Genomic DNA, 57,671 nt, shown 5'->3' with positions numbered 1-57,671 from the left:
GGGATAACCGCTTTATGACCCTGCTTGAACAGGGGCGTTTGCAGGAGCTGGACGCGGTCAGTAACGAAGAGTTGTCTGCGATGGCGGGCAAATCAACGCACGAAGTAAAAACCTGGGTTGCCGCCTTCGCCGCTATTTCTGCCTTTGGCAACTGGCGCAGCGAAGGCCGTTATTACCGCCCGATCCCGGAGTGGATCGCCGGATTCGGCTCCCTGAGCGCCACCACAAAGAACTGAAACAGAACTGAATATGCAGGAGAAAACCATGACTTACCAACCGCAAACCGAAGCCGCGACCAGTCGTTTCCTGGAGGTGCAGGAAGCAGGCGAAACCCTACGCGTGCATTTCAATGACTGTGGACAGGGAGAAGAAACCGTTGTGCTGCTGCACGGCTCCGGTCCGGGGGCGACCGGCTGGGCGAACTTCAGTCGCAATATCGATCCGTTGGTGCAGGCCGGATACCGGGTGATCCTGCTGGACTGTCCTGGCTGGGGTAAAAGCGATGGGATCGTTAACCGCGGTTCGCGATCCGATCTCAACGCTCGCATCCTGAAAAGCGTGGTCGATCAATTGGATATTCAAACAGTCCACCTGCTGGGTAATTCGATGGGCGGTCACAGTGCTGTGGCGTTTACCCTGAGCTGGCCGGAGCGCGTGGGCAAACTGGTGCTGATGGGCGGCGGAACGGGCGGCATGAGTCTGTTTACCCCGATGCCGACCGAAGGTATCAAGCGGCTGAATCAGCTGTACCGCGAGCCGACCATCGAGAACCTGAAGCTAATGATGGAGATCTTTGTCTTCGATACCAGCGATCTCACTGAGGCGCTGTTTGAAGCGCGTCTGAACAATATGCTGTCGCGCCGCGATCACCTGGAAAACTTTGTGAAAAGCCTCGAAGCCAACCCGAAACAGTTCCCGGACTTCGGCCCACGCCTGGGGGAAATTAAAGCCCAGACCCTGATTGTCTGGGGACGCAATGACCGCTTCGTACCGATGGACGCCGGACTGCGCTTGCTCTCCGGAATTGCGGGTTCTGAGCTGCACATCTACCGCGACTGCGGACACTGGGCGCAGTGGGAACATGCGGATGCCTTTAACCAGCTGGTGCTGAATTTCCTCGCACGCCCTTAAGGAACGGACATGACCAATCTTAATCTTGAGCAGTTAGCCGCCGATTTACGTCAGGCTGAGGAAAAAGGGGAAGCGATTGCTCCGCTGCGTGAACTGATCGGCGTGGACAACGGCGAAGCGGCCTACGCTATTCAGCGCATCAACGTACAGTACGACGTGGCACGTGGGCGTCGCGTGGTGGGGCGCAAAGTAGGGCTGACGCACCCGAAAGTGCAGCAGCAACTGGGGGTCGATCAGCCGGATTTCGGCACGCTGTTTGCCGACATGTGCTACGGCGATAACGACACCATTGCGTTTGAGCGCGTGCTGCAACCGCGAATTGAAGCGGAAATCGCGCTGGTGCTGAACCGCGATTTGCCCAATGCCGACACTACCTTTGACGAGCTGTACAACGCCATTGAGTGGGTACTGCCCGCGCTGGAAGTGGTCGGCAGCCGTATCCGCGACTGGTCAATCAAGTTTGTTGATACCGTGGCGGATAACGCCTCCTGTGGCGTGTATGTGGTCGGTGGTCCGGCACAGCGTCCGGCAGGGTTAGAGCTGAAAAATTGCACGATGAAAATGACGCGCAATAACGAAGAGGTCTCCAGCGGGCGCGGCAGCGAATGTCTGGGACATCCGATCAACGCCGCCGTCTGGCTGGCGCGCAAAATGGCCAGCCTCGGCGAGCCGCTGCGCGCCGGAGACATTATTCTCACTGGGGCCTTAGGTCCGATGGTAGCGGTGAATGCGGGCGATCGTTTTGAAGCCCATATCGAGGGTATTGGTTCAGTCGCCGCCACCTTTTCAGCGGCGGTTACAAAAGGAAGTCAGTCATGAGTAAGCGTAAAGTGGCCATTATCGGCTCCGGTAACATCGGCACCGATTTGATGATTAAAATTCTGCGTCACGGGAAACAGCTTGAAATGGCGGTGATGGTCGGTATCGACCCGCAATCCGATGGTCTGGCGCGTGCCAGACGTATGGGCGTTGCTACCACCCATGAAGGGGTTACGGGACTTATCGCCATGCCGGAATTTGCCGATATCGACATCGTGTTTGATGCCACCAGTGCGGGTGCGCATGTGAAAAACGACGCCGCGCTGCGCGCCGTAAAACCGGGGATCCGCCTGATCGACCTGACGCCTGCGGCGATCGGTCCGTACTGCGTCCCGGTGGTGAATCTGGACGCTAACGTTGACCAACAGAACGTCAATATGGTGACCTGCGGCGGGCAGGCGACTATCCCGATGGTGGCGGCAGTTTCTCGCGTGGCAAAAGTCCATTACGCCGAAATTATCGCCTCGATCGCCAGTAAATCTGCGGGTCCAGGCACGCGCGCTAATATCGATGAGTTTACTGAAACCACCTCGAAGGCGATTGAAGTGGTTGGCGGCGCGGCAAAAGGTAAAGCGATTATCGTCCTTAACCCGGCCGAGCCGCCGCTGATGATGCGCGACACGGTGTATGTGCTGAGCGAAGCGGCTTCCCAGCTTGAAGTTGAAGCGTCTATTAATGAGATGGCGGCGGCGGTACAGGCGTACGTGCCGGGCTATCGGCTTAAACAGCGCGTGCAATTTGAAGTCATCCCGCAGGATAAACCGGTCAATCTGCCGGGCATCGGTCAGTTCTCCGGGCTGAAAACAGCGGTGTATCTGGAAGTGGAAGGCGCGGCGCACTATCTGCCAGCCTACGCGGGCAATCTCGATATTATGACCTCCAGCGCGCTGGCGACCGCTGAGAAGATGGCGCAGTCATTGGTACGCAAGGCAGGAGAAGCAGCATGAACGGTAAAAAACTCTATATCTCTGACGTGACCCTGCGCGACGGCATGCACGCTATTCGTCACCAGTATTCGCTGGAAAACGTGCGCCAGATTGCCAAAGCGCTGGACGACGCGCGGGTCGATTCCATTGAGGTGGCACACGGAGACGGCTTACAAGGTTCCAGCTTTAACTACGGCTTTGGCGCGCACAGCGATCTGGAGTGGATTGAAGCGGCAGCGGACGTGGTGAAGCACGCTAAGATCGCCACGCTGCTGCTGCCGGGCATCGGCACGATTCATGACCTGAAAAATGCGTATCAGGCTGGGGCGCGCGTCGTGCGTGTGGCGACCCACTGCACCGAAGCGGATGTGTCGGCCCAGCATATTCAGTATGCGCGTGAACTGGGTATGGATACCGTCGGCTTTCTGATGATGAGCCATATGACCACGCCGGAAAACCTCGCGCAGCAGGCGAAACTGATGGAAGGTTATGGTGCAACTTGTATCTATGTGGTCGATTCCGGCGGGGCGATGAACATGAGCGATATTCGCGCCCGCTTCCGCGCCCTGAAAGCGGTGCTGAAACCGGAGACGGAAACCGGGATGCACGCCCACCACAACCTGAGCCTCGGCGTGGCGAACTCGATTGCCGCGGTGGAAGAGGGGTGTGACCGTATCGATGCCAGCCTGGCCGGTATGGGTGCAGGCGCAGGCAACGCACCGCTGGAAGTGTTTATCGCCGCGGCGGATAAGCTCGGCTGGCGGCACGGGACCGATCTGTATGCGCTGATGGACGCCGCCGACGATCTGGTACGCCCGTTGCAGGACCGCCAGGTGCGGGTGGATCGCGAAACGCTGGCGCTGGGTTATGCCGGGGTGTACTCCAGCTTCCTGCGCCATTGTGAAGTCGCGGCGGCGCGTTATGGCCTGAGTGCGGTAGATATTCTGGTTGAACTGGGCAAACGCCGGATGGTAGGCGGCCAGGAAGATATGATCGTCGACGTGGCGCTGGATCTGCGCAACAGCAAATAAAAATGATTACGCGGCTGGCAATGTATCAGCCGCGATTCACCTGCATCGTGACCTCAGAGGTACATCTTATGACTACTCGTACCCCCGCATCCTCATCCCGCCTGACATTGACCGTCGGGTTGTGTTTTTTAGTCGCCCTGATGGAAGGACTGGATTTACAGGCCGCCGGGATCGCTGCTGTCGGTATCGCCCATGCGTTTGCATTGGATAAAATGCAAATGGGCTGGATCTTCAGCGCGGGCATTCTCGGGCTGCTGCCCGGCGCGCTGGTGGGCGGCATGCTGGCCGATCGCTATGGTCGCAAACGCATTCTTATTGCCTCCGTGGCGCTGTTCGGCCTTTTCTCGCTGGCAACAGCGGTTTCCTGGAATTTCTCATCGCTGGTGTTTGCACGTCTGATGACCGGCGTCGGGCTGGGCGCGGCGTTGCCGAATCTGATTGCGCTGACTTCCGAGGCGGCGGGTCCGCGTTTTCGCGGTACGGCGGTAAGCCTGATGTACTGCGGCGTGCCGATTGGCGCGGCGCTGGCGGCGGCGCTCGGGTTTAGCGGCCTGGCTTCAGCCTGGCAAACGGTGTTCTGGGTCGGCGGGGCGATCCCGCTGCTGCTGGTGCCGCTGTTGATGCGCTGGCTGCCGGAATCACAGGTTTACGCCCAACAAACGCAGGTTGCCGCCGCACCGCTGCGCGCCCTGTTTGCGCCAGCGACGGCCACCGCCACGCTGTTGCTGTGGCTATGCTATTTCTTCACCCTCCTGGTGGTGTATATGCTGATCAACTGGCTGCCGATGCTGTTGGTCGGGCAGGGTTTTGAGCCCTCGCAGGCGGCGGGCGTGATGTTTGCCCTGCAAATTGGCGCAGCCAGCGGCACCTTAATCCTCGGGGCGTTAATGGACAAACTGCGCCCGGTGGTTATGTCGCTGCTGATCTACACCGGGATGCTGGCATCTCTGCTGGCGCTGGGCACGGTATCGTCATTGAGCGGCATGTTGATGGCCGGATTTGTGGCGGGGATGTTTGCCACCGGCGGGCAAAGCGTGTTGTATGCGCTGGCACCGCTGTTTTACAACACGCAGATCCGCGCCACCGGCGTGGGTACCGCTGTTGCCGTCGGGCGTCTGGGGGCGATGAGTGGTCCGTTGTTGGCAGGAAAAATGTTAGCGCTCGGCACCGGAACGGTGGGGGTGATGGCGGCTTCTGCGCCGGGGATATTGCTGGCAGGGCTGGCGGTATTTATTCTGATGAGCCGCAAATCGCAGATGCCGATCCCGGCCAGCGGTGCTTAAGCGCTCATTCGGTAGTATGAGCAGGGAGATACGGTTCCCACTTCCGGGTGAACGCCAGTCGGTGAGGACGTTGCCAGAGTTTACATAAAACCTGGCAACGGAGGCGTTATGAGCTGGCGGCCCTTTTTGTATTTGATTATTAATCCCCACCCGATCTTAAGCGCCCGGCGCGGGCATCTGCGCCTGGTGCAGGGTTGACTTTGCATTCTGTTAACAAACGCGGTATAACAAACCTTCTTTGGATGTTTAGATGTCCATACGGTTAGAAGGTTATATGCAAACAGCACAACAAAATGCGCCACTGAAGCGCACAATGAAAACGCGTCACCTGATAATGCTCTCCTTAGGCGGCGTGATTGGCACAGGGTTATTCTTCAATACCGGGTACATCATCTCCACCACCGGGGCGGCGGGAACGCTACTGGCCTATCTGATTGGCGCGCTGGTGGTCTGGTTGGTTATGCAGTGTCTGGGCGAGCTGTCGGTCGCGATGCCGGAGACCGGGGCGTTTCACGTCTATGCTGCGCGTTATCTCGGCCCCGCAACAGGATATACCGTGGCGTGGCTCTACTGGCTGACCTGGACTGTCGCGCTGGGTTCGAGTTTTACCGCCGCCGGATTCTGTATGCAATACTGGTTTCCACAGGTGCCTGTATGGGTCTGGTGCGTGGTGTTCTGCGCGATTATTTTTGGTCTGAACGTCATCTCCACGCGCTTTTTTGCCGAAGGGGAGTTCTGGTTCTCGCTGGTGAAAGTGGTCACCATCATCGCTTTTATTATTCTCGGCGGGGCGGCGATTTTTGGTTTTATCCCGATGCAGGATGGCTCGCCCGCGCCTGGACTAAGTAATATCACGGCGGAAGGCTGGTTTCCACACGGTGGCTTACCGATCCTGATGACGATGGTGGCGGTGAATTTTGCTTTTTCGGGAACCGAGCTTATCGGTATTGCCGCCGGAGAAACAGAAAACCCGCGCAAGGTCATTCCGGTGGCGATCCGTACTACCATCGCGCGACTGATTATTTTCTTTATCGGCACCGTGTTTGTGCTGGCGGCGCTGATCCCGATGCAGCAGGCGGGCGTGGAGAAAAGCCCGTTTGTGCTGGTGTTTGAAAAGGTGGGGATTCCTTACGCCGCCGATATTTTTAACTTCGTGATCCTGACGGCTATTCTTTCCGCGGCGAACTCCGGGCTGTATGCCTCCGGACGCATGCTGTGGTCGCTATCGAATGAACGCACGCTGCCAGCCTGTTTTGCCCGAGTGACGAAAAATGGCGTGCCGCTGACGGCGCTGTCGGTCAGTATGCTTGGCGGCGTACTGGCGCTATTTTCCAGCGTGGTGGCCCCGGATACGGTATTTGTCGCGCTGTCGGCAATCTCCGGGTTCGCAGTGGTGGCGGTGTGGCTGAGCATTTGCGCTTCGCACTTCGTCTTTCGCCGCCGTCATCTGCAGCAGGGTAAAGCATTGAGTGAATTACATTATCGCGCGCCGTGGTATCCACTGGTGCCGGTACTGGGATTTATGCTGTGTCTGGTGGCTTGTGTCGGGCTGGCATTCGATCCAGCGCAGAGAATTGCGCTGTGGTGCGGGTTACCGTTTGTGGCGGTGTGTTATGGTGCTTATTTCCTTACTCAACCGCGTAAAGCCAAACAGGAGCCCGAACATGTCGCAGAATAATCCGTTAAGCGTCATCCTCGATAAACAGGATTTCCTGCTGCTCGATGGTGCGATGGCGACGGAGCTGGAAGCGCGTGGCTGTAACTTAGCCGATAGCCTGTGGTCAGCCAAAGTGCTGGTCGAAAATCCGGAGCTTATCCGCGAAGTCCATCTCGATTACTACCGGGCGGGGGCGCAGTGTGCGATCACCGCCAGCTATCAGGCGACACCGGCGGGGTTTGCCGCCCGTGGTCTGGATGAAGCGCAGTCGAAAGCGCTAATTGGTAAAAGCGTGGAGCTGGCGCGTAAAGCCCGTGAAGCGTATCTGGCCGAGAACCCGCAGGCAGGCACGCTGCTGGTAGCAGGATCCGTCGGGCCTTACGGCGCATATCTGGCGGACGGTTCTGAATACCGTGGTGATTACCAATGTAGCGCTGAAGAGTTTCAGGCGTTTCACCGCCCGCGCGTGGAAGCCTTGCTGGATGCCGGGGCCGATCTGTTAGCCTGTGAAACCCTGCCAAATTTTGCCGAAATTAGCGTGCTGGCTGAGCTATTGACAGCGTATCCGCGCGCACGGGCGTGGTTCTCGTTTACCCTGCGCGATAGCGAACACCTGAGTGACGGTACGCCGCTGCGTGACGTAGTCGCGCTGCTGTCGGGTTATCCGCAGGTGGTGGCGTTAGGGATTAACTGCATTGCGCTGGAAAACACCACCGCCGCGTTGCAGCATCTACACAGCTTAACGACGCTGCCGCTGGTGGTGTATCCGAACTCGGGTGAGCACTACGATGCCGCGAGCAAAACCTGGCATCATCACGGTGAGCATTGTGCGCAGCTGGCGGATTATCTGCCGCAGTGGCAGGCCGCTGGCGCCCGGTTGATTGGCGGGTGCTGTCGCACCACGCCGAAAGATATTGCTGAGCTGAACGCGCAGCGCTAAGAATAATGCCGGGTAAGCGCAGCGCCACCCGGCATAAATCATGCCGCATCCGCCAGAACAAACATGCCGTACGGATGGATTTCGAGATAATACTGCTCGCCGACGTCCGGCTGCAGACGTGTGGCGTTGACCTGTAATAAGATCTCCTGCCCGTGCCATTCCACCGTGACTTCATACTGGGGGCCCATATAGGCCACGTGGCGGATCACGCAGCGCTGACTCTCTTCGCCGCGATCGCTGAGCGTGATCGCTTCCGGGCGCACGCCGACCATACCTTCGCCTTGCGTACCAAAGTGCAACGGGCGCGGCAGGTGATGGCCGTAGATATCAACGTATTGGTCACTGAAGGTGGCCGGGAACAGGTTGGCATCACCCATAAAGCTTGCCATAAAGCGCGAGGCGGGCTGGCGATAGAGATCCTGCGGTGAACCGATCTGCATGATGTGTCCCTTGTTCATCACCAGCACGGTATCGGAAACCGCAAAGGCTTCGCTTTGATCGTGGGTGACGTACAACGAGGTGATATCAAACTGCTTTTGCAGTTCGCGGATCTTGTCGCGCATGCTGCGACGCAGGTTGGCGTCGAGGTTACTTAACGGTTCATCAAACAGCAGCACTTTCGGTTTGAGGATCAGTGCGCGCGCCAGTGCCACGCGCTGCTGCTGACCGCCGGAGATCTGATCAACATAGCGTTCTTCGAACCCCTCCAGATCGACCATCGCCAGCGCCTCTTTGACGCGGGATTTCACCTCAGCGCGGGACACACCGAGCATCTTCAGGCCATAACCAACGTTCTCTCCCAGCGACATATGCGGGAACAGGGCATAAGACTGAAACACCATACAGATATCACGCTGCTGAATTGAGCGATGGGTGACGTCTTCGCCATCAATGAAAATCTGTCCTTCGCTCGGTTTTTCCAGCCCGGCGACCAGGCGCAAAATGGTGGTTTTGCCACAGCCGGACGGGCCGAGCAGCGTGACCATTTGTCCCTGCGGAATGGTGAGATTGATATTGTCGATAACCGTGTTGCTGTCAAATCGTTTGGTGACGTTGCGCAGTTCAACGAAATTTTTCTGAGTCATAGTGCGCTCCATTACGCCTGGTTTTTGGCTTTTGAACGGGAGGTTCGTGATTCACCGATCAGCCAGTCAAAGATGAAAATAATCGCCAGCATCACCACGATCAGAATAGAACCGTAGGCAATCGCCACGCCGTATTCGCCGTCTTCCACGCGGTTAAGGATATAGGCTGTGGCTACGCGGGTATCCGGCGTGACGAGGAACACAATGGCGCTGACGGTAGTAATGGCGCGCACAAAGCTGTAGATCAGCGCCGAGAGGATCGCCGGGCGCAGCAGCGGCAGCAGGATGTGCGTAATGGTCCGCAACGAGCCAGCGCGCAGGCTAAGCGAAGCTTCATCCAGTGATTTATCGATCTGGCCTAAGCCCGCGATACCTGCCCGAATACCGACCGGGACGTTACGCATTACCATCGAGATAATGACAATCGCCGCCGTACCAGTGAGGTACACCGGGGCGCTGTTAAAGGCCAGAATGTACGACACGCCCGCGACGGTGCCCGGAACGGCAAAGCACAACATAGTGGTGAATTCGATGGTCTTTTTGCCCTTAAACTGCTGGCGCACCACAATCCAGGCGATCAGCAGGCCGAAGATAGCAGTGATCGGCGCGGCAATCCCGGCGTAGAGCAGGGTGTCGAGCAGTGAAGGCCACGCGCCGTCGCTCATCCCCTGGCCGAACAGTTTGGTAAAGTTCGCCAGCGTCAGCGTGTAGTCCACGCCCCAGTTAACGGTGAAACTGCCGTAGAAAATGCTGCCGTACAACAGGGCGTTAAAGGCAATCCACACTGCCAGCAGCGCGACCACGCTCCACACCAGCGTCACCGGCAGTGGCTGTACGTCGCCCCGGTAGGATTTACCGGAAACGGTGACGTACGAGCGTTTACCAATCCACATGTACTGCACGCAGAACACCAGCAGTGAGAATAGCAGCAGGAATGCGCCCAGCGTACTGGCGGCCTGGTAGTCGAGCTGAGAACCGGTGATGTAGAAGTAGATTTGCGTTGCCAGCACGTCGAAGTTTCCGCCGAGCACCAGCGGGTTACTGAAGTCAGCCAGCGATTGCACCACCACAATCAAAAAGGCGTTGGCCAGTGCTGGTTTCAGTAGCGGGACAAACACGCCGTTAAAGGTCTGCCAGCGGCTGGCGCGCAGGGTGTAAGAGGCCTCTTCCAGCGACGGATGAATGGTTTTAATCGCCCCGTCGAGGATCATAAATGCCATCGGCGTGAAGGCCAGTACTTGCGCCAGCCAGATGCCGGTAAAACCGTACAGCCAGTTGGTGTTGGTTAAGCCAAACCATTCGACCATAAATTCGGTGATGTAACCGGATCGCCCCATCATCAGCGTGACGCCTAACCCCACAACAAACGGCGGGGTGACGATCGGCAGAATCGAGAAAATTCGTCCGATAATGGCGCTGCGTTTGGCGATCCGGGTAGTGTAGATAGCCAGCACCAGGCCAAAGAAGGTGCAGCCGACGCCGACGGCAATCGACAGCATAATCGAGTTGAGGATCACCTGAATGATATGCGCCTGAGACAGCACATTCATAAATGCCAGCGGGGCAAATTCTCCGGCGTCGTTGGTGAACATCGGAATAAAAATAGCGATGCTCGGCCAGACGATAAAAATACCGATTAGCGCGACAATCGCGGTGAGCGAACCGATGACGAAACGGTCGCCGCCCAGCCATTCCAGACGGGTGAGTGCCAGGGTCATGATCGCGCCAAGTGCCACAAACAGCACAATGGTGGCATAGCCTAAGCCGCGCCCCTCAAGAGTCGCGCTGGCGACGATAAACGCCATACAGAAGAATGCCCAGCCTGCGTCAAGATAATGGCGGCCGCGCTGTTCGCGCCTGGCCTCATGGAACGGACGTACCAGCAGCAGGCTCGGCAGCAGATACCATAACCAACTGATATTGAACTGTGACCAACCGTAGGCGGCGAGTATTTCCTCGCGCGTCGACTCCAGCAGGCCGTAGTCCAGGCTCCAGCTTGGTAACAGGGCAAACGCCAGCCAGCCAAGCAAAACCCAAAGAAATATCGCATCCCGTTTTTTCACGGGATGGAGTGCAAGTGTGTGTGACATAGCGGTTCCGGTATTCCAGGCCGGATGCGGTATTTACGCCGCACCCGGCAAATGATCGCCGATGTAGGTTTATTTACCCATCTTCACTTCGCTGACCCACTTATTGATCAACGCTTTACGGACATCGGTTGAGCCGTACTTATCCATGTCGTAATTGATAAGCTTCAGGTCGTCGAGTTTCAGCGAGTTAGGAGACGTCTCGGCGGTGGTGTTGGTCAGGATCTGATAGGACTTGCCTTTCTTCCACGCCAGTTCCTGAGCATCTTTTGACAGTACCCAGTCAACGAAAAGTTTGGCGTTATCGAGGTTGCGCGCGCCTTTCAGAATGCTGACGCCGCCGATCTCATAGCCAGTACCTTCGCACGGTGAAATTAGCTCCAGCGGTGCGCCCTGTTCTTTTTCCAGCGAGTAGTCGTGCAGGAAGCCAATACCAATCGCTGTTTCGCCACGTGCGGCGTTACGCGCTGGGGCAATGCCTGATTTAGTGTATTGAGAGACGTTGGCGTTGAGCTGTTTCAGGTAGTCAAAGGCCTGATCTTCACCCCACAGTTGGGCAAAAGTCGCCAGCGCGGTGTAGGCGGTACCGGAGCTTTGTGGGTCAGCAATCTGGATTTCGCCTTTGTATTCCGGTTTGGTCAGATCTTTCCAGCATTTTGGCACCGGCAGATTTTTCTCTTTCAGGCGCTGGGTATTGACGCCAAAACCCAGAATACCGACGTAAACCGCAGAGGACAGGTTGCCTTTCACCTTCGCGGGATCGCGGAATTTCTCCATGATCTGTTCGAGATTGGGGGATTTATAGGGCTGCAGCAGACCCATTTCACCGGCCTGGGACTGCGGATCCAGCGTCCCGCCGTACCAGACATCCGCCTGCGGGTTTTTCTTCTCGGCATCCACTTTTGCCAGCGTACTGCCCGAGCCGTTGCGAATGAATGAGGTTTTCACGTCATATTTTTCACCGAAGGCCTTGGTTTCGGTTTCGCACATCTCGTTAGTGGCGCTGCAATACACCACCAGACGGCCCTGCGCCTGAGCGGCATTGCTGAAGGCCGCCAGCGTCAGAGCGGAAGCAATCAGGGTAGAGGTAAGCGTCAGTTTCATTGTTTTATCCTTTGACTGAGAGAAGGGGTAATACCCGCAATGAGCAGCGGCATTAGCAATAAACCCATAAAGACAGCAGCGACCGAGAGCAAACTGAACATTCCCGACCAGCCGTAGTGTTCTATGACCAGCGACAGCGGCCAACCCGCAAGCGCGGCCCCCAGATAGGCGAACAGTCCGAGAAAACCGGTGATTGAACCTGCCGCCGCCTTGTGTCCGCACTCCACCGCCGCGAGGCCAATCAACATCTGTGGGCCAAACACAAAAAAGCCCACCGTAAAGAAACACATTGCCAGTAGTGCGTAGTGGTGTACCGGTGCCAGCCACAGCGCGGCGACAGAGACCATCAGCCCCAACGTGAACAACAAAATCATCGGCGCACGCTGACCGCTGAACAGCAGATCTGATCCCCATCCGGCAAACAGCGCGCCGAACAAGCCGCCGACCTCAAACAGCATCACCGTGGCATTGGCGCTGAGCAGATTCACGCCGTGGCTTTCTGTCAGCCAGAGATTGCCCCAGTCATTAAGCGCAATACGGATCAAATAGACCAGCACATACGACACGCCGAGCAGCCAGATCATCGGGTTCTTCAGCATGGTGGTGCGCAACATTTGCCACAGTCCCATCGGCGGGCTTTGCTGTTCCTGGCGCAGTTCCAGCGGGTCGTGTCGCCATTCTCCAACCGTTGGTAATCCCTCTTCCCGGGGCGTGCCTTTCAGTTGCAGGGTGAGCCAAATGCCTAACGCCATGCTGATAATCCCCGGTGCCAGCATCGCCGCCTGCCAGCCCCACCAGTGGGCGGCAAAGGCGCTTATCAGCGGGATAATTGCCCCACCCATGTTGATCGACATATTCCAGCAGCCCCACCAGAATCCGCGTTCGTTGCGCGAGTACCAGTGAGTCAGCAGTCGGGCGCAGGGAGGCCAGCCCCAACCCTGGAAAAAACCGTTTAGTGTCCACACCACCAGCAGCAGCGTTAGCGATTCACCAAAGGCGAACAGCACATTCAAAACGCCGGTGGCGAAAAGGCCGATGCCCATAAATGCGCGCTGTCCGTGGCTGTCGTGCCACAGTCCGGCGGTAAATTTCGACAGGCCATAGGTCAGGTAAAACAGCGACCCCAACAGGCCGATATCGCTTTTATCCAGACCGAGGTCCGTTTGCAGCGCCGGGAGAACGTAGTTGACGCTTTTGCGTGTCAGATAAAACGCGGCGTAACCAATTACCATACACATCAGCAGCCGAGGGCGTAGCGCCCGGTATTGTTGGTCTGTTTCGCTGGCTGAGCGTGCGTGCATGGCTGTCTCCGTTTGTGCTGACTATAGGAAAGTGAAAGCAAAAGAGGATGAGAGAAAGTCCAGAGTGGCTAAGACTTTTTCCTGGTTAGCGGCTGATTTGTTGCAAATTTGTGGGCAGGTTAACAATTACCCGTGTGCCACCGTTCGATTCGAGCGTCAGTTCGCCGCCAAGAGCGCTGACCCGCTCACGCATCCCCTGAATACCGAAACCGGGAATTTTTTCCGGCAGAATGCCCACGCCGTTGTCAGCGACTTCCAGAAACAAGCGCTGTTCCTGCTGACGCAGCGTAATCGATACTTCGCTGGCGTCGGCATGTTTACAGACGTTGTTGAGTAACTCCTGCAGCAGCCGATACAGTGTGAAGCGCACCGTTTCATTTTCTGGCGTATTTTCAAGCTGATAGTCAAACCAACAGCGAATGCCTCGTTCGGCAAAGGCAAATTCATTCACCAGGTGATGCAGGGCATCTTTAAAGGCCAGTTCATCGAGCGCGGGCGGGCGCAGTTGGCGCAGCAGCTGGCGGGTGGAGTGGTGAATACGCCGGGCAAGGTCGTTGATCTGATTTGCCGCCACAAGCGTTTGCTCGCGTCCCGGCGCGCGTTTGACCAGCTGCGACTGAATTTGAATGGCGGTGATATTCTGACCAATTTCGTCATGCAGTTCCCGCGCCAGGCTTTTGCGCGTATTTTCTTCGGTGCGGATCAGTTGCTCGGTCAGCTCGCGGCGTGCCGCCAGTTCGGCTTCCAGACGCTGGCGATAATGGTGCAGGTTTTGTGCAAGATGTTGCTGGCGGCTGATAGCGATCCCAAGCCCGATGCCCAGCAGCGCCTGGGTGGCGAGGAAAATCTCCAGCTCCAGTAAATTACTGAACCCGACGCCGATTTGCCGGGCGATAGTGATCATCATACTGCCGAGCAATCCGGACAACACGCCGCCCTGCCAGCCGAATTTCCATGCCATCACCACGTTCGGTAGGAACACCACGATCAGCAGCAGACGCTCAATCTCTGGTGACAGCACCATCTGGGTGCCAATGCCAATAATAAAAAACAGACTGCACCAGATGATAAGTGAGGTGCGCAGCGGGGGATTGGTGGTATCCAACCCGAGCAGATGATAGCGGTGCTGCTGGCGCAGAAATTCATAGATCAGATAGACAAACGGCGTCAGCAGCACGCCACCGGTAAATGACGCCAGGCCAATTAACGTTGCCGGGCTTTGGATAAATGGTGAAAGCAGGGCGGTATTGAGCAATGAGGTAAGCGTCACCGCAGCCAGCAGTAGCGTTAAGCGCTGCCAGTAAAGGGGGAAGCGGTGCCAGTATGACTGGCCGATGCTTGCCGGAATAGGGCTAATAAACGGCGCAGCCAGCAGGATATAGCCGCTCAATAATTGCTCGCTGTGCAGCCAGAACAACATCAGCACCGGCGGCAATATCAGCGCGGGCCAGTAACGGCGAGAAAGCAGGATGAGCAGCGCGAGATAGACGCCGTGCGGCAGGAATAGCGCCGCCTGCTGGCCGTTGTGGGTCAGGTAAAAACCCAGCGTCCACAGCATCAGCCAGCCCGATCCCCAGGCCAGCAGAATAAACAGAGAAATAACCCAATGACGAAGGTTACGCGACATTAATGCCCCGTCAGCAACTGGTGGTCGAGGGCAAAATGCACCAGATCGATGGTGCTGTGGCATTGCAGTTTGCCCAGCACGTTCGCGCGATGAACATGCACCGTTTTATGGCTGAGATCGAGCTTGAAGGCTATCTCTTTCACGCTGTCGCCTTTGACCAGCAGATCAAACACTTCGCGCTCGCGGGGGGTCAGTACCTCCAGGACCCGTGCGGGTTGTTCGCCGCCGCGTAGCGCCCGCAGCGCGTCGGCGCACAGGTAATGCCCGCCCATACCGACTGAACGTACCGCCTGCACCAGTTCCTCTGGTCCGCAGCGTTTGGTCAGATAACCGCTGGCGCCGGCATCCAGCGCGCTTTGCACAAATGTGGGAGAGTCATAAATGCTGAGAATAATGGCACGAAAACCGGGCTTTTGTGCTCGCAGTCGTTTTAACAGGCTCAGACCATTTTCATCCGGCATGGCGATATCCATCACCGCAACGTTTACGTCATCATGCAGTAACGCAGGCCACGCCTGAGCTGCGCTGCTGTACTGACCGGTAACGTTGAGATCGTCTTCGAGACTGAGTAATTGCGCAAAGCCGGAACGCACCACCACATGGTCATCCACCAGCACAACATGAATCATGATATTGCTCTCTTGCCTGATAATGCAGTCTATGATGCCTGCCAGCGCCGCGCTGGCAATCATCCAGGTGCAGTTATGTAACGAATGTAACAAAATCGCAATACAAGGCATCCTTCAAGCTGCCTCATTGTTGGCTGCGGATTACTCGGCCCATCCCTGGGCCTCGCCCCTTATGGGGCCGCTGCAAACAGCGTTCAAATCTGCTCCCGGCAGATTTGTCAGAAACCCCAGTCACATAGTTATCTATGCTCCTGGGGGGCTTCCGTTACCGCCTCAACGTATCTTGAATGATTTTGTGTATAAGCATTGCCGCTTTTTTTCTAAAAACGCTTTGTTCTTAGCCAGAATTTTTAATTCCTTTATCAAATTGTGCCGCAACGAAATACTGCCCCCATAACAAGACAGGGGAACAGAAAATCATGGCTATTTCATCGCGTAACGCATTTCTCGGCGTACTGGCATTCATCGCATTTCAGGCACAGGCGGTGAACGTCACCGTCGCTTATCAGACCTCCGCCGAACCCGCCAAAGTGGCGCAGGCGGATAACACTTTTGCGAAGGAGAGCGGCGCGACTGTTGACTGGCGCAAATTTGACAGCGGCGCGAGCATCGTCCGGGCGCTGGCCTCCGGCGACGTGCAGATCGGTAATCTTGGCTCCAGTCCGCTGGCGGTAGCAGCCAGTCAGCAGGTGCCGATTGAGGTTTTCCTGCTGGCATCAAAACTTGGCAATTCTGAAGCGCTGGTGGTGAAGAAAAATATCAGTAAACCGCAAGACTTGATAGGTAAACGCATTGCCGTGCCGTTTATCTCTACTACTCATTACAGCCTGTTGGCAGCGTTAAAACACTGGGGCATCAAGCCCGGTCAGGTTGAGATTGTGAACCTGCAGCCACCGGCAATTATTGCCGCCTGGCAGCGTGGGGACATTGATGGCGCGTACGTCTGGGCGCCTGCGGTCAATGCGTTGGAAAAAGATGGCAGGGTGTTAACCGACTCATCGCAGGTTGGCGAGTGGGGCGCGCCGACGCTGGACGTATGGGTGGTGCGCAAAGATTTTGCCGAGAAATACCCAGAGGTAGTTAAAGCCTTTGCCAAAAGCGCTATCGACGCGCAGCAACCTTATATCGCCAATCCTGATGAGTGGCTAAAGCAGTCAGAAAATATCAGTAAATTGTCGCGTTTAAGCGGTGTGCCGGAGGCGGATGTACCGGGGCTGGTGAAAGGTAACGCTTACCTGACGCCGCAACAGCAGACTGCCGAACTAAATGGAGCGGTGAATAAAGCGATTATCGACACCGCGCAGTTCCTTAAAGAGCAGGGCAAAGTCCCCGCCGTGGCGACAGATTACAGCCAGTACGTGACCGATCGCTTCGTGCAATAAATAAGGAGGCACTGATGCTGAAAATCTCACATCTTGCCGCCAGCTACGGTGGAAAACCGGCGCTGGAGGATATCAACCTGACGCTTGATAGCGGCGAACTTCTGGTAGTACTCGGACCTTCCGGCTGCGGGAAAACCACGTTGTTAAATCTGATTGCCGGGTTTGCGCCGTATCAGCACGGTAGCATTACGTTGGCGGGCAAGAAAGTTGACGGTCCCGGCGCAGATCGCGGAGTCGTGTTCCAGAACGAAGGCCTGCTGCCCTGGCGCAACGTGCAGGACAACGTGGCTTTTGGTCTGCAGCTAGCGGGGGTGGATAAACCACAGCGTCAGCGTATTGCCCTGGAGATGTTGCAGAAAGTCGGGCTGGAGGACGCGGGCAAACGTTTTATCTGGCAGCTTTCCGGTGGACAGCGGCAGCGCGTCGGTATTGCCCGGGCGCTGGCAGCCAACCCGCAGCTGTTGCTGCTGGATGAACCCTTTGGCGCGCTCGACGCTTTTACTCGCGAGCAGATGCAAACTCTGCTGCTGAAGCTGTGGCATGAGACGGGCAAACAGGTGCTGTTGATTACCCACGATATTGAAGAAGCCGTGTTTATGGCAACGGAGCTGGTATTGCTATCGCCAGGCCCTGGCCGGGTACTGGAGCGTCTGCCGCTGAATTTCGCCCGTCGCTTTGTGGCTGGAGAGTCGAGTCGCAGCATTAAGTCCGATCCGCAGTTTATCGCCATGCGCGAGTACGTGTTAGGTCGAGTCTTTGAACAACGGGAGGCATTTTCATGAGCGTGGTCATTAATGATAAACCCCGTCGCCAGCGCGCGCTCAACTGGCGCTGGCCGTTCTCGCGGCAGATTACCTTAAGCCTTGGTACGTTGGCCGTCATTTTGGTGTTGTGGTGGACTGTGGCGGCGCTGCAGTTAATCAGCCCGCTGTTTTTGCCGCCACCAGGGCAGGTTTTGCAAAAGCTGATCGTTATTGCCGGTCCGCAGGGATTTATGGATGCCACGCTGTGGCAGCATCTGGCGGCGAGTCTGACACGTATTGTTATCTCGCTGCTGGCGGCGGTGCTGCTGGGCGTTCCGGTTGGAATCGCTATGGGACTGAGTCCGACGATGCGCGGCATTCTCGATCCGATCATTGAGCTGTATCGTCCGGTTCCGCCCCTGGCCTATCTACCGCTGATGGTCATTTGGTTTGGCATCGGTGAAACCTCGAAGATCCTGCTGATCTATCTGGCGATTTTCGCCCCTGTAGCAATGTCTGCGCTGGCGGGGGTCAAAAGCGCGCAGCAGGTGAGAGTACGTGCTGCTCAATCGCTGGGAGCCAGCCGTGCGCAGGTGCTGTGGTTTGTTATTTTGCCGGGGGCATTGCCGGACATACTCACCGGGTTACGGATCGGGCTTGGCGTGGGCTGGTCGACGCTGGTGGCCGCAGAGCTGATTGCCGCCACGCGAGGTTTAGGATTTATGGTGCAGTCAGCCGGTGAGTTTCTGGCAACGGATGTGGTGCTGGCGGGGATCGCGGTGATTGCCGTTATCGCGTTTATTTTAGAACTGGGTCTGCGTGCGCTTCAGCGCCGTCTGACGCCCTGGCATGGAGAAGTACAATGAGTGAACGTCTGATCATTACCCCGCTGGGGCCGTATATTGGCGCACAAATTACCGGTGCGGATTTGGCGCGCCCGCTGAGTGATAACCAGTTCGAGCAGCTTTATCACGCAGTACTGCGTCACCAGGTGGTGTTTCTGCGTGAGCAGGTGATTACGCCGCAACAGCAGCGTACGCTGGCGCTGCGTTTCGGCGATCTGCATATTCATCCGGTCTATCCGCATGCCGAAGGGGTAGAAGAGATTATCGTGCTGGATACACATAATGATAATCCCCCGGATAACGACAACTGGCACACCGATGTAACCTTTATTGACACGCCGCCTGCCGGGGCGATTTTAGCGGCGAAAGAGCTGCCATCAACCGGAGGCGATACCCTGTGGACCAGCGGAATTGCTGCTTTTGAGGCGCTTTCAGAGCCTTTGCGTCAGTTGCTGAGCGGTCTGCGGGCAGAGCATGATTTCCGTAAATCATTCCCGGAATATAAATACCGCAAAACGGAGGAGGAGCATCAGCGCTGGCTGGAGGCGGTAGTGAAGCATCCGCCTCTGTTGCATCCGGTGGTGCGCACACATCCGGTAAGCGGAAAACAGGCGCTGTTTGTGAATGAGGGATTTACGACGCGAATTGTCGATGTGACGGAAAAAGAGAGCGAAACGTTACTGGGATTTCTGTTCGCGCATATCACTAAACCGGAGTTCCAGGTGCGCTGGCGCTGGCAGCCTAACGATGTCGCGATTTGGGATAATCGCGTGACACAGCATTATGCGAATGCGGATTATCTACCGCAGCGGCGCATTATGCATCGGGCAACGATTCTGGGAGATAAGCCTTACTTCCGTGCAGGCTAACAGTCCGGTGGTGCTTTTTCATCGGGCCTGAAAAAGCAGGCCCGATAAGGCGACGTTATTAACGCAGGATTTTTTTCTCAGCCAGATCCAGTGCGAAGTAGCTGAAGATCAGATCCGCGCCAGCGCGTTTGATCGACCCTAAGCTTTCCAGCACCACTTTCTCTTCATCAATAGCGCCCGCCATTGCTGCGAATTTAATCATCGCATACTCGCCGCTGACCTGATAAGCGCCAATCGGCAACTCGGTGCGCTCGCGAATATCGCGCAGAATATCGAGGTATGCGCCAGCCGGTTTTACCATCAGGCAGTCTGCGCCCTGGGCTTCATCCAGCAGTGATTCACGGATCGCCTCGCGGCGGTTCATCGGGTTCATCTGATAGGTTTTACGATCGCCCTTCAGCGCGGTGCCTGCAGCTTCACGGAACGGGCCGTAGAAAGAAGAGGCAAACTTAGTGGAGTAGGACATGATCGCGGTATCGGTGAAGCCCGCAGCATCCAGCGCCTGGCGAATCGCCTGCACCTGACCGTCCATAGCGGCAGAAGGCGCAATGAAGTCCGCACCCGCTGCTGCGGCAACGACCGCTTGTTTGCCGAGGTTAGCAAGGGTTAAATCGTTATCAACGCCGTGATCGCATAACACACCACAGTGGCCATGCGAGGTGTATTCACAGAAACAGGTGTCGGACATGACAATCATTTCCGGCACGGTCTGTTTACAGATACGCGACATGCGCGCCACCAGACCGTCTTCTTTCCAGGCATCGCTGCCGGTGTCATCCGTATGGTGGGAAATGCCGAAAGTCATGACCGAACGGATGCCCGCATTGGCAATGCGTTCAATTTCGCGCGCCAGATGCTTCTCTGGAATACGCATCACGCCAGGCATGGCGTCAATAGCTTTGTAATCGTCGAGTTCTTCTTCAACAAAGATCGGCAACACCAGGTCATTTAAGCTGAGTGTTGTCTCTTCAAACATAGCGCGCAGCGCAGGAGATTTGCGCAGGCGGCGAGGGCGTTGGATTAGGTCTGTCATGGTATGCCTGATGTTTGTGGAATCGAAGATCGCAGTATACCCGAACCTGAAGGCGAGGGGGTTACGAAAGTTGGCGTTATATCTGGATTTCCCTTGATGGAAGGTTGAGTCATTAGAGCCATTTATTCATATTCATTATGTTGTTTATTATTTTAAATATCTATATGTTTGCTTTTATATCCCGATGCATAAGATGCGTCTATTTATTAGTTATTTGTTTGTATGCATCGTAATTCATTGGTAAATAATATGTTTTGAACGACTGGTTGTCCGTAATTAATTGAAGGTAATGATTTTTTTGTTTCTTAAATAAAGAAGTTGGCATTCGTGGTGTTGTCCGTTTTCGGACAACGGGCAAAGAATAATTGAACCTTTCCTCCATGACGCCGCATAATCGTTCCTGCGAAACATAAAATGTTTTCTATGCATTGATAATTGATGGATCAACTATATTACGTCCCTGAGGAGGGATGACAAATGCACACTTGGAAAAAGAAACTTGTAGTCTCACAATTAGCATTAGCCTGCACTTTGGCAATCACTTCTCAGGCGAATGCTTCCACTGATATCTCTGGCACTACTTATACTACTTTCACGCATTATAACGACGCATCTTATATTGATGGCGTTTACTATGATGGATATGTCGGTTGGAATAATTACGACACTGATAGTATTTATAACGGTGATATTTATCCGGTAATCAATAACGCTACTGTCAACGGCGTTATTTCGACTTATTACCTGGATGATGGAGTTTATGCTGACAGCAATAACAATAGCCTGACGATTAAAAATAGTACTATTCACGGTATGGTGACATCCGAGTGTATGACCACGGATTGTACTAACCGTACGGGCACCGACTATTACTACGATCGTCTGGCGATGAACGTCATTAATTCAACTATCGATGACAACTACGAACATTATACCTACAACGGTACGTATAATGACGCCGCTGATACGCATGTTGTCGATGTTTATAATCTGGGCACGGCTATTACTCTGGATCAGGAAGTTGATCTGTCTATCTCCAATAACTCTCACGTTGCGGGTATTACGCTGACTCAGGGTTACGAGTGGGAAGATATTGACGATAATACCGTTAGTACTGGTGTAAACAGCAGCGAAGTATTTAATAATACTATTGCTGTCAGTGATTCTACTGTGACCTCAGGTTCATGGTCTGATGAAGGCACTTCTGGCTGGTTTGGTAACACCAGCAATGCAAGCGATTATAGCGGTTCTTATACTGCTGATGATGTTGCATTGGCTGTTATTGCGCATCCAGATGCCGACAACGCGATGCAGACTACTGCCACCTTTAACAATTCCACGCTGATGGGCGACGTGGTGTTCTCCAGCAACTTCGATGAGAACTTCTTCCCGAACGGCGCTGATACTTACCGTGATACTGATGCCGATCTGGATACCAATGGTTGGGACGGTACTGACCGTCTGGATCTGACCCTGAACAACGGCAGCAAGTGGGTTGGCGCAGCGATGTCCGTACATCAGGTTGATGTTGATGGCGATGGTGTTTACGACAGCTATACTGCGGGTACAGAAGCTACCGCTACGCTGATTGATATTGCAGCCAATAGCCTGTGGCCTGATTCAACCTACGGTATTGACAGCGATACGAGTTCTTATAATGAAAATGGTCATGTGGTTGGCAACGCCGTCTACCAGAGCGGTCTGTTCAACGTCACGCTGAACGGCGCTTCACAGTGGGATACCACCAAAACTTCTCTGATTGATACCCTGAGCATCAACAGTGGTTCCGTCGTGAATGTAGGCGATTCTGATCTGATTTCTGACTCTATCGCGCTGACCGGTGCTTCTGCCCTGAACATCAACGAGGATGGTCATGTTGCGACCGATACCCTGTCTATTGACAACAGTACCGTCACAATTGCGGATGATGTTGCTGCTGGCTGGGGCGTAGGTGATGCTGCGCTGTATGCCAACACCATCAACGTTACCAACAATGGTGTTCTGGATGTGGGTAACAGCACAGGTGATGCACTGCAGGTTGATACGCTGAATCTGACCAGCTACACCGACGCTTACAACCATGTTAATGCGGGTGTTTTCGACATCAACAGTACCAACTATGTGTTGAATGCCGACCTGACCAACGACCGTACTAACGACAAAACTCAGGCTAACTATGGTTACGGCGTGATCGCAATGAACTCTGATGGTCACTTGACTATCAATGGTAACGGCGATTCCGACACCTCCTACGATCAGTCTGAAGTTGATAACTATGGTGACCACGTTGCAGCTGCAACTGGTAACTATAAAGTACGTATCGATAACGCGACCGGTACTGGTTCTATTGCTGATTACAAAGGCAAAGAACTGGTTTATGTTAACGACACCAACAGCACTGCGACCTTCTCTGCAGCTAACAAAGCGGATCTGGGTGCTTACACCTATCAGGCGCAGCAGCAGGGTAACACCGTTGTTCTGCAGCAGATGGAGCTGACCGACTACGCGAACATGGCGCTGAGCATTCCGTCTGCTAACACCAATATCTGGAACCTGGAACAAGACACCGTTGGAACTCGTCTGACTAACGCTCGTCATGGTCTGGCAGATAACGGTGGTGCATGGGTAAGCTACTTCGGCGGCAGCTTCGACGCGGATAACGGCAGTATTAGCTACGATCAGGATGTCAGCGGCATCATGGTCGGTGTTGATTCCAAAATCGATGGCAACAACGCTAAGTGGATTGTCGGTGCTGCGGCAGGCTTTGCGAAAGGTGATATGAGCGACCGTACTGGTCAGGTGGATCAAGACAGCCAGACGGCCTACATCTACTCTTCTGCTCGCTTTGACAACAACATCTTTGTTGACGGTAACTTAAGCTACTCCCACTTCAACAACGATCTGTCTGCTAACATGAGCAACGGTCAGTATGTTGATGGCAGCACCTCTGCTGATGCCTGGGGCTTTGGCCTGAAACTGGGTTACGACCTGAAACTGGGTGATGCCGGTTACGTGACGCCTTACGGTAGTGTATCCGGTCTGTTCCAGTCTGGTGATGACTATAAGCTGAGCAACGACATGAAAGTTGACGGTCAGTCTTATGACAGCATGCGTTATGAACTGGGTGTAGATGCAGGTTATACCTTCGCCTACAGCGAAGATCAGGCGCTGACCCCGTACTTCAAACTGGCCTATGTTTACGATGACTCTAACAACGATTCTAACGTAAACGGAGACTCTATCGACAATGGCGTAGAAGGTTCTGCGGTACGTGTTGGACTGGGTACTCAGTTCAGCTTCACCAAGAACTTCAGTGCTTACACCGATGCTAACTACCTCGGTGGCGGTGATGTTGATCAAGACTGGGCTGCAAACGTTGGTGTTAAATATACCTGGTAAGAATTTTCTCGCTGAGAAGTATAAGGTAATTTAATTCAGAATAATGCCCGTCACGGATTTGACGGGCATTTGTTGCAAGGAATGCACAAATGTTCTCGACGAATAAACCTCTTTTGGAATTTGGTAAGCTTGATAAATGTTTGTCAAAATACGGACAACATTTCAAATATGATAACGAAAAGCAAATTATATATTCCAGTGATATAAATAGTGACGATACCTTTATTATATTAAGCGGCGTAATTTCCCTGCGACGAGGAGAAAATGTGCTGGTTGGCATCGCGCAGGCTCCGTTTATTATGGGGCTTTCGGATGGCGTGATGAAAACAGATGTACCTTACAGATTAATAACCGAAAGTAATTGTACGGGATATCATCTTCCGGCTTCACAAACGATTAATATAATTGAACAATGCCAGGTTTGGCGCGAAGCCTTCTGCTGGTTAGCGTGGCAAAACTGCATGCTTGAAATGCGCGACTTACAGTTAATTGGCAATAACTCCTACGATCAGATCCGCGCGACGCTGATATCCATGACGAAATGGGACGACGAACTGCGTTCGCGTGTCGGTGTCATGAACTATATTCACCAACGCACGCGAATTTCACGCTCAGTTGTTGCTGAAGTTCTCGCAGCTTTGCGTAAAGGTGGTTACATTGAAATGAATAAAGGCAAACTGGTGAACATTAACCGTTTGCCTTTTGAGTATTAAGTCAGGATGCGGGAATAACCTGCGGTTTGTTTCCGCTCAACTCTGCAACCAGATCGTTGATACCGTCGCTCATATTGGTAAAGCGGGTCAGCGGAGAACGTGTTACCACGACAAACGCCCCAACGTTTTGCTGCGGGATCATCGCCATATAGGTGATGAATCCGCCGCCGCCGCCGGTTTTTTGAATAATTCCCGGTCGGCCATTTTTCGGTGCCATATAGACCCAGCCCAAACCAAGTGCATCGGCCTTGCCCGGAACATCCATCCCTATCACTTTGGTCAACTGTGTACGCTGATAAATCAGCGTCTGCATCCGATCGGCCTGTTGGCTACGATGATAAAAATCAGATGAGAGATACTGCTGCATCCAGCGCATCATATCGCCGGGTGTTGAATAGACGCCGCCGCTGCCCATCGCCGCCAGCGTGTTGTTGCAAGGGCTGGCTCCTTTTTCCGCGACCATCAGGCGTCGACATTGATCGGGGGACGGCGTAAAGGTGGTGTCTTTCATCCCCAGCGGACGGGTGATTTTTTCTTCAAACAGCTGCGGATAAGGCTTACCTGAGGCGGTTCCCAGCGCATCGGCCAGTAGATCAAACGCCAGGTTGGAATAAGAAGCCTGCGAGCCCGGTGCGGCTTTTAGCGTGGCGGTTGAGAGATAGCTCCAGCGCTGTTCGCGGGTTGGCCAGACAAACACGGGGCGCTTTGCTGCGCCGCCTGGCTGTTCGCGCGGCAGCGCACTGGTATGCGTCGCCAAATTCACCAGTCTAATCGGTGTGCCCTGATAAGTCGGCACGCGTGCGCCAGGTGGTGCATATTTACTCAACGGATCGTTGAGTTTAACTGTGCCCTGATCGAGTAATTTTACCAGCATTTCGCTGGTCATTAATTTGGTGATGGAGGCAATACGAATTACGGAATCCAGTTGCGGATGGACGTTGTTACCGGGACGCGTTTCGCCAAAGCTGCGAAATACGCGCTGATTGCCATCAATCACCACGAGTGCCATCCCTGTAGCACCACTGCCGTAAAATATATGGTCGGCATAACGATCGACGATATCAGAGGCGAAGACCGGATCGGTTATAGGCTGTGCCGCCTGGACAGATGTCAATGACGCCGCACACAGCGCGGCAGAAAAAAGCAGACTACGTTTCAACGGTGGTGTCCATGAGTTAGAGAAAGTGAAAAAGGATGTCGTACGTATGCGTATTTATACTACTCATCAGCGTATTGCAAAGCGCTTATCAGCCAATGATAGTGTGAAAAACGTAACGATGAGTAAACGCGAGCGTTTTCGGGATTATGCATATTCGCTTTTGTGATCTCACGCTGTGATAATCAGCACAGATTGGAACGTTGTCGAGTGTGAAAACCACAGAAACAATTCTTCATAACTGGGGGGCGAACTAAGTGCCCCGGTTTTGGTCACAATGTGGGTTTCAGCTTGTGTTTTTGGGCGTAAGCCATCTGGCCACGTACTTTCAGAGTGGCAAATGCACAGCAGTCGTCATAACGATAAGAAGTTAGCAGGAGAGCACTATGTTTAAGTCTTTTTTCCCAAAGCCGGGAGCGTTCTTTATTTCGGCATTTATTTGGGCACTGGTCGCTGTTGTATTCTGGCAAGCAGGTGGGGGAGCCTGGGTTGCACGCTTTACCGGCGCGTCGGGAGATGTACCGATTAGCGCGGCCCGATTCTGGTCGTTGGATTACCTGATTTTTTATGCGTATTACATTCTTTGCGTTGGGGTGTTCGCGCTGTTTTGGTTTATCTACAGCCCGCACCGCTGGCAGTACTGGTCGATACTCGGCACATCGCTGATTATTTTCGTGACCTGGTTTCTGGTTGAAGTTGGCGTCGCCGTCAACGCCTGGTATGCGCCATTCTATGATCTGATTCAAACCGCACTCAGCGCGCCGCACAAGGTGAAGATTGAGCAATTCTATCATGAAGTGGGCATCTTTCTCGGCATTGCACTGATTGCCGTAATTATTGGCGTGATGAACAACTTTTTTGTCAGTCACTATGTCTTCCGCTGGCGGACCGCAATGAATGAACACTATATGGCGCACTGGCAGCATCTGCGTCATATCGAAGGCGCTGCGCAGCGTGTGCAGGAAGACACTATGCGTTTTGCCTCCACGCTGGAAAATATGGGAGTCAGCTTTATCAACGCGATTATGACGCTGATCGCCTTTTTGCCCGTGCTGGTCACACTTTCTGCCCATGTTCCTGACCTGCCAATTATTGGGCATGTGCCTTATGGCCTGGTGATTGCCGCGATTGTCTGGTCCCTGATGGGAACTGGCTTACTGGCGGTAGTCGGGATTAAACTTCCAGGGCTGGAGTTTAAAAACCAGCGCGTGGAGGCGGCCTACCGTAAAGAACTGGTATACGGTGAAGATGACGCCAATCGTGCGACACCGCCAACGGTGCGTGAACTGTTTCACGCGGTACGCCAGAACTACTTCCGCCTCTATTTTCACTATATGTACTTCAATATCGCCCGTATTCTGTACCTGCAGGTTGATAACGTTTTCGGTTTGTTCCTGCTGTTTCCGTCGATTGTTGCCGGTACGATTACGCTTGGTTTGATGACGCAAATTACAAACGTGTTTGGTCAGGTGCGCGGCTCGTTCCAGTATTTGATTAACTCCTGGACAACGTTAGTTGAACTGATGTCTATATATAAGCGTCTGCGCAGCTTTGAACGTGAGCTTGATGATCAGGATATTCAGGAAGTTACCCATACCCTTGGTTAATAATGAGGAGATGTTATGTCGACGGTTTCCCGTCTTTACCCCTTGTCCGGTTTGGCCGCTCTGGTGCTGGTGGGATGTAGTAGCCAACCCGCGCAGCCGTTAAAAAAGGGGGAGAAAGCCGTCGATGTAGCGAGCGTGGTGCGCCAGAAAATGCCCGCCAGCGTGAAAGACAGGGACGCGTGGGCACAGGACCTGGCAAAGACGTTTGAAAGCCAGAAGCTGGCGCCGACGGTTGAAAATATCTGTTCGGTGCTGGCGGTGGCTCAGCAGGAGTCTAACTATCAGGCGGACCCTGCTGTTCCAGGACTGAATAAAATCGCCTGGAAAGAAATCGACCGCCGCGCCGAGCGTATGCACATTCCGCTGTTTGTGGTGCATACCGCGCTGAAGATTAACTCGCCAACGGGGAAAAGCTACAGCGAGCGCCTGGATACGGTGAAAACCGAAAAACAGCTTAGCGCGATCTTTGATGATTTTATCAACATAGTACCGATGGGGCAGACGTTATTTGGTTCGCTTAATCCGGTGCATACCGGTGGGCCGATGCAGGTTAGCATCGCCTTTGCTGAGCAGCATGCCAGCGGCTACCCGTGGAAAATGGCGGGAACCGTGCGCCAGGAAGTGTTTAGCCGTCGCGGTGGGCTGTGGTTCGGTACGTATCATCTGCTTAACTACCCGGCGAATTACAGTGCGCCAATTTTCCGCTTCGCCGATTTCAATGCCGGGTGGTATGCCAGCCGCAATGCAGCTTTCCAGTATGCGGTCAGTAAAGCCAGCGGCGTGAAGCTGGCGATGGATGGGGATTTGATTCTCTACGGTAGCAGCGAACCGGGTAAAACCGAGCTGGCAGTGCGTAAACTGGCCGGGAAACTGGATATGAGCGAGAGTGAGATCAGCCGTCAATTGCAAAAAGGTGACAGCCTGGCGTTTGAAGAGACTGCGTTGTACGAGAAGGTCTATAAGCTGGCGGAAGCGAAGACCGGGAAAGCGCTCCCCCGTGAAATGCTGCCAGGCATTCAACTGGAAAGCCCGAAGATCACGCGAAATCTGACTACCGCGTGGTTTGCGAAACGCGTGGACGATCGTCGGGCGAGATGTATGGGTCAGTCGTCGTTATGATGATGACGGCGCCAGTGCACGAATGCCGCGATAGCACCCAGAATCAGGCTTCCGGTGATGAAAGGGACCAGCCCAAAAAGGGTACCGACACCCAAACCGATTTCAACTCGCGGTCGCCCTGTCTCTTGCATTTGTAACTGCATTAGTTGTTCATAGATGCCGGGAGCGTGGGCCAACAGATTTAAAATCTGCGCGCCCGCCCAAAAGCAAAACAGCACAAATACGGCATACGCAATGTTGCCGGGCAGGGAGGAGGTGTCCCGATGCTTGCCCTTAAAAAGGGATTTTGAGAGCGTAAAATCAGCCATAAAGACCTCCGGAAATAACCTGCTTTTTTGACGTAATGCCTGGAACTCACCGTGAGTCTGACAGGTGATCGGCAATGTCAATATCAGAATGATGGTAATTTCAGGTAGAGATTATTCCTGGATTTCGGTTTTTTGCTTTCCGTCACAATTGAGTAACCTTAAGTGAAATTAAGTTACATTTCAGAATTTCCGTACAGGCCACAGACGTCCATGAGGAAATGTGCGAGGATGCGCTTCCATGTTGTATTTCTACCGGAGCTGTTATGAACCTGCCTGTAAAAATCCGCCGAGACTGGCACTACTATGCCTTCGCAATCGGGCTTATCTTTATTCTGAACGGCGTGGTGGGCTTGCTCGGTTTTGAAGCGCAGGGGTGGCAAACCTATGCGGTGGGGCTGGTTACCTGGGTGATTAGCTTTTGGCTGGCCGGATTAATTATTCGTCGCCGGGTGGAAGATGAAGATGAAACAAAGGATGCCCAATAGAGATCGGGCATCCTGACGGGTTTACATACTGGTTTTCAGCGCGCTATCTGCCGCATGGCGTTCCAGCGCCAGCTCGATCAGGCGAGTGATCAAATCGGTATAGCCTAAACCGCTCGCCTGCCACAGTTTTGGATACATGCTGATGTTGGTAAAGCCCGGCAGTGTGTTGATCTCGTTGATCACAACCTCGTTCTCTGCGGTTAAGAAAACGTCCACGCGGGCCATGCCGGCACAGCCCAACGTCTGATAAGCCTGAATTGCAATGTTTCGGATCTTATCGTTAATTTCCGGTGCGATTGCTGCCGGAACAACCACTTTGGCACCGTTGTCGTCAATATATTTGGTGTCGTAAGCGTAAAAATCACTGTTCAGCACGATCTCGCCACAGGTACTGGCCTGCGGATGATCGTTACCCAGCACCGCGCATTCGATCTCGCGGCCTTTGATCCCTTGTTCGACGACGACTTTATGATCGAATTCAAATGCCAGTCCGACGGCCTGGTCGTATTGTGCTTCGCTGGTCACTTTACTGACGCCAACGGACGATCCCTGGTTGGCCGGTTTTACAAACAGCGGCAGACCCAGGCGAGACTCAACCTCGGCAAAGCTGATGCTGTTGCGATTGGCGCGAGTCAGCGTAATAAACGGGGCGATGTTTAATCCGGCATCGCGCAGCAGACGTTTGGTCACGTCTTTATCCATACAGGCCGCAGAACCTAATACATCAGATCCGACGAATGGTAGATTCGCCACGCGCAGCATCCCCTGCAAAGAGCCATCTTCACCCAGCGTGCCGTGTACAATTGGGAAAATAACATCGACCGTAGGCAGCGGCTTACCGTTTTGCGCATCGATCAACTGATGTTCTTGTTTACCCGGTACCTGAGCAAGGCTGGTCGCGGAGGGACGCAGCGCAATATGCGCCGGATCGTTTGAATTGAGCAGATAATTACTGGCATCGCTAACGTGCCATTGCCCTTGTTTATCAATACCTAACAGCACAACGTCAAAGCGAGTCTTGTCGATGGCATCGACAATATTTTTTGCCGATTGCAATGACACTTCATGTTCCGCTGATTTACCACCAAATACGATTCCTACCCGCAACTTTGCCATCTTAAAAACCCATTCCATGAATGCAAAGCACATACATTACCACGACAAAACGTAGGTTTCCTCGGCTTCTGGCAGATTGTTTTAGTGGATAACCGGGGAAGTGATAGGCGTAAACGCGCAGATCGACCGTGAAGCATAATTCCCTGTTTAAATTATGGGTTTGGTGTGAGGTGTATCACAAATATGATGAGCGGGGAGATAAAATCCTAAACTGTGATTTATCGCACCTGTGAACCCTTATTTGGCTAAGTAATTTGTTAAGCTGCTCTCAGTTTTCAGCTATTTATCGTTATGAGTCCTTATGGAATCCTGGAGAGTTAACCTTATTTCCGTGTGGTTCGGTTGCTTTTTTACCGGACTGGCGATTAGCCAAATCCTGCCTTTTTTACCGCTCTATATCTCCCAACTGGGAGTGACCTCGCATGAAGCGCTCTCAATGTGGTCCGGCTTAACGTTCAGCGTCACCTTCCTGATTTCAGCCATTGTCTCTCCGATGTGGGGCAGTTTAGCGGACCGTAAAGGACGTAAGCTGATGTTGCTGCGTGCTTCTCTGGGGATGGCGATTGCGATTTTACTGCAGGCCTTTGCCACCAACGTCTGGCAGCTTTTTCTTCTGCGTGGGGTGATGGGGTTAACTTCTGGCTATATTCCCAATGCGATGGCGCTGGTGGCCTCACAGGTACCGCGCGAACGCAGCGGATGGGCACTGAGTACACTTTCGACGGCGCAAATTAGCGGCGTCATTGGCGGGCCGCTGATGGGGGGCTTTATTGCCGATCATGTTGGTTTACGGGCAGTATTCTGTATTACCGCAGCCTTGCTGGTGGTGAGTTTCCTGGTCACGCTGTTCTTAATCAAAGAGGGCGTGCGCCCGACTATCAAAAAAAGCGAACGTCTGAGCGGTAAGGCCGTCTTTGCCTCACTGCCTTACCCGGCGCTGGTGATTAGCCTGTTTTTTACTACTATGGTTATCCAACTGTGTAACGGCTCAATTGGACCGATTCTGGCGCTGTTTATTAAATCGATGGTGCCAGACAGTTCGAATATTGCCTTTCTCAGCGGGTTGATTGCTTCGGTGCCGGGCGTCTCGGCCCTGATTTCAGCGCCCCGGCTAGGTAAGTTAGGCGACCGTATTGGGACCGAACGGATTTTAATGGCGACGTTAATCTTCGCGGTAGTGTTGTTTTTCGCCATGTCATGGGTCACCACGCCATTGCAGTTGGGAATCTTACGTTTTCTGCTCGGATTTGCCGACGGCGCAATGTTGCCCGCAGTGCAGACACTGCTGGTGAAATACTCCAGCGACCAGATAACCGGGCGAATTTTTGGTTATAACCAGTCATTTATGTACCTCGGTAACGTGGCCGGGCCATTAATGGGAGCAACGGTATCAGCAATGGCGGGCTTTCGCTGGGTGTTTATTGCCACGGCGAGCATTGTGCTTATCAATATCTGGCAACTGGCTATCGCGCTGCGACGTCGACGTAGCGTACGCTGAAGTTCGGATTAACAACGCTGCTCGTCAGCGTTGTTAATCCATAATTGTGCATTATATATCTATGTTATTATTAATTCCCATACCCTTTTATATGCAATGATTCTACGTTACTACGCCCCTCCTTATTTTGTGTTGTGATTGTTTTCGCAAAATGTTTTATTTTTTATAAAAATACAACTTTCATCCTCTAGGCAGTGGTGAGTCTTAATGATAACGTGGCTCATATTTGGTTAAGGGAATACGCAAATGAAAAATCTCATCACTGAGTTGTTACTTAAGCTCGCCCAAAAAGAAGAAGAGTCGCAAGAGCTGGCGACGCAGGTTGAAACGCTCGAGCAGGTAATCATCGAAATGCTGCGTAATATGACGTGGAACGATCGGCAAATTTTTATTCGCCAGATAGAGGGTGCTGTGGCTGGGGTAGGCCGTATGCCTGCATTTCTGACCAGCATTCATGACGCAGGCGAGAGTGTGCCAAAAGCGTTTTGAGTCATCTGTGGCGCGTCGTCCACGAATTATCATAAAAGTGTCACATCAAATACTTATAGTCGCTTTGTTTTAATTTTACTGTATTTATACATGGAGAAAATAAAGTGAAACAAAGCGCACTCGCTATTGCCCTGTTACCTTTGCTGTTTACCCCGGTTATTTATGCAGAATCATCTGCTATGCCGGTTCTGGATAATCGTGCCGCTCAGGGTGATATCACCACACAGGGCGGTGCCCGCCGATTGGCTGCCGATCAAACGGCGGCTCTGCGCGATTCTCTGAACGATAAACCTGCCAAAAATATTATTCTATTGATTGGTGATGGGATGGGTGACTCAGAAATAACGGCAGCACGAAATTATGCCGAAGGCGCAGGCGGCTTTTTTAAAGGTATTGATGCTTTACCGTTGACCGGACAATACACGCATTATGCGCTGGATAAAAAAACGGGCAAACCCGATTATGTGACGGATTCTGCGGCATCCGCCACGGCGTGGACCACCGGTGTGAAAACCTATAATGGTGCTCTGGGCGTGGATATCCACGAAAAAGATCACACCACAATTCTTGAAATGGCAAAAGCAGCGGGGCTGGCGACGGGCAACGTTTCTACCGCTGAATTGCAGGATGCGACTCCGGCAGCGCTGGTTGCTCATGTGACCTCGCGTAAGTGCTATGGCCCTGACGTGACCCGTGAAAAATGTCCAACTAATGCGCTGGAAAAAGGCGGCAAAGGGTCAATCACCGAACAATTACTCAATGCCAGGGCTGACGTTACGTTGGGTGGCGGGGCAAAAACGTTTGCGGAAACCGCAGCGGCAGGCGAATGGCAGGGTAAAACGTTGCGTGAACAAGCCCAGGCCCGCGGTTATCAACTGGTGAGTGATGCGGCCACGCTGGCGGCGATTACTGAAGCTAATCAGGATAAACCGCTGCTGGGTCTGTTCTCTGACGGCAATATGCCGGTACGCTGGGAAGGACCGAAGGCATCTTATCATGGCAATCTGGATAAACCGGTTGTGACCTGTGCGCCAAATCCAAAGCGTAATGACAGTGTGCCGACGCTGGCGCAGATGACGGATAAAGCGATTGAGCTGTTAAGCAAAAATGAGAAAGGTTTCTTCCTGCAAGTGGAAGGGGCGTCAATTGATAAACAGGACCACGCCGCCAACCCATGCGGACAGATTGGCGAAACGGTCGATCTGGACGAAGCGGTACAGCGCGCGCTTGCCTTTGCGAAGAAAGATGGCAACACCCTGGTAGTGGTAACCGCAGACCACGCGCATGCCAGCCAGATTGTCGCACCGGATACCAAAGCACCAGGCCTGACTCAGGCACTGAACACCAAAGATGGCGCGGTGATGGTTATTAGCTACGGTAACTCTGAAGAGGAATCTCAGGAGCACACTGGTAGCCAACTGCGAATTGCAGCCTACGGCCCGCATGCGGCGAATGTGGTTGGTTTGACCGACCAGACCGACCTGTTCTACACCATGAAAGCGGCGTTAGGACTGAAATAACCCGACGCCCGGCGGCAATACTTTTGCCGTCGGGTGGTATTTTTATCGTTAGCAGCCAAACTTACCTGTGTGTCGTCGTTCAGAAAAGGATGGTGCTATGAAAATTACATTATTAATGACGTTGCTTTTTGGTCTTATTTTTTTAACTACCGTCGGTGCTGCCGAGAAGACATTAACCCCGCAACAACAACGTATGACCACCTGCAATCAGCAGGCAACGGCGCAGACCTTAAAAGGGGATGCGCGTAAGACATATATGAGTGATTGCCTGAAAAACAGTAAATCTGCGCCTGAGGAAAAGAGCCTGACGCCGCAGCAGCAGAAAATGCGTGAATGCAACGTCAAGGCGACGGAGCAGTCCCTGAAAGGTGATGATCGTAATAAATTTATGAGCGCTTGCCTGAAAAAATCTGCGTAGCACTTACGGGTGAGCAGGTAAAATCGCTCACCCGAAATATCATACTTCCGCCGCCAGACCCCTTCCTATAATTTGGGAAATTTGTTTCAGAATATTCCCAAATACGATGAATGATGAAAACTTTTATCAAAAGAAGGTCGTCCCGAATGACGCGTTTTTATCGCTTCATCAGAATGACCACCAGCGCTCCGGTCTGCGATTCGCCCGACGGATCAGGCTGCCGCGAGCGGTGGGATTGGGGGGAATGTTTTTATCTATCGCGTCGGTACTCGTTACTCAGCCCATTACCGGTGGCTGGTGGCTGTTACTTGTGGGATGGGCGTTTGTCTGGCCGCATCTGGCCTGGCAGCTGGCAAGCAAAGCTGACGATCCTCTGCATAGTGAATTTACCAACTTAAAAGCTGATGCCATTCTTGCCGGTATGTGGATAGGAATTATGGGAGTGAATCTGTTGCCATCCACGGCGCTGCTGATGATTACCTGCATCAACCTGATGGGTGCAGGGGGGATGCGAATATTCATTGCAGGCGCTGTTTTGATGGTGGTTTCATGCCTGGTGACGTTACAGTTAACCGATATCTCCGTCGCGTTCAGCAGTACTCAACTTAGCGTGCTATTGACGCTGCCGGTGCTGGTGATCTATCCGCTGATTTTTGCCTGGGTAAGTTATCAAACGGTCATCAAACTGGCGGAGCATAAGCGCCGCTTACAGGTGATGAGTACGCGAGATGGCATGACCGGAGTGTATAACCGTCGTCATTGGGAGCTGTTACTGCGTAATGAATTTGATAATTGTCGCCGCTACCAGCGTGACGCCACGTTACTGATTATCGATATTGACCATTTCAAAAGCATTAATGATACCTGGGGTCATGACGTTGGGGACCAGGCGATTGTCGCGCTGACCCGCCAGTTGCAAATGACCTTACGCGGTAGCGATGTGATAGGGCGCTTTGGTGGTGATGAATTTGCAGTGATTATGTGTGGTACGCCGGCAACCAGCGCGATAGCAGCGATGTCTCGTGTGCACGAACGACTTAGCCACTTGCGTTTATCCTGCGCGCCACAGGTTGCCCTGCGTATTAGCGTGGGCGTTGCGCCGCTGACCTCAGAAACCGAGCATTATCGGGAATGGTTAAAGTCGGCGGATATGGCTCTTTACAAAGCAAAGAATTCCGGACGTAACCGCACTGAAGCGGCGGCCTGACGTCCGGAGGTGTTGACTCAGGAGCGGCTGAGTTTTTCAGACTGTTCCATGCACTTAATCATCGCTTCGATCACTGCTGAACGGAAACCGCGTTCTTCAAGGACGCGTACCGCTTCAATGGTGGTTCCACCAGGCGAGCACACCATATCTTTCAGCTCTCCGGGATGTTTACCCGTTTCCAGCACCATCTTCGCCGAACCCATTACCGCTTGTGCCGCGAATTTATAAGCCTGTGCGCGAGGCATGCCGCCTTGTACGGCGGCGTCCGCCATTGCTTCGATAAACATAAAGACATAGGCCGGTGCTGAACCGCTGACGCCAACAACCGGGTGAATCATTGCCTCCGCAATGACTTCTGCTTCGCCAAAGCAGCGGAAGATATTCAGCACGTCGGCCGTATCTTCCGGCGTGACTAAAGCGTTCGGTGTGACGGAGGTCATTCCCGCGTTCACCAGAGACGGCGTGTTTGGCATCGCGCGAATGATTTTACGGTCATGGCCCAGCGCGCGGGCGAGTTGATCGAGGGTGACGCCTGCGGCAATTGAGACGACCAGAGAGTCTTTGTTCAGGCTGGAGGTAATTTCGCTCAGCACCTTAATCATGATGCCTGGTTTTACGGCCCCAAATACGATATCGGCGATTTGTGCGACTTCTTGTGCAGACTGCGCCGCATTAATACCGTACTGGTCGTGCAACGCAGCGACTTTATCGGGGGAGGGAGTATAGACCCAGATTTGGCCGGGGAGAACCTGGCCGCTGGCGATCATGCCGCCAAGTATCGCTTTGCCCATATTACCGCAGCCGATAAAACCAATTTTCTTGTCCATTTGTCACTCCCTATGGATGATATTCATTGTTTTATACCCTAATTACTTCAAGTAACTTGAATTATTTAAGGTAAACCGGGGAAAGCTAAGTCTAGCGCGGAAAGAATATGTGCAGAAGGATAAACAGCACTTTGCCTGAAAGTAAAAGCACGCGACAATGTGCGATTGCACATCAGTGGGAGAGGTTATGACAATATGGGTGGATGCCGATGCGTGTCCGAATGTGATCAAAGACATTTTGTACCGCGCTTCAGAGCGCATGCAAATGCCGCTTATTTTGGTAGCGAACCAAAGCCTGCGCGTCCCTGCTTCGCGTCTTATCCGTACGCTACGCGTTCCCCCCGGATTTGACGTGGCGGATAACGAGATTGTGCGCCAGTGTAGCGCCGGTGATTTAGTGATCACGGCGGATATCCCGTTGGCGGCAGAAGTGATTGAAAAAGGTGCGGCGGCGCTTAATCCACGCGGCGAACGTTATACCGTAGCCACGATCCGTGAGCGTCTGATGATGCGTGATTTTATGGATACGCTACGCGCCAGCGGTATTCAGACCGGGGGACCAGACAGCCTTTCCCCTCGTGACAGGCAGCATTTTGCGGCTGAACTTGATAAGTGGTGGCTGGAAGTACAGCGGAGAAAATAAAATGTGTAATTTATTATTTACACTACATTCGTTGTGAATTCTTGTTATAGTGGGTTTTAATAGGTATCGCCACTCTATCTGTAATTTAATCTTTACGAATTGGTGATGTGCTAGTTTGATGATATGATTAGATCTTTAACCGCATCAGATCCCGCTCGTTTGCGGTTCTCTGGGGAATTTCTGTGATGACGCAACCTCTATTTCTTGTTGGCCCCCGGGGGTGTGGTAAGACAACTACCGGTATGGCGCTGGCGAAGGCTATCGATTTCCAGTTTGTCGATACCGATCGCTGGTTGCAATCGCACGTGCAGATGACCGTGGCGGAGATCGTTGAAAGAGAAGGATGGGAAGGGTTTCGTGCCCAGGAGACGACCGCGCTGCAGGCCGTCACAGCCCCGGCAACGGTTATTGCGACCGGCGGCGGCATTATTCTTACCGAATTTAATCGTCACTACATGCGCAGCCACGGCGTGGTTATCTATTTAAGCGCATCGGTATCGGTACTGGTCGATCGTCTGGAGGCCACGCCTGAAGAGGGCTTGCGTCCAACCTTAACCGGTAAACCTCTGACTGAGGAAGTGCAGGAGGTTCTCGCCCAGCGCGATGTTCTGTATCGTGAGGTCGCGCACTATATCGTTGATGCCACCAATGAACCTGCGCAGGTGGTGGAAGACATTCTTGGGATACTGGCGCAGGCAGCACCACGGTTACAGGGCGGTGTCTATACTTAGTGTTCATCCAGTGAAAAGGAAGAACTATGCCGACAAAACCACCTTACCCACGTCAAGCGACCATTGTTACGGTTGAAAAAGGGACGCCAGGCCAGACGGTAACCTGGTATCAACTTCGAGCCGATCACCCTAAACCGAATTCGTTGATCAGTGAGCACCCTTCTGCGCAGGAAGCCATGGATGCCAAAAAGCGCTACGAAGACCCCAATAAAACCTGATATAAGCACCGCCCGGGCACGTGTCTTAAAAGTGCCAGTACGGGCGTGCATCACATTTTTTTAAATTTCGCCGTGTACAGTCAAAATTGAAAATTAAACAATAACAATCCAGTACTGGAATGATTTGGAATCTTTACACAATACACCGCCGATCTACTGCTACGCTTTTGAGCATTTATAGTGCAGGTCAGCGCCCGGCAATTGTCCGGGATTTCACAGCAAAGTAAGAAGACGGTGGAGCAACAAATGAGTACGTCGTTGGCTATCCTCACGATTGGCGTGGTGCCAATGTGTGAGGTGTTACCGCTCCTGACGGAATATATCGATGAACAGCACATTACTCACCACAGCCTGCTGGGGCAGATGCGGCGAGAAGATGTGATGGCTGAATACGGGGTTTCGCCCGGTGACGAGCTATTATTAACGTTGCTCAGTGACCATCAACTTGCACATGTCTCACGTCAGAAGGTGGAGCGCTCCCTGCAAAGCATTGTAGAGGTGCTGGATAACCAGGGCTTTGACGTTATCCTGCTGATGAGTACCGCCTCAATCGCTCGTCTGACCGCACGCAATAGCATTTTGCTGGAGCCGTTACGGATTATCCCGCCACTGGTGGCCTCGATTGTCGATGGGCATCAGGTCGGGGTGATTGTCCCCGTCACCGAATTACTCAAAGCCCAGACGCAAAAATGGCAGGTGCTACAAACGCCGCCAGTGTATGCCGTGGCAAATCCGATCGACGGTAGCGAAGAACAATTGATTGATGCGGGGAAAGAACTGCTGGAGCAAGGTGCGGATGTGATCATGCTGGATTGCCTTGGGTTTAATCAACGCCACCGTGATCTACTGCAAAAATCGCTGGATGTCCCGGTACTTCTGTCCAATGTGCTAATTGCCCGACTGGCTTCGGAATTGTTGACGTAATTTTGCGTGACAGGTGGAACGTCAGCCCCCTATATTGGTTGTTAACTTAATCACGAGACAGGGCCAGTTGTATGCTTCAAAGTAATGAATACTTTTCCGGCAAAGTAAAATCGATCGGTTTTACCAGCAGCAGTACTGGCCGCGCCAGTGTTGGCGTAATGGCTGAAGGTGAATATACCTTTGGTACTGCGGCGCCTGAAGAGATGACGGTCGTCAGTGGCGCACTGAACGTGTTGCTGCCAGGGGAAACAGAGTGGAAGGTGTATGCCACAGGGGACGTGTTTAACGTACCGGGCAACAGCGAGTTTCATCTGCAGGTGGCAGAGCCAACGTCCTATCTTTGCCGCTATCTGTAAGCGTAAAAATAACGAATGGCGACACTGAGCCGCCATTCGGTAAATACGGCTTAGCGCTGTGCTTCGCCGCCTAATCCTTCCACCAGACTTTTAATCAGAGCAGCCAGTTCACCCGTCATCAGGATGAAATCAGCATCAAAACGCTGAGCATAATCTTCGCGGTCGATATCTTCGTTCTGATCGCGCAGCTCGTCGCTAAACTTCAGACGCTTAATGGAGCCGTCATCACACATAACGAACTGAATGCGCTGCTGCCAGTCGAGGGCCAGTTTGGTGACCAGTTTGCCTGCTTCGATATGCACGGCGATTTCGTCGCAGACCAGATCCTGTTTTTTCGCGCGGATCACGCCGCCGTCTTCAAGGATCGCTTTCAGTTCGGCTTCGTCCAGCAACTGGAATCCTTGTGCCGTTGTGCCGGAGCGAACCCATTCAGTCAGCGTCAGCTCAATAGGGTTTTCCATCGTCAGCGGAACGACCGGCAGCGAACCGAGGCTCTTACGCAGTAGCGCCAGCGTATCTTCCGCTTTCTTCGCGCTCGCACAGTCGACCATGATCAGATCGTTGACGGTGTCGATCCACATCATTGTCTGGCTGAAGCGGCTAAAGGCGCGCGGCAGCAATGAGTGCAGAACTTCATCTTTCAGCGAGTCTTTTTCAGTCTTCTTGAGTTTGCGACCTTGCTCAGCTTCCAGTTTGAATATTTTGGCTTCCAGCGCCTGTTTGATAACCGGCGACGGCAGAATTTTTTCTTCTTTGCGGGCGCAGATAATAATTTGGCCATTGGCGGTATGCGTTAATGCATCACTGTGCGATCCCATCGGCGGAACCCAGCCCATTTTTGCCATATCCTGGCTACCGCAAGGGGTGAACGTCATTGATGCCAGCTGTTTTTCCATCTCTTCGGCACGCAAAGAAACATCGCGGCTAAGACGGTAAACCATTAAATTTTTGAACCACAGCATGATAATTTCCACGGCCTTGTCGTTAAATCCAGCGGGCATGATAGCGAATTGTCGCTATGCTTGCATTGTTAATCGGGAAGAGGAGCAAACAGTGCGTATAGGTATCGATTTGGGCGGTACAAAAACGGAAGTTATCGCGCTTGGCGATGCGGGCGAACAGCTTTTTCGCCATCGCCTGCCTACGCCGCGTGATGATTATCGGCAAACGATAGAAACCATCGCCGCGCTGGTGGAGATGGCGGAAAAAGCCACCGGGCAGACGGGAAGCGTAGGGATGGGCATTCCCGGTTCAATATCGCCCTACACCAGAGTAGTGAAGAATGCCAACTCGACCTGGCTTAACGGGCAGCCTTTTGACAAAGACTTAAGTGCGCGTCTTAACCGCGAAGTGCGGCTGGCAAATGATGCCAACTGCCTGGCGGTTTCTGAAGCGGTGGATGGCGCAGCGGCAGGGGCGCAAACCGTGTTTGCGGTGATTATTGGCACCGGATGTGGTGCAGGCGTGGCGCTGAACGGCCGGGCGCACACGGGCGGCAACGGTACTGCGGGCGAGTGGGGACATAACCCACTGCCGTGGATGGACGAAGATGAGCTGCGTTATCGGCAGGAAGTACCTTGTTATTGCGGCAAGCAAGGCTGCATTGAAACCTTCATCTCCGGGACCGGTTTTGCCACCGATTACCAGCGTCTGAGCGGTAATCCGCTCAAGGGCAGTGAAATTATCAACCTTGTTAATGTGCGGGATGCGCTGGCAGAGCAGGCGCTGAGTCGTTATGAGCTTCGCCTGGCGAAATCATTGGCGCATGTAGTGAATATTCTTGATCCAGACGTCATTGTGCTGGGCGGCGGAATGAGTAATGTCGACAGGTTGTATCAAACCGTTCCGACGTTGATGAAGCAATTTGTTTTTGGCGGCGAGTGTGAAACGCCTGTACGCAAGGCGTTGCACGGTGACTCCAGCGGTGTACGCGGCGCAGCCTGGCTGTGGCCGCATATATAAACGGTTTCTATGTCGCGGGTGCAACTTGTTGTTGCACGCCGCGCTTCAGGCGACCATAGAGCAGCAGCGACGACATCGCAGAAAACGACAGCAGTGCCGCCGGCAGCGTCACGTAGTTGTAGGCAAATCCCAGCGTCAGCATCATGCCCCCGCAGTACGCGCCAATCGCGCTGCCGAGATTAAAGGCAATTTGCCCCCCAGCAGCACCCATTAGCTCGCCCCCTTTAGCATTTTGCAGCAGCAAAATTTGCAGTGGTGCCGACAGGGCAAACAGACCCGCGCAGCAAATGAAAGCGAAGGTCAGCGACGCGGCTTTGATCCCACCAAAAGCAAAGAGCAACAGCAAAGCCAGCACAATGACGAAGTCGGTTATTACCGCAATTCGCAGCGGCGTATAGCGGCCAGACAACCTACCGCTTAGCAGATTTCCCAACACCATTCCCAATCCCACCAGCATCATGATGAAAGTCATTAGCGCCTCGGAGAAGCCGGAGATGTACATCATGTACGGTTTGACGTAGCTGAACCAGGCGAAAACCCCGGCGTTACCAAACATGGTGGCGGAAAAGATGAGCCACGGGGCGGGGTTTTTTAAGAAGTGAAATTGCTCGCGCAGTTTCCCTTTTGCTTCATCGCTGATGTTGGGTACCCAAAACGCGACCGAGACTATCACCGCGATATTAAAAACGGCGATCAGCAGAAACGTGTAGCGCCAGCTAAATTCCTGACTCAACCAGGTGCCAACGGGAATGCCAATCAGATTAGCAACGGTCATTCCCGAAATCATGCCCGCGACGGCGGCGGTGACTTTTCCCGGACGAGCCAGCTTCGACAGGATAATAGCGCCAACGCCAAAAAATGCGCCATGTGGGAAGCCGGAAACCAGCCTGCCCACCGCCAGCATAAAATACGAGGAAGAGAGGGTGAAGATGGCGTTGCCAATTACGCACAGTGTGACCAGAAACAGCAAAATATGCTTGAGCGAAAAGCGATTGGAAAAGAGCGCAATAATGGGCGCGCCCAGCACCACGCCAAAGGCGTAAAACGAAATCATATGGCCAGCGGCAGGAATGGAAATTCCCACGTCCCGCGCCAGCTCAGTGAGGACACCCATGATACCAAACTCGGCCATGCCCAGCCCAAATGTTCCCAACGCTAAAGAGAAAATGACTTTTTTCATACCACCTGCCAACAAGAAAGACGCAGGATTTGCGCCATAGCGGCGAACGTTCGCTGCCAATCGGGATAGCTTGCGGATAAGCGAAGTGGAATGCCATTTCATATCCGTCCCTGAGTATGCAATATTGTGCTACATAGCGTGCTGGATAGCGCTGGCGCTTATCCAGCCTGTGAAATCATATCCGCGGGTCGATTACTCCACCGCAAACATCTTGTCGAGCTTGCTGTAGCCCAGTCCGTTGATTTTTTTAACTTTGATTTGCACCGGTATACGTTCTTTCATCGCTTCAACGTGGCTGATGACGCCAATAGTCTTGCCGGTGGCGTTGAGTGCATCCAGCGCGTCAAGAGCGGTATCCAGCGTTTCGCTATCCAGCGTGCCGAAACCTTCGTCGAGGAACAGGGAGTCAATTCGCGTTTTGTGGCTGACCAGATCGGACAACGCCAGCGCCAGCGCCAGACTGACGAGGAAGCTCTCACCGCCTGAAAGCGTACGCGTGTCACGTACCGCATCGGCCTGCCAGGTATCTACCACTTCCAGCTCCAGCGCTTCGCTGGCCTTGCGCTGCAACAGATAGCGGCCGTGAAGACGGGTTAGCTGGTTGTTGGCAAGCCAGACCAGATTATCCAGCGTTAGCCCCTGGGCGAACTTGCGGAATTTATCCCCCTCTTTTGAGCCGATCAGGGCATTCAGATAGCCCCAGTCTTCGACCTGTTGTGCGACCCTTTCAATCTCCAGCATCAGCGTCTGCTGCTGTTGGCGGTTGTCTGCATCCTGTTTGAGCTGCTGGCGAATTTCACCCTGACGCGTGGTGTTATCCCGTAACTGCTGGGTGAGCTGAGCCAGCGCGTCGCGCAGATGCTGCGCCGTCAGCGTGAGATCCACTTCTGTTGGTTGCTGCTGTTGATGAGCCGCCAGCGCTTGCTGGGCCTGATTAAGCAGCGTTTGCGCCTGCTGTCGCTGGCCTTCCAGTGATTGCTTTAACTGCTCCAGGCGGTTAAAGGTCTCTTCGTCCAGCAGGGCGGCAATAAAGGCGTCGCGATCGGCAAAGATGCTGGCCTGCAATGCGGCATCAAACTGTGCCTGGATTTCCGCAGCGCGCTGAACGTCCTGCGCCTCCTGCTGTTGCAACGTTTGCCACTGTCCCTGTAAAGAGAGGCAATCGTCGTGCACCTGCCGCCAGTTTTCCAGCGACAGATCCTCAGTGCTTTCAGATAGCGCCTCGGTTTCTGGCAGTGTTTCCAGCAGCGGAGCAAGCTGGGCTATTTGGGTCTGTAAAGCGGCCAGTTCGTTCTGGCGCTGTTGCCAAATTTGCGCTTCGTTCGCCCGTTCGCTCAGCCATGAGGCGACGTCATCCTCGGCAGGCAGGACAAGACCATGGCGTGCCAGCTCGGTGGTTAGCGTCGCCTGTCGCTGGTCAATATGTTGCTGGAGCTGAGTAATCTGTTCCGTATGCGCGGTGATTTGCGCCTGCAAGGTATGACGCAGGCTCAGCTGGTGAAGCTGCTGCTCGTGTTCTTCCTGAGCGGCAAGCCATGGGACGATATCATCCTGAGGTTGCAGCGTTATGTTGAGGCTGGCGGTGACCGTCTGCCATTCCAAAGTAAGCGCTTGCTCCTCCTGAGAAAGCGTCTGTACTTCGCGTTCATCTCGCTGAAGCTGCTGAGTTATTGCTTCGAGCTGACCGCGTAGCGTTGAACCTTCATCGGCCAGCGCCTTGACCTCTTTTTCCAGTGCTTCACGTCGCGTCTGATTCACGCTCAGTTCGAGCGTGTGATAGCGTTCAATTGCCGGATGAGCGGTCGAGCCGCAAAGCGGGCAAGGCATGCCGGATTGCAACAATGCCCGTTGGCTTTCCAGATCTTTGATGCGGGCTTCTTGCTCGCAAATGACTCTCACATCAGTAAGTTGCTGATTTTTATCTTTATAGCGCTGACGTTTTTCGGCTAATACCACGTTACGTTGCGTCAGCTCTTGCTGACGCTGCACAAGCGTGGTGCGTAACTGCGCCAGTTGCTTTTGCTTCGGTGCAATTTGCCCGTGCAGATTGCTCAACCGCTGGCGTAATGGGCGAAGCTGCGCATACTGCGCCAGCGCCGTCGCTACCTCTTGCGGCGAAAGAGTCAGCGAGGGTTGCGTCAGCGCATCGAGCTTGCGCGTATCGTTCTCCCGTAGCTGCTGCCACTGGCGCAGTTGGGTTCTGGCGTCGGACTGCTGGGCCAGAAGCACTTTCCATCCTGCCAGTTCGCTACTCCATAAGCGGAAGTTTTCATGTTCCTTCAGCCAGTCGGTTAACGTTTGTTGTCCGGCGAGCATGGCGGCTGACTGCGTTTGCGCCTGCTGACGAATACGACCGCGCAGCGCTAAGCTGCTTTGTAAGCGAGCATTTACTTCCTGAATCTTCTGTCTTGTGCGGTCAATAGTAGCCGTTTGCTCCTGGATTCGCTCCCAGTGCGGACGTAACGCTCTGGCTGGCAGTGCCAGGCTCAGTACCGCCAGCTGCGGCTGCGCATCTTCTTGCGCCTGAAGCACTGCCTGTAATGCCTGCTGGTGACGGTTTAAATCCGCCTGTAGCTCATTTTGCCGAATGAGCCAGTTGAGGTGCTGTTGCTGGGCTTGCTGGCTGGTAAGGTATTGTTTTTCTTCGTCAGTAAGTGCCTGCAAACTTTCCGTCAGGGACTGTACCTGCTCTGGCGCTAACAGCGCCACGCCGCTGGCCTGGGCCTGCAGTTTTTCCAGCTCCGTGCGCGCTGATTTGTGCTTTTCAAATACCATCGCCGAAATCTGTCCGTAGATCTCGGTGCCGGTCAGCTCTTCCAGCAGTTCGGCGCGCTCTTTCGGTTTGGCATTGAGAAATGCGGCAAACTGCCCCTGTGACAGCAGCATCGAGCGGGTAAAACGGCCGTAATCCAGCCCGGTAAGCTCGGCGGTCATCTCCAGTTTGTCTTTGACTTTATCGGCGAGGATTTTTCCGTCGGCGCAGCGGGCCAGCTCTACGCGCGGAACCTGCAGATTGCCCTCTGGCTGATTACGCGCCCGGTTCTGGCTCCAGAATGCGCGGTAGGCTTCGCCTCGCACCTCAAATTCCACCTCGGCCAGACACTCTGCGGTGTCGCGGGTCATCAGGTCGTTTTGCGACTGTGACACGGTATTCAGGCGCGGCGTTTCGTGGTACAGCGCAAGGCAAATTGCGTCCAGCAGGGTGGTTTTTCCCGCGCCCGTGGGCCCGGTGATGGCGAACAGCCCGTTGCTGGCAAAAGGTTCTGCCGTGAAATCGACTTTCCATTCTCCCTTCAGGGAGTTGAGATTTTTCAGGCGCAGGCTGAGTATTTTCATGCTTCAGCCTCCCCCGCAAGCGTCTGTACGGTTGCGCTAAACAGCTGATTAAGCCGCTCGCGCTGCGGTTCTTCGAGTTCTTCCAGCGCCAGGCGGCGGTCAAAAACCTCCGCCACGCTCAGCTCGCTTAATGTTTCACGACGTTCATTGGCCATAATACGTTCGCGCTGTTCCCGACTGCGGCGCACCAGTAACACTTCTACCGGTAAATCTTCGGTCAAGGCCTGGATTTTACGCTGCATATCATGCAGATAGTCATCGGTGGTAATTTCAATATCCAGCCACACCGGCGGCTCTTGCTGTACGTTGCGCCACTGTTCAAGCTGGGCGGTTATGGCGGCTAGATCGCCTTTCAGTACCGCAAGTTGCTGCGTGATCGGTACGGTGATATTTTCAACGGCGCTGAGTTTCCCGGCATCAAAGCTCACCAGATGCACGCATTTGTTTTTGCCGCACTCGTCAAAACTGAGCGCAATCGGCGAGCCGCAGTAGCGAATATGCTCTGTGCCACCAATAACCTGCGCCCGGTGAATATGGCCCAGCGCGATGTAGTCCGCCGGAGGGAAGTTTTGCGCCGGGAAGGCGTCCAGCGTACCGATATAAATCTCACGGACGGCGTCACTTTTACTGGCGCCGACAGTGGTCAAATGCCCGGTCGCAATGATGGGCAGATTCTGGTCACCACGTAGCGTGCAGGCGTCCTGATACTGCTGCTGGTAATAGTCGGTGATGGCTGACAGCAAATGCTGCTGTTTCTCTTGTCCGGTCAGCCCCGCCTGGCTGGTTATGATGTCGCGCGGACGTAAGAAAGGAACCGGGCACAGGATCGCCCCCGGCGTGCCGTCACGTTGCAGCAGAACCTGCGGCGCATGACCGGCGCTGGCAACGACTGTGGTGTTGAGAAACGCCAGAATATCGCGGGACTCATTGAGTGTGGCGACGGAGTCGTGGTTGCCTGCCAGTACCACCAGATGACAGCCGGTTTGCTGCAGATTAACGACAAAACGGTTATACAGCTCACGGGCATAGCTTGGCGGTGAGCCGGTATCAAAAATATCGCCTGCCACAATAATGGCATCCACCTGATGGGATTGTGCCGTTTCCAGCAGCCAGTCGAGAAAGGCCTGATGTTCAGCGGCGCGGCTCTTGCTGTAGAAATTTTGGCCCAGATGCCAGTCAGACGTGTGAAGGATGCGCATAAGAGTTCCATGACGATAAAACAATGGCGGGGATTATAACCCTGCATGGGAGAGAATATCTTGTCTCCGGGCTGTCATAATTCAATGGCCTGCGTTAAACCTGGATGATCTTTTCATAAATCTGTCATAAATCTGACGCATAATGACGCCGTATTGATACTGATGATGACAAGCAACTAATAACAGGGCAAATCATGGCGAGACGTATTCTGGTCGTAGAAGATGAAGCTCCAATTCGTGAAATGGTCTGCTTCGTGCTCGAGCAAAACGGTTTTCAACCCGTAGAAGCCGAAGACTATGACAGTGCTGTGAACCAACTCAATGAACCCTGGCCGGACCTCGTCCTGCTTGACTGGATGCTTCCCGGTGGCTCGGGTCTACAGTTTATTAAACATCTCAAGCGTGAAGCGATGACGCGGGACATCCCGGTGATGATGCTGACGGCGAGGGGAGAAGAGGAAGACCGCGTTCGTGGTCTGGAAACCGGCGCGGATGACTATATTACCAAACCGTTTTCTCCTAAGGAGCTGGTGGCGCGTATTAAAGCTGTTTTGCGTCGTATTTCGCCGATGGCAGTGGAAGAGGTTATTGAGATGCAGGGGCTAAGCCTTGATCCCACCTCGCATCGCGTGATGACTGGTGATGATCCGCTGGATATGGGGCCGACCGAATTCAAGCTGTTGCACTTCTTTATGACTCACCCAGAGCGTGTCTACAGCCGCGAGCAACTCCTCAATCATGTCTGGGGAACCAATGTATACGTGGAAGACCGGACTGTCGATGTGCATATCCGCCGCTTACGTAAGGCGCTGGAGCACAGCGGACACGATCGTATGGTGCAGACGGTTCGCGGAACGGGATATCGTTTTTCGACCCGCTTCTGACTGACAAGAATCAGGGCCTGAAGGATTAGGCCGTTTAGGGAGTAAGGCGTTTGCTAGAACGATTGTCATGGAAAAGGTTGGTACTGGAGCTGATCCTGTGCTGCATACCGGCATTTATCCTTAGTGCTTTTTTTGGTTACCTGCCCTGGTTTTTACTGGCGTCGGTAACGGGCCTGCTTATCTGGCATTTCTGGAATTTATTACGTTTGTCCTGGTGGCTATGGGTCGACAGAAGTATGACGCCCCCGCCGGGGCGCGGCAGTTGGGAACCGCTGCTGCATGGGCTGCATCAAATGCAGTTGCGCAACAAAAAGCGCCGTCGTGAACTGGGTAATCTGATTAAGCGCTTTCGCAGCGGGGCGGAATCGCTACCCGACGCAGTGGTGCTAACCACCGAAGAAGGCGGTATTTTCTGGTGTAACGGACTGGCTCAGCAGGTTCTTGGACTGCGCTGGCCGGACGATAGCGGGCAAAATATTCTTAACCTGCTGCGCTACCCGGAATTCACACAATATTTAAAAACGCGCGATTTTAGCCGGCCCATCAATCTGGTGCTCAATACCGGACGGCATCTGGAAATTCGCGTAATGCCCTATACCGATAAGCAATTGCTGATGGTGGCGCGCGACGTTACCCAGATGCATCAACTGGAAGGTTCACGACGTAACTTTTTCGCCAATGCCAGCCATGAACTGCGTACCCCGCTGACGGTGCTGCAAGGCTATCTGGAAATGATGCAGGAGCATCCGTTAGAAGGGACAACGCGCGAAAAAGCGCTGCATACCATGCGTGAACAAACGTACCGGATGGAAGGGTTAGTGAAGCAACTGCTAACGCTGTCAAAAATTGAGGCTGCGCCAGCGCTGCAATTGAATGAGAAGGTCGATGTGCCCATGATGCTGCGCGTGGTTGAGCACGAAGCGCAAACGCTGAGCCAGCACAAACATACGTTTACTTTTGATGTTGATAACAGCCTGAATGTGCGGGGTAACGAGGAGCAGTTGCGTAGCGCTATCTCGAATCTCGTCTATAACGCGGTGAACCATACGCCTGCGGGAACGCACATTACCGTACGCTGGCAGCATGTGCCTTCGGGGGCGGAATTTTGTGTGGAAGACAACGGTCCAGGCATTGCCGCCGAGCATATTCCACGCCTGACCGAGCGTTTTTATCGCGTAGACAAGGCGCGATCGCGGCAAACGGGCGGGAGCGGACTCGGGCTGGCCATCGTGAAGCATGCCTTGCATCATCACGACAGCCGTTTGAATATCGACAGCGAACCCGGCAAAGGGACGCGATTTAGTTTCGTGATCCCGGAACGTTTAATTGCCAAAAATAACGGTTAAGGCGTATTCGTAAGATAATCTTTCCAAAAGCCAGCGTAAGCTGGCTTTTTCTATATGGTCAATATAAGTATCCTGAATTTTACGACGTTTGGTTGTTTTTTGTTCGAACTATTACCCATACCTTTTTCCATGAAATGGTGTTTTGTGCTAACCCTATTTTTCATATCGCTATATTGTTCTGGTTTTTGGATCCCACCTTGCTTTAAAACGTTATAAGCGTTTAAATTGCGCTCCAGGTGCTGTCATACCGACTGCATTTACGCGGTAAATCGAAAAACTATTCTTCGCCGCGCCAGGTCGGGAGTGTTTCCCGCTGGAATTGAGCAAAAATGCCGCTGTATTGTCCCCCAGGGAAAGGCAAAAATTTACTATTTTCAACACCACATCCACAGGCAGTAAGACTTTATGACCCATCAGTTAAAATCGCGCGATATTATCGCTTTGGGATTTATGACATTTGCACTGTTCGTTGGTGCAGGTAACATTATCTTCCCCCCAATGGTTGGTTTGCAGGCAGGTGAACACGTCTGGACTGCGGCTTTTGGCTTTTTGATTACCGCCGTGGGTCTGCCGGTGCTTACCGTTGTCGCACTGGCGAAAGTCGGTGGCGGTGTGGACCGACTGAGCACGCCTATTGGTAAAGTCGCTGGACTGCTGCTGGCGACCGTTTGCTATCTGGCTGTTGGGCCGTTATTTGCTACCCCGCGTACCGCGACGGTCTCTTTCGAAGTCGGGATTGCACCGCTGACCGGTGACTCCGCACTGCCACTGCTTATCTACAGCGTGGTCTACTTCGCGATTGTGATTCTGGTTTCGCTGTATCCCGGCAAACTGCTGGATACGGTGGGTAATTTCCTGGCTCCGCTGAAAATTCTGGCGCTGGTGGTTCTGTCTGTCGCCGCAATCGTCTGGCCAGCAGGTCCGATCAGCAATGCGATGGAAGCCTATCAAACTGCGGCGTTTTCTAATGGCTTCGTGAACGGGTATCTGACCATGGATACGCTGGGCGCGATGGTCTTTGGTATTGTTATCGTTAACGCCGCTCGCTCGCGTGGCGTTACAGAAGCGCGTCTGCTGACCCGTTACACCGTTTGGGCGGGTTTGATGGCGGGCGTGGGCTTAACGCTGTTGTATCTCGCGCTGTTCCGTCTGGGTTCAGATAGCGCGATTCTGGTCGATCAGTCTGCTAACGGCGCGGCAATTCTGCATGCGTATGTTCAGCATACCTTCGGTGGTGCAGGGAGTTTCCTGCTGGCGGCGCTGATTTTTATCGCCTGTCTGGTCACCGCGGTTGGCCTGACCTGCGCATGCGCAGAGTTCTTTGCCCAGTATGTTCCACTGTCTTATCGTACGCTGGTATTCATCCTCGGCGGCTTCTCGATGGTGGTGTCTAACCTGGGACTGAGCCATCTGATTCAGATCTCTATTCCAGTGCTGACGGCCATCTATCCGCCATGTATCGCACTGGTTGTATTAAGTTTTACCCGCTCCTGGTGGCATAATTCTTCCCGCGTCATTGCACCTGCGATGTTTATCAGCCTGATTTTTGGTATCCTTGATGGCATTAAAGCTTCTGCAATTGGCGACGTGTTACCAGCCTGGACCCAGCGTTTACCGCTGGCGGAGCAGGGGCTGGCGTGGTTGATGCCAACAGTCGTGATGGTGGTCCTGGCCGTTATCTGGGATCGCGCGGCGGGTCGACAAGTGACCTCCAGCGCACACTAATATCACTGACAATAAGTTTTAACCACGGGGCTATTAACATGGCCCCGTGGTTTTTTTATTGTGTTAACAGGTTAGGAATCGATGGAAAGTAATAACAAGCTAAAGCGTGGGCTGAGCACCCGGCACATTCGCTTTATGGCATTAGGTTCAGCAATTGGTACCGGGCTGTTCTACGGCTCGGCCGATGCCATCAAAATGGCGGGGCCAAGCGTGTTGCTGGCCTACATTATCGGCGGCGTAGCGGCGTATATTATTATGCGCGCGCTGGGCGAAATGTCAGTTCATAACCCGGCTGCCAGCTCTTTCTCGCGCTATGCGCAGGAAAACCTCGGACCGCTGGCAGGCTACATCACCGGCTGGACCTACTGTTTTGAAATCCTGATTGTCGCCATTGCCGATGTGACCGCCTTTGGTATTTACATGGGCGTCTGGTTCCCGGCGGTACCGCATTGGATATGGGTACTCAGCGTGGTGCTGATTATCTGCGCCATCAACCTGATGAGCGTGAAGGTGTTTGGCGAGCTGGAGTTCTGGTTCTCGTTCTTTAAAGTTGCCACCATTATCATCATGATTGTCGCCGGGTTCGGCATCATTATTTGGGGGATTGGCAACGGCGGGCAGCCAACCGGGATCCATAATCTGTGGAGTAACGGTGGTTTCTTCAGCAACGGCTGGCTCGGCATGGTGATGTCGCTACAAATGGTGATGTTCGCCTACGGCGGGATTGAGATTATCGGTATTACCGCAGGTGAAGCCAAAGACCCGGAAAAATCTATTCCGCGCGCCATCAATTCTGTACCGATGCGCATCCTCGTGTTTTACGTGGGGACACTGTTCGTCATTATGTCGATTTACCCGTGGAACCAGGTCGGTACCGACGGTAGTCCATTCGTTCTGACATTCCAGCATATGGGGATTACTTTTGCCGCCGGGATCCTCAACTTTGTCGTCCTGACCGCATCGCTGTCGGCGATCAACTCTGACGTCTTCGGTGTGGGTCGTATGCTGCATGGTATGGCGGAGCAGGGCAGCGCCCCGAAAATGTTTGCCAAAACGTCGCGTCGTGGCGTGCCGTGGGTCACGGTGATGGTGATGACCATTGCGCTGTTGTTTGCGGTGTATCTTAACTACATCATGCCGGAAAATGTCTTCCTGGTGATCGCCTCTCTGGCAACTTTCGCAACTGTTTGGGTGTGGATTATGATCCTGCTCTCACAAATTGCTTTCCGTCGTCGTCTGCCGCCGGAAGAGGTCAAAGCGCTGAAATTTAAAGTGCCGGGTGGGGTGGTTACGACCGTTATTGGCCTGATTTTCCTGGTCTTTATCATCGGGCTCATCGGCTACCATCCGGATACTCGCATTTCGCTGTACGTTGGCTTTGCATGGATTGTCCTGCTGCTGGCTGGGTGGGTTTTCAAACGCCGTCGCGAGCGTCAACTGGCTGAAGCGCAGTAATATTTTTGCCGGGTAGCCTGTCGTTACCCGGCAATTTTCTCCTCCCCCAAGCTCCTCCCCCAATAAACGTTAAGATGAGGAGTGATCCTGCACTTCGCTATGGCAAGGTGACGTCATTATCATCAAAGGGGATACGTGATGTTGAACGCCTGGCACCTTCCGGTTGCCCCATTTGTTAAGCAAAACAAAGATCAACTGACGATTACGTTATGGCTGGCGGGGGAAAATCCACCCCAGCGGGTGACGCTACGCGCAGAAAATGATAACGAAGAGATTTCGCTGAGCATGCACAAGCAGCGTAGCCAGCCGCAGTCGGGCGTGACCGCGTGGCGAGCGGCGATCGATCTCTCCAGCGGTCAGCCTCGAAGACGCTATAGTTTTAAATTACTTTGGCGCGACCGTCAGCTGTGGTTTACCCCACAAGGATTCAGCCGTTTTCCGCCTGCGCGTCTGGAACAATTTGCGGTTGATGTGCCGGATAATGGTCCTCAGTGGGTCGCTGACCAGATTTTTTACCAAATTTTCCCGGACCGTTTTGCCCGCAGCCAGTCGCGTGAAGCTGATCAGGATAACGTCTATTATCACCACGCTGCCGGACACGATATTGTGCGGCGCGAATGGGATGAACCGCTTACGGCTCAGGCTGGTGGCTCAACGTTTTATGGCGGTGATTTGGACGGTATCAGCGAAAAGCTGCCGTACCTGAAAACGTTAGGGATCACGGCGCTGTACCTGAATCCGGTGTTTACCGCGCCGAGCGTGCATAAATACGATACCGAAGATTACCGTCATGTTGATCCGCAATTTGGCGGCGACACGGCGCTGCTGCGCCTGCGTCACAACACGCAACAGCAGGGCATGCGCCTGATTCTGGACGGTGTTTTTAACCATAGCGGCGATTCGCACGCCTGGTTTGACCGACATAATCGGGGAACGGACGGGGCGTGCCATAACCCAGAATCTCCCTGGCGCGACTGGTATCATTTCTCAGCCGACGGCGTTGCGCTCGACTGGCTGGGATATGCCAGCTTGCCTAAGCTGGACTTTTCTTCGGAAAGCCTGGTAAATGAAATTTATCGCGGCGAAGACAGTATCGTCCGTCACTGGCTGAAAGCGCCGTGGAGTATGGACGGCTGGCGTCTTGATGTGGTGCACATGCTGGGAGAGGCAGGAGGCGCACGTAACAACCTACAACACGTGGCTGGCATTACGCAGGCGGCGAAAGAAACCCAGCCAGAGGCGTATATAGTGGGCGAGCATTTTGGCGACGCGCGCCAGTGGTTGCAGGCCGACGCGGAAGATGCCGCCATGAACTATCGCGGTTTTACCTTTCCGATCTGGGGATTTCTCGCCAATACCGATATCTCATACGATCCGCAATCTATTGACGCCCAGACCTGTATGGCGTGGATGGATAACTACCGCGCGGGGTTGTCGCATCAACAGCAATTGCGCATGTTCAACCAGCTCGACAGCCACGATACCGCTCGCTTTAAGTCTCTGCTCGGTAAAGACGTCGCACGTTTACCGCTGGCGGTGGTGTGGCTGTTTACCTGGCCGGGCGTACCCTGTGTTTACTACGGCGACGAAGTGGGACTGGACGGAAATAACGATCCGTTTTGTCGCAAACCGTTCCCGTGGCAGCCTGCAAAACAGGACGCTGAGCTGCTGACGTTGTATCAGCGTCTGGCCAAATTACGTCACCAGAGCCAGGCGCTCCGCCACGGTGGATGTCAGGTGATTTACGCCGAGGAGAACGTGGTGGTGTTTGTACGGGTGCTAAACCGCCAGCGCGTATTGGTGGCGATTAACCGTGGTCACGCCTGCGAAGTGGTCCTGCCTGCCTCGCCATTATTGAGCGTCAGTCAATGGCAGCTCAAAGAAGGAACAGGCGTGCTTGTCGACGATATCCTGACGCTGCCGGCAATTTCCGCCTCGGTGTGGTCAGGTCATTGATACAAGCGCGCCACCTCCGGGCTTGCCAGCAGCGCTTCCCGCCACCAGCGCTGCGCCAGCCCATCGCGGTTATTACGCCATGCCATATAGGCCACGTCTTTTTGGCGAAATGAGATGACCGCTTTTTCCACCAGCTCGCCCGTGGCAAGCCACGGGTTGGCAATATGGCGGGGGAGAAATCCGCATCCCATGCCTGCTCGCAATAGCATCACCTTACTGTGGAAATCATCGACGCGGATCTGCGCCTGCTCCTCCATCAGGTTGGTTTGTAACGGATGACAAAAGCGGGCGCTGTCGCTGATAACAATCGCCCGATGCAGACACAGCTGTTCGTTCGTCAGACCGTCAGGTGCTGCAGCCAGCGGATGATCAGGCGCAACGACAAACACATTGTCCAGCGTGCCGAGCATTTTGTAAGACCAGGCCGCTGACGTTGGCGGTTCATTAATCGCCCCCAGAATGATATCTGCTCCATTATGGGTCAGCTCCTCCCATGATCCTGCCAGCGTGTGGTGGGTAAAGCTCAGGCGGGTTTGCATATTAAGCGCGTGAAATTCATCGATAATGGGCAATAGCGCGGTGAAAGGAAAAGAGTCGTCCAACGCAATCGCCAGCTCTTTTTCCCAGCCTGAACTTAGCTGTATCGCTTGCTTTTCGAGATCTTTGGCCGCGCTCAGCAGCAAACGTCCTTTTTCCAGCATCATCTGCCCGGTGTCGGTAAATTTTGCCCGATGCCCAGAGCGGTCAAGCAATTCGATATTCAAATCGCTTTCCAGCTTCTGAATCATATAGCTGAGTGCAGCAGGGGTTTTAAACAGCGATTCGGCCGCCGCAGCAAAGGACCCCTGTTTGTCGAGTGCGTCGAGGATTAGCAATACATCCAGATTGATGCGCATAAGCAAAAAATATCCTGAAAATTAAACCCCTCTGTTTTACCGAATGGAGAAAAACAATGCCAGTGAATAAATTAGATGAGACATGCGCATTTTTTTGACATTGTTTAAGATATATCGCAACACAGAACGAATAGTTTCACTAGACGGTAAGTTTTCTTTAATAACTCGTTAGAAATTTCCCGCTATACTCAACAAGCTTTCTGATTCAGGATCCTGCTGCTGACGGCAGAAACAGACCGTTGCCTTTTAACTTATTGATTAAGAAGGTGTGCTATGTCTATTCGGGAACTGATTGACCCACAAAACTCTACGCTAATTTTTATTGATCATCAGCCGCAAATGTCATTTGGTGTGGCGAATATCGATCGCCAGACATTGAAAAATAATACCGTCGCATTAGCGAAAGCCGGGAAAATATTCAATGTTCCAGTGATTTATACTTCTGTGGAAACAAAAAGTTTTAGCGGATATATCTGGCCAGAATTATTAGCGGTACATCCTGATGTGAAACCGATTGAACGCACCTCGATGAACTCCTGGGAAGATGCGGCGTTTGTGAAGGCCGTAGAAGCGACCGGGCGTAAAAAACTGATTATCTCCGCGCTGTGGACCGAAGTGTGTCTGACTTTCCCGGCGCTGATGGCGCTGGAAGCGGGCTATGAAGTGTATGTGGTAACAGATACTTCAGGCGGCACGTCGGTGGATGCCCATGAGCGTTCCATTGACCGCATGGTACAGGCGGGTGCCGTACCCGTGACCTGGCAACAGGTACTTCTTGAGTATCAGCGCGACTGGTCCCGTAAAGAAACCTACGACGCTGTCATGGATCTGGTGCGCGAGCACAGCGGTGCCTACGGGATGGGCGTGGATTACGCCTATACCATGGTGCATGGCGCGCCGGAACGTAAAGCCTGAATACACTTCATCCTTCATGCTGCATCTTTGTTGGCTTCGCTTGCGTACCCCGGTCGCTTACTGATGTAAGCTCCCGGGGATCCACAACCTTGCCGCCTCGATGCACCATGAATGATTTTGTGTATTGCTTTCCTGGCCTAAGCGGTCTGTTTCCTCTCAACAAGGAACCCTTCATGGCGCAGAACAAACATGTGACGTTGGTGATTACCCACACCCTGCTGCCTGAGCAGGCACAGCGATATGAGCAATGGCTGGGGAAAATTATGCCAGTGGCGGCCGAGTTTCCCGGTCATCTCGGGGCGAATGTGATTCGCCCTGTGGATGGCGACAACCTGTGGAATATCATTATTCGTTTCGACACGCTTGAGCATCTTTATAACTGGACCCAGTCCGATACGCGCCGTGGGCTGGTAGAAGAGATTGCTCCGATGCTGGCGGAAGGTGATAAAACCGAAATTCGTACCGAAGCCGCGTTCTGGTTTACTCCGCCCGCGCCCCATGTACGTCAGCCGAGACGCTGGAAACAGTTTCTGATAACCCTGCTGGTGATTTTTCCCAGCACCAATCTGGTGCCGTGGTTGACCGGCATTGTGTTGCCTGCATTGAAGGGTTCGTTACTCCTGCATCTGATCAATGATGCCTGTGTGGTTGCGTTGGTGGTCTGGTTCTGGATGCCCATCGTAACCCGTCTGTTTGCCGGATGGCTGAAAAAAGTCTGACCGGTTTCTCAGGAGATTGTTATGTCGCAAACTGCCACACTGATTCTGACTCACGGAAAAATTCATACGCTCGAAAGACAAAACCCGCAGGTCGAGGCGGTGGCGATCGCCAACGGTAAGATTCTGGCGACCGGTAGCCATGATCGGATCATGAGCTTTGCCACCGAAGGGACGCAGATTGTCGATCTGCAGGGGCATACGGTGATCCCCGGTCTGAACGATTCACACCTGCACCTGATTCGCGGCGGTCTGAATTACAATCTGGAATTACGTTGGGAAGGCGTGCCGTCACTGGCGGACGCGCTACGTATGCTCAAAGAGCAGGCGGACAGAACGCCGTCGCCGCAATGGGTACGCGTGGTGGGCGGCTGGAGTGAATTTCAGTTTGCCGAACGGCGCATGCCAACCCTCGAAGAACTCAATGAAGCGGCCCCGGATACCCCGGTTTTTGTTCTGCATCTCTATGACAGAGCGCTGCTGAACCGCGCCGCGCTGAAAGCCGTCGGCTACACCAAAGCAACGCCGGAACCGATGGGCGGCGAGATTGTACGTGACAGCAACGGCAACCCGACCGGCATGCTGATTGCCAAACCCAACGCCATGATCCTCTATTCGACGCTGGCAAAAGGACCAAAACTGCCGCTGGAAATGCAGGTTAACTCGACCCGCCAGTTTATGCGAGAGCTGAACCGTTTGGGACTGACCAGCGCCATTGACGCGGGCGGTGGCTTCCAGAACTATCCGGAAGATTACGAGATAATTGAACAGTTACATGCCAACAAGCAGATGACGGTGCGTATTGCCTACAACCTGTTTACCCAGCGTCCTAAGCAGGAGCTGGAAGACTTTGAACGCTGGACCGACATGCTCAA

52 protein-coding genes (2 of these 52 only partly in view) are annotated in these 57,671 nt (G+C 53.6%); 36 read left to right on the top strand and 16 right to left on the bottom strand.

Annotated elements, in window-relative coordinates; translation table 11 throughout:
* From mhpB to mmuM, 8 genes are all read left to right on the top strand, one after another.
* Positions 1 to 236, top strand: the end of a protein-coding gene (gene mhpB, locus OGX99_RS08340; protein WP_151218566.1) for a 2,3-dihydroxyphenylpropionate/2,3-dihydroxicinnamic acid 1,2-dioxygenase. It extends 709 nt beyond the left edge of the window; the window shows 236 of its 945 coding nt (coding positions 710-945); the start codon falls outside the window, past its left edge; it ends in the stop codon at positions 234 to 236.
* A 28-nt stretch (positions 237 to 264) separates the two neighbouring features.
* Positions 265 to 1,131 carry a 2-hydroxy-6-oxonona-2,4-dienedioate hydrolase gene (gene mhpC, locus OGX99_RS08335; protein WP_151224829.1) on the top strand — a complete coding sequence of 289 codons (867 nt, stop codon included), beginning with the start codon at positions 265 to 267 and terminating at the stop codon, positions 1,129 to 1,131.
* 9 nt (positions 1,132 to 1,140) lie between these two features.
* Positions 1,141 to 1,950: a 2-keto-4-pentenoate hydratase gene (mhpD, locus tag OGX99_RS08330; RefSeq protein WP_252837917.1), complete on the top strand. Its 810-nt coding sequence runs from the start codon at positions 1,141 to 1,143 to the stop codon at positions 1,948 to 1,950.
* Positions 1,947 to 2,897 carry an acetaldehyde dehydrogenase gene (mhpF, locus tag OGX99_RS08325; RefSeq protein WP_151218569.1) on the top strand — a complete coding sequence of 317 codons (951 nt, stop codon included), beginning with the start codon at positions 1,947 to 1,949 and terminating at the stop codon, positions 2,895 to 2,897. The genes mhpD and mhpF overlap by 4 nt, the downstream gene beginning before the upstream one ends.
* Positions 2,894 to 3,907, top strand: a complete 1,014-nt coding sequence (mhpE, locus tag OGX99_RS08320; protein WP_286543168.1) for a 4-hydroxy-2-oxovalerate aldolase — start codon at positions 2,894 to 2,896, stop codon at positions 3,905 to 3,907. The genes mhpF and mhpE overlap by 4 nt, the downstream gene beginning before the upstream one ends.
* Before the next feature lie 68 nt (positions 3,908 to 3,975).
* A complete protein-coding gene (mhpT, locus tag OGX99_RS08315; protein ID WP_151218571.1) occupies positions 3,976 to 5,190 on the top strand; it encodes a 3-(3-hydroxy-phenyl)propionate transporter MhpT in 1,215 nt (404 codons plus the stop codon).
* A 274-nt stretch (positions 5,191 to 5,464) separates the two neighbouring features.
* Positions 5,465 to 6,868 carry an S-methylmethionine permease gene (gene mmuP / locus OGX99_RS08310; protein WP_151218572.1) on the top strand — a complete coding sequence of 468 codons (1,404 nt, stop codon included), beginning with the start codon at positions 5,465 to 5,467 and terminating at the stop codon, positions 6,866 to 6,868.
* The gene (gene mmuM, locus OGX99_RS08305; RefSeq protein ID WP_286543166.1) at positions 6,855 to 7,787 is read left to right on the top strand and encodes a homocysteine S-methyltransferase; all 933 of its coding nucleotides are present in this window, start codon (positions 6,855 to 6,857) and stop codon (positions 7,785 to 7,787) included. Before mmuP ends, mmuM begins: the two co-directional genes overlap by 14 nt.
* A gap of 38 nt (positions 7,788 to 7,825) precedes the next feature.
* Here mmuM and fbpC read toward each other — a convergent pair whose 3' ends face one another.
* The 6 genes from fbpC to OGX99_RS08275 all read right to left on the bottom strand — a co-directional run bounded on the left by fbpC (position 7,826) and on the right by OGX99_RS08275 (position 15,620).
* Positions 7,826 to 8,872 carry a ferric ABC transporter ATP-binding protein gene (fbpC, locus tag OGX99_RS08300; RefSeq protein ID WP_286543164.1) on the bottom strand — a complete coding sequence of 349 codons (1,047 nt, stop codon included), beginning with the start codon at positions 8,870 to 8,872 and terminating at the stop codon, positions 7,826 to 7,828.
* 11 nt (positions 8,873 to 8,883) lie between these two features.
* Positions 8,884 to 10,962, bottom strand: a complete 2,079-nt coding sequence (locus OGX99_RS08295; RefSeq protein ID WP_151218575.1) for an ABC transporter permease — start codon at positions 10,960 to 10,962, stop codon at positions 8,884 to 8,886.
* A gap of 69 nt (positions 10,963 to 11,031) precedes the next feature.
* Positions 11,032 to 12,063: an ABC transporter substrate-binding protein gene (locus OGX99_RS08290; RefSeq protein WP_003021397.1), complete on the bottom strand. Its 1,032-nt coding sequence runs from the start codon at positions 12,061 to 12,063 to the stop codon at positions 11,032 to 11,034.
* Positions 12,060 to 13,364 (bottom strand): MFS transporter family glucose-6-phosphate receptor UhpC, encoded by a 1,305-nt coding sequence (uhpC, locus tag OGX99_RS08285; RefSeq protein WP_151224833.1) that lies wholly within the window; start codon positions 13,362 to 13,364, stop codon positions 12,060 to 12,062. The genes OGX99_RS08290 and uhpC overlap by 4 nt, the downstream gene beginning before the upstream one ends.
* Before the next feature lie 85 nt (positions 13,365 to 13,449).
* Positions 13,450 to 14,991 carry an MASE1 domain-containing sensor histidine kinase gene (locus OGX99_RS08280; RefSeq protein ID WP_286543163.1) on the bottom strand — a complete coding sequence of 514 codons (1,542 nt, stop codon included), beginning with the start codon at positions 14,989 to 14,991 and terminating at the stop codon, positions 13,450 to 13,452.
* Positions 14,991 to 15,620, bottom strand: coding sequence for a response regulator transcription factor (locus tag OGX99_RS08275; protein WP_151218773.1), 630 nt, complete (start codon positions 15,618 to 15,620; stop codon positions 14,991 to 14,993). Before OGX99_RS08275 ends, OGX99_RS08280 begins: the two co-directional genes overlap by 1 nt.
* 419 nt (positions 15,621 to 16,039) lie before the next feature.
* Here OGX99_RS08275 and tauA point away from each other — a divergent pair, with 419 nt between their 5' ends.
* From tauA to tauD, 4 genes are read left to right on the top strand one after another with little or no spacing between them, the layout of a single operon-like run.
* Positions 16,040 to 17,002, top strand: coding sequence for a taurine ABC transporter substrate-binding protein (gene tauA / locus OGX99_RS08270; RefSeq protein ID WP_210904701.1), 963 nt, complete (start codon positions 16,040 to 16,042; stop codon positions 17,000 to 17,002).
* Between the two features lie 14 nt (positions 17,003 to 17,016).
* Positions 17,017 to 17,784, top strand: coding sequence for a taurine ABC transporter ATP-binding subunit (tauB, locus tag OGX99_RS08265; protein WP_210904702.1), 768 nt, complete (start codon positions 17,017 to 17,019; stop codon positions 17,782 to 17,784).
* Positions 17,781 to 18,611 carry a taurine ABC transporter permease TauC gene (gene tauC, locus OGX99_RS08260; protein ID WP_278238060.1) on the top strand — a complete coding sequence of 277 codons (831 nt, stop codon included), beginning with the start codon at positions 17,781 to 17,783 and terminating at the stop codon, positions 18,609 to 18,611. The genes tauB and tauC overlap by 4 nt, the downstream gene beginning before the upstream one ends.
* Positions 18,608 to 19,459 (top strand): taurine dioxygenase, encoded by an 852-nt coding sequence (gene tauD, locus OGX99_RS08255; protein ID WP_187259349.1) that lies wholly within the window; start codon positions 18,608 to 18,610, stop codon positions 19,457 to 19,459. Before tauC ends, tauD begins: the two co-directional genes overlap by 4 nt.
* A gap of 58 nt (positions 19,460 to 19,517) precedes the next feature.
* Here tauD and hemB read toward each other — a convergent pair whose 3' ends face one another.
* Complete coding sequence (gene hemB, locus OGX99_RS08250; protein WP_042310217.1) at positions 19,518 to 20,492, bottom strand: porphobilinogen synthase; 975 nt, start codon at positions 20,490 to 20,492, stop codon at positions 19,518 to 19,520.
* A 477-nt stretch (positions 20,493 to 20,969) separates the two neighbouring features.
* On the opposite strand from hemB, the gene ehaB reads away from it, so the two are divergent.
* Together ehaB and iprA are read left to right on the top strand one after the other, a co-directional pair.
* On the top strand, positions 20,970 to 23,891 hold the full coding sequence (gene ehaB / locus OGX99_RS08245; RefSeq protein ID WP_286543161.1) for an autotransporter adhesin EhaB: 2,922 nt from the start codon (positions 20,970 to 20,972) through the stop codon (positions 23,889 to 23,891).
* Between the two features lie 89 nt (positions 23,892 to 23,980).
* Positions 23,981 to 24,604 carry a hydrogen peroxide resistance inhibitor IprA gene (gene iprA / locus OGX99_RS08240; RefSeq protein WP_151218582.1) on the top strand — a complete coding sequence of 208 codons (624 nt, stop codon included), beginning with the start codon at positions 23,981 to 23,983 and terminating at the stop codon, positions 24,602 to 24,604.
* A 1-nt stretch (position 24,605) separates the two neighbouring features.
* Here the strand turns inward: iprA and ampH are convergent, their stop codons facing one another.
* The gene (gene ampH / locus OGX99_RS08235) at positions 24,606 to 25,763 is read right to left on the bottom strand and encodes a D-alanyl-D-alanine-carboxypeptidase/endopeptidase AmpH (RefSeq protein WP_151218583.1); all 1,158 of its coding nucleotides are present in this window, start codon (positions 25,761 to 25,763) and stop codon (positions 24,606 to 24,608) included.
* A 383-nt stretch (positions 25,764 to 26,146) separates the two neighbouring features.
* Between ampH and sbmA the strand changes: the two genes are divergently transcribed.
* Both sbmA and OGX99_RS08225 read left to right on the top strand, forming a co-directional pair.
* Positions 26,147 to 27,367: a peptide antibiotic transporter SbmA gene (sbmA, locus tag OGX99_RS08230; protein WP_187252938.1), complete on the top strand. Its 1,221-nt coding sequence runs from the start codon at positions 26,147 to 26,149 to the stop codon at positions 27,365 to 27,367.
* A 15-nt stretch (positions 27,368 to 27,382) separates the two neighbouring features.
* Entirely contained in the window at positions 27,383 to 28,486 is a 1,104-nt protein-coding gene (locus tag OGX99_RS08225) for a DUF1615 domain-containing protein (protein ID WP_286543159.1), read from the top strand.
* On the opposite strand, the gene OGX99_RS08220 is transcribed toward OGX99_RS08225, so the two are convergent.
* Positions 28,471 to 28,794, bottom strand: a complete 324-nt coding sequence (locus OGX99_RS08220) for a DUF2755 family protein (protein ID WP_286543157.1) — start codon at positions 28,792 to 28,794, stop codon at positions 28,471 to 28,473. The two genes, OGX99_RS08225 and OGX99_RS08220, sit on opposite strands and share 16 nt — an antisense overlap.
* Positions 28,795 to 29,057: 263 nt before the next feature.
* On the opposite strand from OGX99_RS08220, the gene OGX99_RS08215 reads away from it, so the two are divergent.
* Positions 29,058 to 29,279, top strand: a complete 222-nt coding sequence (locus OGX99_RS08215) for a DUF2754 domain-containing protein (protein WP_151218586.1) — start codon at positions 29,058 to 29,060, stop codon at positions 29,277 to 29,279.
* Between the two features lie 21 nt (positions 29,280 to 29,300).
* Here the strand turns inward: OGX99_RS08215 and ddlA are convergent, their stop codons facing one another.
* Positions 29,301 to 30,395, bottom strand: a complete 1,095-nt coding sequence (gene ddlA, locus OGX99_RS08210; RefSeq protein WP_151224842.1) for a D-alanine--D-alanine ligase — start codon at positions 30,393 to 30,395, stop codon at positions 29,301 to 29,303.
* A gap of 301 nt (positions 30,396 to 30,696) precedes the next feature.
* Here ddlA and OGX99_RS08205 point away from each other — a divergent pair, with 301 nt between their 5' ends.
* The 5 genes from OGX99_RS08205 to adrA all read left to right on the top strand — a co-directional run bounded on the left by OGX99_RS08205 (position 30,697) and on the right by adrA (position 35,527).
* Complete coding sequence (locus tag OGX99_RS08205) at positions 30,697 to 31,893, top strand: multidrug efflux MFS transporter (RefSeq protein ID WP_151218588.1); 1,197 nt, start codon at positions 30,697 to 30,699, stop codon at positions 31,891 to 31,893.
* Positions 31,894 to 32,139: 246 nt separating this feature from the next.
* The gene (locus OGX99_RS08200) at positions 32,140 to 32,382 is read left to right on the top strand and encodes a sigma-S stabilization anti-adapter protein IraP (protein WP_252837925.1); all 243 of its coding nucleotides are present in this window, start codon (positions 32,140 to 32,142) and stop codon (positions 32,380 to 32,382) included.
* 104 nt (positions 32,383 to 32,486) lie between these two features.
* The gene (gene phoA, locus OGX99_RS08195) at positions 32,487 to 33,902 is read left to right on the top strand and encodes an alkaline phosphatase (RefSeq protein WP_252837926.1); all 1,416 of its coding nucleotides are present in this window, start codon (positions 32,487 to 32,489) and stop codon (positions 33,900 to 33,902) included.
* Between the two features lie 97 nt (positions 33,903 to 33,999).
* On the top strand, positions 34,000 to 34,320 hold the full coding sequence (psiF, locus tag OGX99_RS08190; RefSeq protein WP_003830956.1) for a phosphate starvation-inducible protein PsiF: 321 nt from the start codon (positions 34,000 to 34,002) through the stop codon (positions 34,318 to 34,320).
* Between the two features lie 91 nt (positions 34,321 to 34,411).
* Positions 34,412 to 35,527 carry a diguanylate cyclase AdrA gene (gene adrA / locus OGX99_RS08185; protein ID WP_187259458.1) on the top strand — a complete coding sequence of 372 codons (1,116 nt, stop codon included), beginning with the start codon at positions 34,412 to 34,414 and terminating at the stop codon, positions 35,525 to 35,527.
* Between the two features lie 17 nt (positions 35,528 to 35,544).
* On the opposite strand, the gene proC is transcribed toward adrA, so the two are convergent.
* On the bottom strand, positions 35,545 to 36,354 hold the full coding sequence (gene proC, locus OGX99_RS08180) for a pyrroline-5-carboxylate reductase (RefSeq protein WP_151218591.1): 810 nt from the start codon (positions 36,352 to 36,354) through the stop codon (positions 35,545 to 35,547).
* Positions 36,355 to 36,541: 187 nt separating this feature from the next.
* Between proC and OGX99_RS08175 the strand changes: the two genes are divergently transcribed.
* The 5 genes from OGX99_RS08175 (at position 36,542) to ppnP (ending at position 39,226) form a co-directional block, all read left to right on the top strand.
* Positions 36,542 to 36,997 carry a YaiI/YqxD family protein gene (locus OGX99_RS08175; RefSeq protein WP_151218592.1) on the top strand — a complete coding sequence of 152 codons (456 nt, stop codon included), beginning with the start codon at positions 36,542 to 36,544 and terminating at the stop codon, positions 36,995 to 36,997.
* A 185-nt stretch (positions 36,998 to 37,182) separates the two neighbouring features.
* Entirely contained in the window at positions 37,183 to 37,728 is a 546-nt protein-coding gene (gene aroL, locus OGX99_RS08170) for a shikimate kinase AroL (protein ID WP_151218593.1), read from the top strand.
* A gap of 26 nt (positions 37,729 to 37,754) precedes the next feature.
* Positions 37,755 to 37,946 (top strand): protein YaiA, encoded by a 192-nt coding sequence (gene yaiA / locus OGX99_RS08165; RefSeq protein WP_151218594.1) that lies wholly within the window; start codon positions 37,755 to 37,757, stop codon positions 37,944 to 37,946.
* Between the two features lie 246 nt (positions 37,947 to 38,192).
* Entirely contained in the window at positions 38,193 to 38,870 is a 678-nt protein-coding gene (locus OGX99_RS08160) for an AroM family protein (RefSeq protein ID WP_151218595.1), read from the top strand.
* 71 nt (positions 38,871 to 38,941) lie between these two features.
* On the top strand, positions 38,942 to 39,226 hold the full coding sequence (ppnP, locus tag OGX99_RS08155) for a pyrimidine/purine nucleoside phosphorylase (RefSeq protein WP_151218596.1): 285 nt from the start codon (positions 38,942 to 38,944) through the stop codon (positions 39,224 to 39,226).
* Positions 39,227 to 39,276: 50 nt separating this feature from the next.
* Here ppnP and rdgC read toward each other — a convergent pair whose 3' ends face one another.
* A complete protein-coding gene (gene rdgC, locus OGX99_RS08150) occupies positions 39,277 to 40,188 on the bottom strand; it encodes a recombination-associated protein RdgC (RefSeq protein ID WP_003021479.1) in 912 nt (303 codons plus the stop codon).
* A 91-nt stretch (positions 40,189 to 40,279) separates the two neighbouring features.
* Here rdgC and mak point away from each other — a divergent pair, with 91 nt between their 5' ends.
* The gene (gene mak / locus OGX99_RS08145; RefSeq protein ID WP_151224844.1) at positions 40,280 to 41,188 is read left to right on the top strand and encodes a fructokinase; all 909 of its coding nucleotides are present in this window, start codon (positions 40,280 to 40,282) and stop codon (positions 41,186 to 41,188) included.
* A 7-nt stretch (positions 41,189 to 41,195) separates the two neighbouring features.
* On the opposite strand, the gene araJ is transcribed toward mak, so the two are convergent.
* From araJ to sbcD, 3 genes are all read right to left on the bottom strand, one after another.
* A complete protein-coding gene (araJ, locus tag OGX99_RS08140; RefSeq protein ID WP_252838136.1) occupies positions 41,196 to 42,368 on the bottom strand; it encodes an MFS transporter AraJ in 1,173 nt (390 codons plus the stop codon).
* 192 nt (positions 42,369 to 42,560) lie between these two features.
* Positions 42,561 to 45,704 carry an exonuclease subunit SbcC gene (gene sbcC, locus OGX99_RS08135; protein ID WP_286543154.1) on the bottom strand — a complete coding sequence of 1,048 codons (3,144 nt, stop codon included), beginning with the start codon at positions 45,702 to 45,704 and terminating at the stop codon, positions 42,561 to 42,563.
* Positions 45,701 to 46,903: an exonuclease subunit SbcD gene (gene sbcD, locus OGX99_RS08130; RefSeq protein WP_151218599.1), complete on the bottom strand. Its 1,203-nt coding sequence runs from the start codon at positions 46,901 to 46,903 to the stop codon at positions 45,701 to 45,703. Before sbcD ends, sbcC begins: the two co-directional genes overlap by 4 nt.
* A 194-nt stretch (positions 46,904 to 47,097) precedes the next feature.
* Between sbcD and phoB the strand changes: the two genes are divergently transcribed.
* The 5 genes from phoB (at position 47,098) to malZ (ending at position 54,269) form a co-directional block, all read left to right on the top strand.
* Entirely contained in the window at positions 47,098 to 47,787 is a 690-nt protein-coding gene (phoB, locus tag OGX99_RS08125) for a phosphate response regulator transcription factor PhoB (RefSeq protein ID WP_151218600.1), read from the top strand.
* Between the two features lie 50 nt (positions 47,788 to 47,837).
* Positions 47,838 to 49,133, top strand: coding sequence for a phosphate regulon sensor histidine kinase PhoR (gene phoR, locus OGX99_RS08120; RefSeq protein WP_187252930.1), 1,296 nt, complete (start codon positions 47,838 to 47,840; stop codon positions 49,131 to 49,133).
* Positions 49,134 to 49,538: 405 nt separating this feature from the next.
* The gene (gene brnQ / locus OGX99_RS08115) at positions 49,539 to 50,858 is read left to right on the top strand and encodes a branched-chain amino acid transporter carrier protein BrnQ (RefSeq protein WP_016152017.1); all 1,320 of its coding nucleotides are present in this window, start codon (positions 49,539 to 49,541) and stop codon (positions 50,856 to 50,858) included.
* A gap of 81 nt (positions 50,859 to 50,939) precedes the next feature.
* Positions 50,940 to 52,313 (top strand): proline-specific permease ProY, encoded by a 1,374-nt coding sequence (gene proY, locus OGX99_RS08110; protein WP_151218601.1) that lies wholly within the window; start codon positions 50,940 to 50,942, stop codon positions 52,311 to 52,313.
* A gap of 138 nt (positions 52,314 to 52,451) precedes the next feature.
* Positions 52,452 to 54,269 (top strand): maltodextrin glucosidase, encoded by a 1,818-nt coding sequence (gene malZ / locus OGX99_RS08105; RefSeq protein WP_286543149.1) that lies wholly within the window; start codon positions 52,452 to 52,454, stop codon positions 54,267 to 54,269.
* Here malZ and OGX99_RS08100 read toward each other — a convergent pair.
* A complete protein-coding gene (locus OGX99_RS08100) occupies positions 54,263 to 55,165 on the bottom strand; it encodes a LysR family transcriptional regulator (RefSeq protein ID WP_151218603.1) in 903 nt (300 codons plus the stop codon). The two genes, malZ and OGX99_RS08100, sit on opposite strands and share 7 nt — an antisense overlap.
* Positions 55,166 to 55,438: 273 nt before the next feature.
* Between OGX99_RS08100 and OGX99_RS08095 the strand changes: the two genes are divergently transcribed.
* The 3 genes from OGX99_RS08095 to OGX99_RS08085 all read left to right on the top strand — a co-directional run.
* Positions 55,439 to 56,080 carry a hydrolase gene (locus OGX99_RS08095; RefSeq protein ID WP_003021513.1) on the top strand — a complete coding sequence of 214 codons (642 nt, stop codon included), beginning with the start codon at positions 55,439 to 55,441 and terminating at the stop codon, positions 56,078 to 56,080.
* 173 nt (positions 56,081 to 56,253) lie between these two features.
* Positions 56,254 to 56,799, top strand: a complete 546-nt coding sequence (locus OGX99_RS08090; protein WP_286543147.1) for an antibiotic biosynthesis monooxygenase — start codon at positions 56,254 to 56,256, stop codon at positions 56,797 to 56,799.
* A gap of 21 nt (positions 56,800 to 56,820) precedes the next feature.
* On the top strand, positions 56,821 to 57,671 hold the start of the coding sequence (locus OGX99_RS08085) for an amidohydrolase (protein ID WP_210904710.1). The gene runs 1,018 nt beyond the window's last position; only the first 851 of its 1,869 coding nucleotides appear in the window; its start codon is at positions 56,821 to 56,823; its stop codon lies beyond the right edge, outside the window.

The sequence above is a fragment of the Citrobacter sp. Cu096 genome (assembly GCF_030332285.1).
GTDB lineage: Bacteria > Pseudomonadota > Gammaproteobacteria > Enterobacterales > Enterobacteriaceae > Citrobacter > Citrobacter meridianamericanus.
This window is presented reverse-complemented; position numbering and strand designations above follow the sequence as displayed.

Excerpts from the sequence above, each read along its gene's own strand:
- psiF (WP_003830956.1), top strand. The coding sequence starts at position 34,000 with ATGAAAATTACATTATTAATGACGTTGCTTTTTGGTCTTATTTTTTTA.
- OGX99_RS08095 (WP_003021513.1), top strand. The coding sequence starts at position 55,439 with ATGTCTATTCGGGAACTGATTGACCCACAAAACTCTACGCTAATTTTT.
- iprA (WP_151218582.1), top strand. The coding sequence starts at position 23,981 with ATGTTCTCGACGAATAAACCTCTTTTGGAATTTGGTAAGCTTGATAAA.
- yaiA (WP_151218594.1), top strand. The coding sequence starts at position 37,755 with ATGCCGACAAAACCACCTTACCCACGTCAAGCGACCATTGTTACGGTT.
- aroL (WP_151218593.1), top strand. The coding sequence starts at position 37,183 with ATGACGCAACCTCTATTTCTTGTTGGCCCCCGGGGGTGTGGTAAGACA.
- tauB (WP_210904702.1), top strand. The coding sequence starts at position 17,017 with ATGCTGAAAATCTCACATCTTGCCGCCAGCTACGGTGGAAAACCGGCG.
- OGX99_RS08200 (WP_252837925.1), top strand. The coding sequence starts at position 32,140 with ATGAAAAATCTCATCACTGAGTTGTTACTTAAGCTCGCCCAAAAAGAA.
- OGX99_RS08275 (WP_151218773.1), bottom strand. The coding sequence starts at position 15,620 with ATGATTCATGTTGTGCTGGTGGATGACCATGTGGTGGTGCGTTCCGGC.
- OGX99_RS08100 (WP_151218603.1), bottom strand. The coding sequence starts at position 55,165 with ATGCGCATCAATCTGGATGTATTGCTAATCCTCGACGCACTCGACAAA.
- OGX99_RS08220 (WP_286543157.1), bottom strand. The coding sequence starts at position 28,794 with ATGGCTGATTTTACGCTCTCAAAATCCCTTTTTAAGGGCAAGCATCGG.
- sbmA (WP_187252938.1), top strand. The coding sequence starts at position 26,147 with ATGTTTAAGTCTTTTTTCCCAAAGCCGGGAGCGTTCTTTATTTCGGCA.
- OGX99_RS08205 (WP_151218588.1), top strand. The coding sequence starts at position 30,697 with ATGGAATCCTGGAGAGTTAACCTTATTTCCGTGTGGTTCGGTTGCTTT.
- tauD (WP_187259349.1), top strand. The coding sequence starts at position 18,608 with ATGAGTGAACGTCTGATCATTACCCCGCTGGGGCCGTATATTGGCGCA.
- OGX99_RS08280 (WP_286543163.1), bottom strand. The coding sequence starts at position 14,991 with ATGTCGCGTAACCTTCGTCATTGGGTTATTTCTCTGTTTATTCTGCTG.
- tauC (WP_278238060.1), top strand. The coding sequence starts at position 17,781 with ATGAGCGTGGTCATTAATGATAAACCCCGTCGCCAGCGCGCGCTCAAC.
- ddlA (WP_151224842.1), bottom strand. The coding sequence starts at position 30,395 with ATGGCAAAGTTGCGGGTAGGAATCGTATTTGGTGGTAAATCAGCGGAA.
- proC (WP_151218591.1), bottom strand. The coding sequence starts at position 36,354 with ATGGACAAGAAAATTGGTTTTATCGGCTGCGGTAATATGGGCAAAGCG.
- ppnP (WP_151218596.1), top strand. The coding sequence starts at position 38,942 with ATGCTTCAAAGTAATGAATACTTTTCCGGCAAAGTAAAATCGATCGGT.
- hemB (WP_042310217.1), bottom strand. The coding sequence starts at position 20,492 with ATGACAGACCTAATCCAACGCCCTCGCCGCCTGCGCAAATCTCCTGCG.
- uhpC (WP_151224833.1), bottom strand. The coding sequence starts at position 13,364 with ATGCACGCACGCTCAGCCAGCGAAACAGACCAACAATACCGGGCGCTA.
- phoB (WP_151218600.1), top strand. The coding sequence starts at position 47,098 with ATGGCGAGACGTATTCTGGTCGTAGAAGATGAAGCTCCAATTCGTGAA.
- OGX99_RS08090 (WP_286543147.1), top strand. The coding sequence starts at position 56,254 with ATGGCGCAGAACAAACATGTGACGTTGGTGATTACCCACACCCTGCTG.
- OGX99_RS08290 (WP_003021397.1), bottom strand. The coding sequence starts at position 12,063 with ATGAAACTGACGCTTACCTCTACCCTGATTGCTTCCGCTCTGACGCTG.
- ehaB (WP_286543161.1), top strand. The coding sequence starts at position 20,970 with ATGCACACTTGGAAAAAGAAACTTGTAGTCTCACAATTAGCATTAGCC.
- proY (WP_151218601.1), top strand. The coding sequence starts at position 50,940 with ATGGAAAGTAATAACAAGCTAAAGCGTGGGCTGAGCACCCGGCACATT.
- malZ (WP_286543149.1), top strand. The coding sequence starts at position 52,452 with ATGTTGAACGCCTGGCACCTTCCGGTTGCCCCATTTGTTAAGCAAAAC.
- rdgC (WP_003021479.1), bottom strand. The coding sequence starts at position 40,188 with ATGCTGTGGTTCAAAAATTTAATGGTTTACCGTCTTAGCCGCGATGTT.
- mmuP (WP_151218572.1), top strand. The coding sequence starts at position 5,465 with ATGCAAACAGCACAACAAAATGCGCCACTGAAGCGCACAATGAAAACG.
- mhpE (WP_286543168.1), top strand. The coding sequence starts at position 2,894 with ATGAACGGTAAAAAACTCTATATCTCTGACGTGACCCTGCGCGACGGC.
- OGX99_RS08160 (WP_151218595.1), top strand. The coding sequence starts at position 38,193 with ATGAGTACGTCGTTGGCTATCCTCACGATTGGCGTGGTGCCAATGTGT.
- tauA (WP_210904701.1), top strand. The coding sequence starts at position 16,040 with ATGGCTATTTCATCGCGTAACGCATTTCTCGGCGTACTGGCATTCATC.
- OGX99_RS08225 (WP_286543159.1), top strand. The coding sequence starts at position 27,383 with ATGTCGACGGTTTCCCGTCTTTACCCCTTGTCCGGTTTGGCCGCTCTG.
- mhpT (WP_151218571.1), top strand. The coding sequence starts at position 3,976 with ATGACTACTCGTACCCCCGCATCCTCATCCCGCCTGACATTGACCGTC.
- fbpC (WP_286543164.1), bottom strand. The coding sequence starts at position 8,872 with ATGACTCAGAAAAATTTCGTTGAACTGCGCAACGTCACCAAACGATTT.
- OGX99_RS08175 (WP_151218592.1), top strand. The coding sequence starts at position 36,542 with ATGACAATATGGGTGGATGCCGATGCGTGTCCGAATGTGATCAAAGAC.
- OGX99_RS08215 (WP_151218586.1), top strand. The coding sequence starts at position 29,058 with ATGAACCTGCCTGTAAAAATCCGCCGAGACTGGCACTACTATGCCTTC.
- mhpC (WP_151224829.1), top strand. The coding sequence starts at position 265 with ATGACTTACCAACCGCAAACCGAAGCCGCGACCAGTCGTTTCCTGGAG.
- mmuM (WP_286543166.1), top strand. The coding sequence starts at position 6,855 with ATGTCGCAGAATAATCCGTTAAGCGTCATCCTCGATAAACAGGATTTC.
- OGX99_RS08295 (WP_151218575.1), bottom strand. The coding sequence starts at position 10,962 with ATGTCACACACACTTGCACTCCATCCCGTGAAAAAACGGGATGCGATA.
- mhpD (WP_252837917.1), top strand. The coding sequence starts at position 1,141 with ATGACCAATCTTAATCTTGAGCAGTTAGCCGCCGATTTACGTCAGGCT.
- mhpF (WP_151218569.1), top strand. The coding sequence starts at position 1,947 with ATGAGTAAGCGTAAAGTGGCCATTATCGGCTCCGGTAACATCGGCACC.
- brnQ (WP_016152017.1), top strand. The coding sequence starts at position 49,539 with ATGACCCATCAGTTAAAATCGCGCGATATTATCGCTTTGGGATTTATG.
- sbcD (WP_151218599.1), bottom strand. The coding sequence starts at position 46,903 with ATGCGCATCCTTCACACGTCTGACTGGCATCTGGGCCAAAATTTCTAC.
- sbcC (WP_286543154.1), bottom strand. The coding sequence starts at position 45,704 with ATGAAAATACTCAGCCTGCGCCTGAAAAATCTCAACTCCCTGAAGGGA.
- araJ (WP_252838136.1), bottom strand. The coding sequence starts at position 42,368 with ATGAAAAAAGTCATTTTCTCTTTAGCGTTGGGAACATTTGGGCTGGGC.